Genomic DNA, 57,401 nt, shown 5'->3' with positions numbered 1-57,401 from the left:
GTCAGATACATCTTGGAGGTATAAGGGATGTTGGCTTTCTGCTCGAACAGCGTCAGCGTGATCATACGCTTGCTCTTGGGCGGCAGCACCGCCCGGTATTCCGCAGTTTGCGAAGTGGTGCTGCTGGTGCCGTTGGTGGTGGTCCAGTCGGCGCCGGAAGCGATCTCCACCGCCACCGACGACTCGGCGCCGCCAATCAGCGGCAAGCCCGCGCTGAACTTATTGGTCACCGTGACCTTGCCGCTGACGCTGATCTTGTCCGCCTTGGACCAGCTGACAGTGGAGTCGTACTTGATATTGGCCACCCCGGTATCGGACTGATCGCTGAAATTCTCCAGCAGCACATTCACCACTTTCAGCGGTTTCTTGTTATACAGCTCCGGCGTGCCTAATTTCATATCATCCGGCTCCATCATCCACTGGATGTTGGAGAAAGCCATGCGGAAACGCTTGTCGGCCCAATAACCGCCCGGTCCTTTCGGATCGTATTTGGCGTTCATCATGTAGCGGTACTTATTATCGGGAATCGACAAATTATCCAGCATGGTGTCGATGCGCCGGTATTCGAACTCCTTGCCTACCGCAGTATTGCCATTGGTATTGCCGCCCACCCAACCATAACCCAGATAATGCGCCAGATAGGCCCAGGGTTTGAAAAACGCGTCCGAGGTGACGATTTTTTGAATTGTGGATTCATTGTCCGGAGACATTTCGGTATAAATCACATCACTGAATTGCGGAACCGTATCCGCAGCCCATACCGGCTGCTGATGCGCAACCAGCAATACGGCGACGGGAAGGATGGTTTTTATCGACTTCATGTTTTATCCCTTCGGAGGTAACAAGATGAATAATTGCAATAGCCGTCCTGTTCTGTCCCAAACGCACATCAGACGGAGCAATTTTCGAATGCCATCACGAAATAGAGCAAAAACTCCACAACGCAAGATCATCGTAATCATCCCCCCTTGCTTATCGCAACAATCATTAACGGCATATTTGTAAATACTTACATTGAATTATTTACATTTGATTTGATTAAATTTAATAAGTAAAAATGCCTACGTCGTATCACCAGAAATAGCAATGCGATACGCCGCAGCCTTATCGGCATCAATGGCTTATATCAAAGCGATCAACACAGCATGCACCGCGTCGAATCCGTTCTTTTGGACAGGTGCTTGGCGACAACAAATCAAATCGCACGCGCATAGAACCAGATTCGCGCGCGACATATCGCAAAAAGCCCTCCGCGTACGGAGGGCTTTCCAATCATTTTTCTAGCCTGCCGGCAATCTTCCCGGCACGCGCTAGGCCGTCATCTCAATTGACCTGGCTGGTTGCGGGCTTGCCCTCCGGCGTCTGCTCGTCTTGCTCTGCCGCCAGATTCTCCTCGGCGCGGCGGCCCTCCCAATAGGCTGCATTGGCGATGCCAAGCTTCTCCGGATGGAACACCGGATCCGAACCCAGCGCCTGCTGCGCCTCGTAATCGCGCAGGCAAGCCAGCGCCGGCTTCTGCAGCAAAATGATGGCCACGATGTTGAGCCAGGCCATCAGGCCCACGCCGATGTCGCCCAGCCCCCAGGCCAGATCAGCCGTCTTGACCGTGCCGTAAACGGTGGCCGCCATCAGCGCCAGCTTCAAGACGAACGCCAGCCAGGGGCGGCGTTGCTTGCGGGTCAGATAGGCGATATTGGTTTCGGCGATGTAGTAATAGGCGATGATGGTCGTGAAGGCGAAGAACAGCAGCGCCAGCGCCACGAAGGCGGAGCCGAAGCCCGGCATGATGCTTTCCATCGCCGTCTGCACATAGCCTGGCCCTGCCGCCACCCCGGCAATGCCGGTGAAAACCGCCTGGCCATCTGGCCCCTGCACATTGTATTGCCCGGTGATCAGCAGCATGAAAGCCGTGGCGGAACAGACAAACAAGGTATCGATATAGACCGAAAACGCCTGCACCAGGCCCTGTTTGGCCGGATGGCTGACTGCCGCGGCGCTGGACGCGTGCGGCCCGGTGCCCTGCCCGGCCTCGTTGGAATAGATGCCGCGTTTGACGCCCCACTGGATGGCGAAACCCAGCATGGCGCCCATGCCGGCCTCCAGCCCGAAGGCGCTCTTGAAGATCAGCGCCACCACGCCCGGCAACTGCTCGATGTTCAGCGCGATCACCACGCAGGCGACGATGATGTAGCCCAGCGCCATGAACGGCACCACCGCGCCGGCGAATACCGCTATGCGCTTGACGCCGCCGAAGATGATAAAGCCGAGCAGAATGGCCAGCAGCGCCGCGGTGACGGTGGGCGCCACACCGAAGGCAGACTCCATCGATGCGGCAATCGAGTTGGACTGGATGCCCGGCAACAGCACGCCGGTCGCCACCACAGTGGTAATGGCGAACAGCCAGGCATACCACTTCATGCCCAAGCCCTTCTCGATATAGAACGCCGGCCCGCCGCGATACTGGCCGTCAATCTTTTCCTTGTACACCTGGCCCAAGGTGGACTCGACGAAGGCGGAACTGGCGCCCAGGAAGGCTACCAGCCACATCCAGAACATCGCGCCCGGGCCGCCGAAGGTAATGGCGGTAGCCACGCCGGCAATGTTGCCGGTGCCCACGCGTCCCGCCAGCGTCATCGCCAGCGCCTGGAACGACGACACGCCGGCGCTGCTGCTCTGGCGGTTGAACATCAGCCGCAACATCGCCTTGAAATGCCGCAGCTGCAAAAAACGGGTGCGAATCGAAAAATACAGGCCGGCGCCCAGGCACAGATAAATCAGTGCCGGACTCCAGACCACGCCGTTGATGGCGTTGACCAGCTGATCCATGGTTTCTCCTTTGTCTGCGAAGGTTCGCAACCGGCTTTATCATTGCCTTACATGCCGATTGTCGGACTGCAAACCGAAAGATAAGGAGCAAACCCCTGTCAACTCCAGTAAACAGAGTGTAAAAACTCTAAATTGCAACAAAAAACAGCCACGCGCTTTGCCAAGCGCAAGAAATCATGCCGGCATATAAAGGCCCGAAAAACCTAACCAGCCCCGTGATATAGTGGCGGCCCACGCAATCAGAACACGGAAACGTTAAGCCATGCCCACTCAAGCCCGCCTGGCGGCTTGCCTGATCGCCGCCGCGCTGTGCGCCTGCCAGCCGCCGCAACGCATCCAAGCCAGCTACCACTGCGATCAACAGATACAGTTCAGCTTCGATCGACGCGGACAGACTGTTGAGTTGAAACAAGGGGATGCCACCCATCAGGGCTTCATGGATGAGAAGGGGCTGCTGACCTGGCCCAAGGACAAGGCTGGGACGGGCTTGCCTGACAGCTTTTACATTTCGCGCAAGACGCCCGATCAGATGAAATTGTACGGCGGGCTGGCCGGCACCGGATTAGCTTGCCGGCTGGATCCACAATAGCGCCGGCAGCCGGGCTTACGGCGCTTTCAGCCAGCTCTTGCGCATCTCTCGGTAATAATCGAGCATGCCGTAGCGGCTCCAAACCGGCGCGGCATCCTCGGCGAACAGTCCCTGCTTCAACACCGCGCGCATCCTGCCCTGCAAAGCAGGCGATACCCGCGGGCCGCAGGCCAGCCAGCGCTCGACTTGGGCCACCACAAACAGTTTGACGGCCTGATTCTTTCCAGACAACGAATCTGGCGGCAGATCGCTGACCAGCACTTGGAACCGGCCGGCGTTCAGCATCAGAAAACCAGTGGAAGAATTTTTTACCGGCGTGAACGGCATGCCGGCGCTGCTGAGAATATCGCGCACCTCGGCCATGTCCACCGCCCCCACCGAATACCCCTTCAGCGCGCCCAGATTGGCCAATTGGTTCTTGTTGTCGCCACGCTTGTAGGCCGTCAACGTAATCGGCGCGATGACGCTGATGAAATTGACGGTTTCACTCTCGCCCTGATCAAAATTGACCGCCAGCGCGCAAGTATTGTCCTGATTGGCGAGGCTTAGGAAAGCCCGCTTGAAAGGCACGCTCTGAAAAACCACCTCAATGCCCGCCTTGCGCATCAGCAAGCGGAAGGCGTCGGCATAAGGGCCGGAAAGCCCCCCGGCAGACTTCAGCAGGAATGGCGGATAGTCGTCCGCCAGAACCCGGATGGTGGCCGGCGAAGCGGCTTCGGCGCGGGAAAGGCCGAAAAAGAGAAAAATCGCTGCCAGCCAGCGCAATCGGCTCAGGCCCATCATGTCGCGGTTCTTTTAATCAGCTCCACCGGCGTTTGCACGATCGATTGCAGCTCGGCTTGTCCAACGTGCTTGGACAGCGCCTGCAATACCAGATCCAGCGCATATTGCATCTGCAGCGCCGGGTGCTGGTCGGCGGTCGCATAGATGGCGCCGCTAGCGATATACGGCACCGCAGCGGGGATATTATCGTAACCGCCTATCAGCACCTTGCCGGTCCTATGCCGTTCCGTTACGGCCTTGACTGCGCCTATCGCCATATTGTCGTTACCGCACAGCAGCGCCGACAGGTCCGGAACGGCATCCAGCAGCGACAGCGCGGCCTGGTAGCCCTTGTCGGTCTCCCAGTCTCCCCAGCGCATCCCGGCCAGTTCCATGCCGGCGATGCGTATCGATTCGCGGAAACCATCGCTGCGAGACTTGGCGTTGATCGCCTGCGGAAGGCCTTCGATGATGCCAACCTTGCTGCCCGGCTTCAGCGCCGCCAGCACATAATCGCCCACCTTGCGCGCGCCGCTGAAATTGCTTGGCCCCACAAAGGGAATGTTCACGTTTTCATGCGCCAGCACGCGCTCGTCAAGCTTGTTGTCGATATTGACCACCAGCATCCCTTGCGCGATGGCCTTCAACAACAAAGGCATCACCGCCCGCGAATCGGCCGGCGCGACGATCAAGGCGTCGTCCCGGCGATCTATCGCGCGCTGCAGCATCGCCACCTGCGCCTTGACATCGCCTTCGCTCTGCAAGCCTTCCAGCCGCAGCTGATACTCTGCGGCATGATCGGCATGATGCTTGCGCGCGCCATCCAGCATGATGGTAAAAAACTGGTTGCGCAGCGACTTGACCACCACCGTCACGGCCAACTTGCGGTTGGCTGCCGCTGCCCAGCGCCAGGCGCCGGCACTCGCCAGCGCGGCCAGCAGGAATTGACGCCGCCTCATCGCCCTCTCCCCTCATTCAGATCACTTGAAACTATAGCCAAGTTCAAGCCGGGAGCACGCCGCGCCACGTCAAACAAAAAGCCGCCCATCGGCGGCTTTCTGGCTAGGTTGCTGGCGTTATTTCCACAGCTTCCACCACGGCATCTCCTCCGTCTGCCAGGGCTTGGTCAGATATTGGCTCTGCGGATAGTTCAACGACAGGACGCGGCGAGCGTCGTCGCGCAGTTGCGGCATCTGCAATTTGTCGTAGGCGGCCACCATGATGGCCAGCGCCTCTTCCGGATACTTGGTGTTGGAAAAGTCCTTCACCACGCCTTGGGCGCGGTTGGCGGCCGCCAGGTAGGCGCCGCGCTTCATGTAGTAGCGGGCCACATGCATCTCGTTGCCGCCCAGCGCATCGACCAGACGGGTCATCTTGGCGCGGGCGTCCGGCGCGTAGGTGCTGTTGGGGAAGCGGGTGGTCAGCTCGCGGAAGGCGGCGAAGGCCTCGCGCGCGGCGCGCGGATCGCGTTCGCTCATGTCCTGGCCGGCCCATTTGGCGAGCAGGCCGGAATCGTCGTTGTAATACACCAAACCTTTCAGATAATAGATGTAATCGAGGTTGGGGTGAGTCGGATGCAGCTTGATGAAGCGATCCGCCGAGGCGATGGCTTGCTCCGGTTCCCCATCCTTGTAATGGGTGTAGGCGAGGTCCATCTGCGCCTGTTGCGCATAGCGGCCATACGGGAATCGCGACTCCAGCGTTTCGTAGAGCTTGACTGCGCGGGTATAATTGCCGCTGTTCAACTCGTCGTGAGCTTCCGCATACAGTTTCTCCACGGTCCAGCCGCGCGTTTCGTCGTAGGTTTCCGTGGAGGCGCACCCGGCAAGCCCCACCATCACCAACATTGCAGCAACAACGTATCTTTTCATGACTGATCCTTACATTGACCCGGACGATTATAGCGACATCTCGGAAAACGAGGTATCCACCACGCAACATCTTGAAGTCCCGCTGACGCTATGCGGTGACCGGCTGGACGCAGTGCTGGCCAAACTGTTGCCGGATTACTCCCGCAGCCGGCTGACGCAATGGATCAAAGACGGCCTGGTTTTGGTGGACGGCAAGGTGGTGGCGCCCAAGACCAAGATGCTGGGCGGCGAGAAGCTGGACGTCACTTTGCAGCTGACGCATGAGGAAATGGCCTTCCAGCCGGAAGCCATGGACCTGCCCATCGTATTCGAGGACAACCACATCCTCGTCATCAACAAGCCGGCCGGCCTGGTGGTGCACCCGGCCGCCGGCAACTGGAGCGGCACGCTGCTGAACGGCTTGCTACACCACTGCCCGGCGCTGGCCAATGTGCCCCGCGCCGGCATCGTCCACCGCCTGGACAAGGACACCTCCGGCCTGATGGTGGTGGCCAAGACCCTGCCGGCGCAGACCGAGCTGGTGCGCCAGCTGCAAGCGCGCACCGTCAAACGGATCTACCGCGCCATCACTGACGGCGTAGTGCCCTTCGACGGCACCATCGAAGCCAATATCGGCCGCGATCCGAACAACCGCCTGAAAATGGCGGTGCTGAAGTTCGGCGGCAAACCGGCCATCACCCATATCCGGGTGCTGGAGCGCTTCGCCAGTCACTCCCACATCGAGTGCAAGCTGGAAACCGGCCGCACCCACCAGATCCGCGTCCACATGCGCGAGGCGGGCCATCCGCTGGCCGGCGACCCGGTATACGGCAATGTGCGGCACAAAATGGATGAAGAGATCGCGGCGGCCGTGAAGGCGCTGGGCCGCCAGGCGCTGCACGCCTACGCGCTGGCCCTGATCCACCCCGCCACCGGCGAGGAGCGCAGCTGGAAGGCGCCGCTGCCGGATGATTTCCGCGCCCTGCTGGACGTGCTGCGCGGCGATGGCGCCGTGGCCGACGAAGAAACCTTCGCCCACGGCGAAGGCGAGGACGATGAGGACTGGGACGACGAAGACGACGATGGCGACGTCGAGGTGATCTATGCCCGCTAAGGACTGGATCGAAGCCGACTGGCCCGCGCCGCCCAAGGTGCGCACGCTGGTCACCACGCGCGCCGGCGGCGTCAGCCAAGGGCCTTACACCAGCCTGAATCTGGGCGCGCATGTCGGCGACGCGCCGGAAGCCGTCACCGCCAACCGCGCCCTGCTGCGCGACGAACTGCCGGCCGAGCCCGCCTGGCTCAATCAGGTGCATGGCGTGGCGGTGGCGGACGCGGCCAGCGCAGGCGCGATTCCGCCCGATGCCGACGCCAGCTTCGCCCGCGCGCCGGGCGCAGTCTGCGCGGTGATGACCGCGGACTGCCTGCCGGTGCTGCTATGCGAGGAGCAGGGCCAGGCCGTGGCCGCCGCCCATGCCGGCTGGCGCGGACTATGCGATGGCGTGATCGAGGCCACCGTAGCGGCGATGGGCCTGCCGCCGACGCGGCTGATGGCCTGGCTGGGCCCGGCCATCGGCCCGGACGCGTTTGAGGTCGGCGCCGAAGTGCGTCAGGCCTTTGTCGAAAAAGACGCGGCGGCCGCTGCCGCCTTCGTCGAAATCGACCATGGCAAATACCTGGCCGACATCTATGCCCTGGCCCGCCTGCGCCTGGAAAAACTGGGCGTCTCGCGCATCCACGGCGGCGACTTCTGCACCGTGATAGACCGCGAGCGTTTCTTCTCCTACCGCCGCGACCGCATCACCGGCCGCATGGCCTCGCTGATCTGGCTGGAAGCCTGATTCTAGCGGCTGTTGATGCGTATTGAGCGGCCGCGCCGGAGCGCAAACGCGATCTGCGCAGCGCACGTCAACAGCCCCTAACCCCGCCGTCCGGCGGGGTGTTTGTTTTTATCCACTCGCCATCCCTTTTCCCTACAGACGATCGCCGCCGCGTTGACCCGCCGCCGTTACGCGGACATCATCATTTTTTATTCATCCGCCACGCACGCCTCCCATGCAGATCGCCATCGTCACCCTGGACTGTTTCAATGAGCTGGATTCCTTCATCGCCTCCGGCATTCTGGGGAGGATGACGCCGCACGGCTGGACTGTGCGCATCTGCGCGCCTGTGCCGATTGTGCAATCGCGCTCCGGCGCCCGCGTCGAACGCCAGGAAGACCTGTCCTACGCCGCGCAAGCCGACGCGGTGCTGATCGGCAGCGGCTGGCGCACGCGAGACTGGGTGGCCGACGATACCATCATGAGCCAGCTGCGGCTGGACCCATCGCGCCAGCTGATAGGCTCGCAATGCTCCGGCGCGCTGGTGCTGCATAAGCTGGGGCTGCTCAGCGACGGCATCGCCTGTACCGACGGCATGACCCGCCCCATGCTGGAACAGCTGGGCATCGCCGTCGCGCCCGGCGCTTTCCGCACGGTTGGCAATATCGCCACCGCCGGCGGCTGTCTGGCCTCGCAATACCTGGCGGCCTGGGTGCTGCTGCGGCTGGCCGGCGAGGCGCGCGCGCGCGAGGTGCTCTCGTATGTCGCGCCGGTGGGCGAAGAGCGCGACTACGTCGAGCGCGCCCTATCCCTCGTCTCCACGCCGGAAGGCGCGCTGTCATGAAGATCGCAGCGCTGTCCCGGCTTAGCCCGGCCGACTTGCACCCCTGCTTTCTGGCCGCCTTCAGCGACTACGTCATTCCCGCCCAGCCGACGCTGGAACAAATGACAGCCATGCTGAAGCGGCGCGGCTGGCAGCCGGAGCTGAGCGCCGGCGCCTGGCTGGACGGCAAGCTGGCGGGATTCTGGCTGACCGCCACGCCGGATATCGACGGCCAGCGGGAAGGCTATTGCATCGCCGCCGGCGTCGCGCCGGACGGCCGCCGCCGCCACGCACTGACCGACATGGCGGCCTTGGTGACCGCGTTGCTGGCCGAACATGGCATTCATAAGCAAAGACTGGAAGTCATAGACGGCAATGCGCGCGCGCAACGGGCTTATGAACAGCTGGGGTTCTCCGCCTTGCGCCGGCTGGATTGCTATCAAATCCTCGAACCCGTCGCTGCGCGCGGATTCTGGCCCATCACTGCCCATGCGGTTCACGCCGCCGCGGATTGGCCGGCCGATGCGCTGGCCTATCCGCCGGCCGTGCCCAATCGCCGCGAATCGCTGCTGCGCGCCGAACCGCCGCTGCGCTGGCTGACGATTCGCCATGATGGCGATCTCCAAGGCTCGCTGCTGATGTCGCGCGATGGCGAGGTGGTGGAGCTGCAGGTCGCGCCGGCCTGCCGTCGGCGCGGCATGGCCGCCAGCCTGCTGCGCGCCGGACAACAGCTGGCGGCGGATGGACGGCTGAGCTTCAATAATGTCGACAGCCGCGATCTGGCGCTGATCAGCCTGCTGCTGAAACACCAGGCCAGCTATCGGCTATCTCAATGGGAGCTCGTCAAGACAATCGACGATTGAAAAGCGGCCGGCCAAGGCGATGTTAAAATAAGAGTATGGCCGCCCCGCCGCGGCGGCTCTCAAACAAGGCCTTCCTCGATGCACCCGCAATTGCAAAACGAATGGCAGCACAGGCTGATCGCCCTGCTGGAACAACAACCGCCGGACAACGACGGCGCCCATGATCTGAGCCACTTGCACCGCGTATGGGCGGTGGCGCGCCAGCTGCTGCAGCATTACCCCGAAGCCGACCCCGTCGTGGTGATGGCCGGCAGTTATCTGCACGATCTGGTCAACCTGCCGAAGAACCACCCGCAACGCCAGTTGGCCTCGCACTGGTCGGCCGAGCGCGCGCGCCAATTGCTGGCGGACAGCGGCCTGACGCCGGCGCAGCTGGACAATCTGGCGCATGCCATCGAGGCGCACAGCTATTCCGCCGCCATCGAGCCGCGCACGCTGGAAGCCCGCATCGTGCAGGACGCCGACCGCATGGACGCGCTGGGTCCGGTGGGTCTGGCCCGCATGTTTTATGTTTCCGGCCGCATGGGCCGCGCGCTGGCCCACCCGCTGGACCCGCTGGCCGAACACCGCGGCCTGGACGACCAGGCCTGGGCGATCGACCATATCGAGGTCAAGCTCGCCAAGCTGCCGGGCATGATGCAAACGGAGGCCGGACGCGCCTTGGCGGAACGCAAGCTGCAATGGCTGCTCAGCTTCCGCGACGAGTTCTGCCAAGACTGGATGGCCCGCTAAGCCGAGAAAGGACAGGTCGCCGCCATGATGATCAAGAAGCTTCCGCGCAATCGCGCGGGAAGAGACTGGGTGGTAGGCGACCTGCATGGCTGTTTCGAACTATTGCGGCGCTTGATGAAAACCATCAGCTTCAATCCGCACACCGACCGGTTGATCTCGGTGGGCGATTTGGTGGATCGCGGACCGGACAGCCATCTAGTCGGCGAATGGCTGGCCCAGCCCTGGTTTCACGCGGTGCGCGGCAACCATGAGCAAATGGCGTTGGACGCGATGCGCAATCCGCTGGAGGACTTGGACCGCCATCTGCGCAACGGCGGCCGCTGGCTCAGCGAAATGCCGCCCGCCGAACGCGATGCCTGCGTCGCCGCCCTCGCGCAATTGCCGCTGGCGATAGAGATAGACAGCGAAGTCGGCAAGATAGGCGTGGTCCACGCCGACTGCCCCGGCAACGACTGGAGCGCGCTGGCCGAGCGGCTGGCGGCCAACTGCCCCAGCGCAGAAGACTACGATACGCTGCTGTGGTCGCGCGAGCGCGTGTTCGACCGCGGCGCCGGCCACGTCAACGGCGTGGCGCTGCTGCTGGTGGGCCACACGCCGCAAGACCACGCCGTCCGCTACGACAACGTGATGCACCTGGACACTGGGGCGGTTTATGGCGGCAAACTGACGCTGTTCTGCCTGGACGATTTCGTCGAAGTCTCGCTGCCGGCAGGCTCTGAACATGCGGCGCGCTACCAACTGCATTAGACGCTGCCGGCCTGCGCCGCTAGAATGCGCGCTCCCCCACGCAAGGAAAAACCATGGCCGAGCCCAAGAAAAAGACCGCAAACAAGCCGGGCCAGCAAGACAGGCGCGCTCAGGAACAGCGCTTCGCCCAGGCCGAACAAGCCTGCCGCCAGCTGGTGAACCTGCTGGAAACCATGGCCGCCGCCGGCGGGCTGGACGGCAGCGAAACCGCCGCCCAATATCTGAACTCCACCCGCGCCTACTACCGCCGCATCCGCAACGGCAAGGTGATGGGCCCGGCCGATTTCACCGCCGCGGCCGAAGTGTGCGCCTGCTCGCGCCGCGCGCTGGCCGCGCTGGACCCGACATTGGCCTTTGACGATTTGCCGCAGGCCGATGCGCTGCGCCAGGCCCTGCGCCAAGGCGACCTGGTCATCGAGCAGATGCGTCAGATCAAGGCCGGCAAAGCTGGCTGAATCTCCAAGCGCATGGCATGATGAGGACACCCCCACCTCAGCGCCGACATCGCCATGTACAAGCAGACTCCCCACCTCCGCGTTGCGCGTCCGGTCAGCAGCCTGGGCCTGAGCAAAGCCATGTATTGCGAGGGCTTGAATCTGCAGCTGCTGGGCAGCTTCAAGGATCATGATGGTTTCGACGGCGTGATGCTGGGGCTGCCCGGCGCGGGATTCCATCTGGAATTCGTCGTCAGCCACCGTCATCCGATCAGACCCGCCCCGACGGCGGAAGACCTGTTGGTGCTGTATCTGCCGGATCATCCCGAATGGGAAGCGGCTTGCGCCTGCATGCGCGCGGCCGGCTTCGCTCAGGTGCCATCGGCCAATCCCTACTGGGACGTCCACGGCGCCACCTTCATCGACCACGACGGCTATCGCACCGTGCTGCAGAACGCCAAGAGCCCGGTGTGAGGCCTCCGTTCGACACCGCCGGCGACGCCACTGCGCAGCCTGACGCACAAGCCCTGCGCGACATCGTCCGCCAGACGCCATGGCTGATGCATGCCTTGCGCATCGCGCGCAGCCTGGGCCTGGCGTCATGGTGCATAGGCGCCGGCGCGCTGCGCAACGCGGTATGGGACCACCTGCACGGTTATCCTGCCCCGTCGAGGCTGGCGGATATCGACCTCACCTACTTCGACCCAGAGAACCTCACGCAGCAGCAGGATGACGCGCTGCTGGCCACGCTGCAAAGCATGGCGCCGGACCTGCCATGGGAAGTCACCAACCAGGCGGCAGTCCATCTATGGTTCGGCAGCCATTTCGGCTATGCCGTCGAGCCGCTGCGCTCGCTGGCGGAGGCCGTCGCCACCTGGCCGGAGTACGCCACGGCGGTGGGCATCTATCTGGACGACGCAGACCGGCTGCGCATCATCGCGCCGCACGGCCTGCAAGATCTGCTTCAGATGCGAATCCGGCACAATCCTGTGCGCGCCAGCGCGGAGACCTACCGCCAACGGACCTTGCAAAAACGCTATCAGGAACGCTGGCCCGATGTGGTGATGGATCCTGAACCATCCGCCCCGCCGACGCAGTAGCACATCGACCCGGTTGGCACAGGAGCGCCATTCCTTGCGGCAGGCTTTCCGCCCCAGCGGCACAATGCGGTGTCAGCGCGGCCGGACCAATTGCCAGGCGCGCGTCAGGTAACTGACGCTGGCGAAGCCGCTCCAGCTATGCACCATGCGGGTAAACGGGAACAGCATGAAGAAAGTCAGCCCGAAGAATATGTGCAAACGGAACACCAGAGGCGCATCGCTTACCAGGCTGGCTGCATCGCCGCGTAAAGTCAGAATGTGTTGCGCCCAGAGCATGAAAGTCAACATGGCCTGGCCATCCAGGTGCTGCGCCGATTCCGGAATGGTGGCCAATCCCAGGCAGAGCGTCAGCAGCAGCCACGGCAGCAGGATCTTGTCGCGCAGCGCGGTCTGCACGGCCAACCGCTGATTGCTGAAGCGGCGCCACAGCAGGATCAGCAGACCCGCCAGAGCGACGCCGCCGAGCGCGCCGCCCGCCCCCATCGCCAACAACTGCTTGGCGCTGAGCGGCACGCCCAGCCACTCCCATACCGCAAGCGGCGTCAGCAGGCCGCCCAAATGGCCGAGGAATACGCCGATGATGCCGACGTGAAACAGGTTGGACCCCAGGCGCAATGGACCGCGATGCAGGAACTGCGTCGACTCGGCGCGCCAGGTGTACTGCTCGCGCTCAAAACGCACCAAGCTGCCCAACAGGAAAACCACCAGCGCGATATAGGGGTAGATGCCAAACAAAAACAAGTGCAAATAACTCATGATCAGACTCCTTGCGGCGCCGGGCGTGGATAAAAATGAACAGGCTGCGGCGCGGCGCTCGGCGTCAGCAGCGGCTCCATGCCGTCAAACCCGCTGCCGAAAACCTCCATCGCCTCATCCATATCGCGGACTGGCGGCGCGCTGACAGGCAGCGGCGCGACCGGGCTGAGGCTGGTCAGCGCGGCAAAGGCCCCGGCATAAGGATTGCCGGCATCCGCCAGCCGCCGGCCGACTGCCGCGATCACATGTACGGCCTCCCCCAGCAAGCCCGCCGCCGGTTCGGCCGGCATCTGGGATAGAAACTCCAGAAACAGCGGCAGATAGTCGGGCAGCTCGTCGGCCGCGATAAAAAATCCATGATCGTGATAAGTCTGCATCAAGCTGACCATGGCTTCGCCGCGCTCGCGGCTTTCGCCATAAACGTGCTCGAACAAGTGCAGGCTGAATGGGCGCTGACGATCAAACCAGTCCACATAGCGGCTTTGCAGCGTCAGCAGCTCGTGGCTCTGCAAGTGCGTCAACAACGGGGCCAGCTGCCCGGCCGTTTCGCCCGGCAGCGCTTGCGATAGCTGGCGCGCCAGCGGCAAGGCCTCCACCAGTTCGGACGTGGGATAGAGCAGCAAGGCGGAGATCAATCTAAAAGCATTCATGATGTCGCCTCAGGAATGGGATGACTTGCGTGATTTCGGCATGTCGGCGAAGAAAACCGACCCCTGCTTCTTGGTGCCGAACAAGGTGCCGTCGCTGACGCCGCCCGAGCAGCCATTGCCGAAGCTGAAACCGCAACTGCCCTTCTCATTGAAGCTGTCTTCCACCATTTCCTTGTGGCTGGAAGGAATCACGAAGCGGTCTTCATAGTTGGCGATGGCCAGAATCTGGTACATCTCCTCAACCTGTTCCCGCGTCAAGCCCACCTGCTGCAGCACCTCCGCCGCCTCGCGCTGATCGACATGGCGGGCGCGCAGATAGGCGCGCATGGCCAGCATGCGGTCCAACGCCATCCGCACCGGCGCTTCATCTCCGGCCGTCAGCAGATTCGCCAGATAACGCAGGGGAATCCGCAGCTCGCTCACATCCGGCAGGATGCCGTTGCGTCCCAGGACGCCGCTTTGCACAGCCTTCTGGATCGGCGACAAGGGCGGGATGTACCAGACCATGGGCAAGGTGCGGTACTCGGGATGCAGCGGGAAAGCCACGCACCACTCGACAGCCATCTTGTATACCGGCGATTGGCGCGCCGCCTCGAGCCAGCTTTCAGCAATGCCCTGGTTGCGCGCCTCGGCGATGACCGCTGGATCGTTGGGGTCGAGGAACAGGTCCAGCTGCGACTGATAAAGCTGCTGCTCGTCAACGACGGACGCCGCTTGCTCGATGCGGTCGGCGTCATACAGCATCACGCCGAGATAACGAATCCGGCCGACGCACGATTCCGAACACACGGTAGGTTGGCCGGCCTCAAGGCGCGGGTAGCAGAACGTGCATTTCTCGGCCTTGCCCGATTCCCAATTGAAATAGATCTTCTTGTACGGACAACCTGAGACGCACATGCGCCAGCCGCGGCATTTATCCTGGTCCACCAGCACGATGCCGTCGTCTTCGCGCTTGTACACCGAGCCGGACGGACAGGACGCCACGCAGGCCGGGTTGAGGCAGTGCTCGCACAAGCGCGGCAGATACATCATGAAGGTGTTCTCGAAGGTCGAGTACATCTCCTTCTCGATGTCCTTGAACAGCTGGTCGCGACCGCGCTTCGCGAACTCGCCGCCCAGATCGTCCTCCCAGTTCGGGCCGCTGGTGATCTTGTCCATCTTTTGCCGCGTCAGCACGGACACCGGACGCGCAGTCGGCGGCGTCTGCATGGCCGGCGCGTTCTGCAGATGCTCGTAGTCGTAGGTGAAAGGCTCGTAGTAATCGTCGATCTGCGGCAGGTTGGGGTTGGCGAAAATATTGGCCAGGATTCTCAGCCGGCCGCCCTGCTTCGGCTCCAGCTTGCCGGCCGCATTGAGCTGCCAGCCGCCGCGCCATTTTTCCTGGTTTTCCCAGTCGGTCGGGAAGCCGGTGCCAGGCTTGGTCTCGACATTATTGAACCAGGCATACTCCACCCCGTCGCGGCTGGTCCAGACGTTCTTGCAGGTTATCGAACAGGTGTGGCAGCCAATGCATTTGTCCAGATTGAGCACCATGGCTACTTGCGCGCGAATTTTCATCTTGTCGTCTCCTCAGTCCTGCGTGCCGCACTGGGGCTGGTCCAACCAGTCAACCCGGTCCATTTTGCGCACGATGACGAATTCGTCGCGGTTGCTGCCCACCGTGCCGTAGTAATTGAATCCGTATGCCTGCTGGGCATACCCGCCGATCATGTGGGTAGGCTTGGTCACGGTGCGCGTCACCGAGTTATGGATGCCCCCGCGCTTGCCGCTGGTTTCTGCGCCCGGCACATTCACGATCTTTTCCTGCGCGTGATACATCAGGGTCATCCCCTCCGGCACGCGCTGGCTCACCACGGCTCGGGCCGTCAGCGTGCCATTGAGGTTGAAGACCTCGATCCAGTCGTTGTCTACGATGCCGGCCTTGCGCGCATCGGTCTCGGAAAGCCAGACATGCGGCCCGCCGCGGCTCAATGTCAGCATGCGCAGATTGTCCGAGTAAGTGGAGTGGATGCCCCACTTCTGGTGCGGCGTGATGAAGTTGAGGACAATCTCGGTCTGACCATTGGGCAGACGGCCCAGCATGGAACCCGTGGTCTTCAGATCGACCGGCGGCTTGTAAACCGTCAGCCCCTCGCCAAAATCCAGCATCCAGCGGTGATCCTGATAAAACTGCTGGCGACCGGTCAGCGTGCGCCAAGGAATCAGCTCGTGCACATTGGTATAACCGGCGTTGTAGCTGACCTCCTCGCTTTCCAGGCCGGACCATGTCGGGCTGGAGATGATCTTGCGCGGCTGCGCCTGCAGGTCGCGGAAACGGATCTTGTCATGCTCGCGGCCCAGCGCCAGATGGGTGTGATCGCGTCCGGTGATTTTCGACAGCGCCGCCCAGGCCTTGACCGCCACATGGCCGTTGGTTTCCGGCGCCAGCGTCAAGATCATCTCGGCCGCATCGATTGCGCTGTCCAGCTTAGGCTGGCCGTTGCCGGCCTTGCCGTTGAGCTGGGCCAGTTCGCCGACCTCATGGCCGGTTTGCCAGGCGATGCCCTTGCCGCCATTGCCGACATGGCTCAGCAAAGGCCCTACCGTGGTGAATTTTTCATGGATGCGGGTGTAGTCGCGCTCGATCACGGTCATCTGCGGAGCGGTCTTGCCTGGCACCAGCGCGCATTCGCCCTTTTTCCAATCGCGAGGCTCAAACGGCTGGCCCAGCTCGCCCGGAGTGTCATGCATCAGCGGCGTCATCACCAGATCGTGCCGGGTGCCCAGGACGGGGCCGCCGATTTCCGACAAGCGGCGGGCCAGCAGCTTGTAGATTTCCCAGTCGGTCTTGGCTTGCCACAGCGGCTGCACGGCTTCGGACAGCGGGTGGATGAACGGATGCATGTCCGAGGTGTTCAGATCGTCCTTCTCATACCAGGTAGCGGTCGGCAGTACGATGTCCGCGTAGAGGCAGGTGGTGCTCATGCGGAAATCCAGCACGGTCAGCAAATCCAGCTTGCCTTCCGCCGCGGGGCGCACCTTGACCTCGGACGGCTTGATGCCATCGGCCTCGTCGTCGAACAGCGCATTCTGCGTGCCCAGCAGATACTTGAGGAAATACTCGTGCCCCTTGCCGCTGGAACCCAGGATATTGGAGCGCCAGACAAACATATTGCGCGGGAAATTCTTGGGATTGTCCGGATCGTCGCAGGACATATTGATCGAGCCGTTCTGCAGCCCTTCCACCGCATAGGCGATTGGATCCTTGCCCGCGGCCTGCGCGGCGCGGGTAATGTCCAGCGGATTGGTTTCCAATTGCGGCGCGGAAGGCAGCCAGCCCATCCGTTCGGCGCGGGCATTGAAATCGATCAAACTCAGGCCGGCAAAACTGCTGGTATCGGCAGTCGGGCTGACGATCTCGTTCACCGCCAGTTTTTCATGCCGCCACTGGCTGGTGTGCGCGTAGAAAAAGCTGGTGGAATTCATCTGCCGCGGCGGCCGCTGCCAGTCCGTGGCAAACGCCAGCGGCGCCCAGCCTTGTTGCGGCCGCAGCTTTTCCTGTCCGACATAGTGCGCCCAGCCGCCGCCGCTCTGGCCAATACAGCCGCACATCATCAATAGATTGATGATGCCGCGATAGGTCATGTCCATGTGATACCAGTGGTTCAGCGCCGCGCCGACAATCACCATGCTCTTGCCCTGGGTCTTGTCGGCGTTGTCGGCGAACTCGCGCGCCACGGTGATGACATCGGCAGCCGCCACGCCGGTGTGCTTTTCCTGCCACTTCGGGGTATAGGGCAGATCATCGTCGTAACAGCTGGCCACATTGCCGCCACCCAGTCCGTTATCGACGCCGTAATTGGCCAGCATCAGATCGTAGACCGTGGCCACCCGCACCGTGCTGCCATCCTGCAATTGCAAGTGGCGAACCGGCACATTGCGCGGCAATACCGCCTGATGCTCGGCTCCGAAGTACGGGAAATTGACCGCCACGATTTCATCGTGGGCGCCCTTGAGCGACAGCAATGGATCGATGTCTCGGCCGTCTGCGGCCTTGAGCTCCAGATTCCACTTGCCCACCATCTCCCCTTGCTCGCCCCAGCGCAGGCCGATGGTGCCGTTCGGCACCACGATCTGCCCGCTGGCGTTGTCGATCAGCAAGGTTTTCCAGTCCGGGTTATTGGCATCCTGATGGCTGGAAAGATGGGAAGCGCGCAGATAATGATCCGCGACCAGTCCCTGTTCCCCTTCCTTGAGCATCACCAGCATCGGAAAGTCGGTGTACTGCTTGCCATATTGGCGGAAGTAATCGCTGCACCCGGTCTTGTGGAACTCGTTCAGCACCACATGGCCCATGGCCATGGCCAGCGCGGCATCGGTGCCCTGCTTGGGCGCCAGCCAGATATCGCCGAATTTGGCCATTTCGCCGAAATCGCTGGAAACCGCCACAGTCTTGGTGCCCTTGTAGCGGACTTCGGTATAGAAATGCGCATCGGGCGTGCGCGTCATCGGCACATTGGAACCCCATACCATCAGATAGGTCGAGTTGTACCAGTCGGCCGACTCCGGCACATCCGTCTGCTCGCCCCACACTTGCGGAGAGGCCGGCGGCAAGTCGCAATACCAGTCATAGAACGACATGCACACCCCGCCGATGAGGCTGAGGTAGCGGCTGCCGGCCGCATAAGACACCATGGACATCGCGGGGATGGGCGAGAAGCCGATAATGCGGTCCGGGCCGTAAGCCTGAATGGTGTGGGCGTTGGCGGCGGCGATGATTTCGGTGGCGGTATCCCAGTCGGCACGCACAAAACCGCCCAGACCCCGAGCCTGTTTGTAGCGCGCCGCCTTGGCCGGGTCCGCGGTAATCGCCGCCCAGGCTTCCACCGGCGCCAGCGTCTGCCGCGCTTCGCGCCACAAAGCCATCAATTCGGCGCGAATCATCGGATACTTCACGCGCTGCGCGGAATAGACATACCAGGAATACGAAGCGCCGCGCGGACAGCCGCGCGGTTCGTGATTGGGCAGATCCGGCCGAGTGCGCGGATAGTCGGTCTGCTGCAACTCCCAGGTGATCAAGCCGTTCTTGACGAAAACGCGCCAACTGCACGATCCGGTGCAATTGACCCCATGGGTGGAGCGCACCACCTTATCCTGCTGCCAGCGCTGACGGTAAGCATCCTCCCACTGGCGGTCTTCACGGACCACTTCTCCGTGGCCATCGGCAAAGGTTTCGCTGGTTCGCGACAGGAACTTCAAGCGATCAAGAAAGTGACTCATGGCGTCTCCACAGCGGCATTGGTTTACCGCTATCAGCCTACGCCCCCATGCGCCACTTCCCCATTCACCAAAGGCAGCAATACAGTCCTGATTAAAGGACTAGTCGGCATAGTCCTTTCGTACAGGTAGGCAGCCCCAGCGCGCCGCTGCCGGCAAGGCACGCAAAGCCGCAATGAAATAACCCGCCTTGCGGCGGGTTATCTCGGGACGGCAACAGCGGACTCAACACGGCATCGGAGCATGCTTGCGCGCAAAGAACACCCAGGTCAGCGCGATGCAGCTCACATAGAACAGCATGAAGCAATACAGCGCATACTCCGCCCCTCCGCTCATTTTGACCGACAGACCAAAAATCTGCGGAATGAAGTAGCCGCCATAGGCGCCGATCGCGCTGATGAAGCCCGCCGCGGCCGCGGACTCGCGCACGCCGTCCTGCCTGGCCTGCTGCATGGCGGCCTCGTCCTTATCATGCGCCTGCTTCAGGCAAAAGCCGATGAACAGAGAAGGAATCATCTTGTAGGTGGAGCCGTTGCCGATGCCGGAAAACAGGAACAAGGCCATGAAACTGCCGAAGAACAGCGGCCAGTTGCCGGCCCCTCCCGCGACAGGCAAGGCGCTCAACACACCCAAAATGCCCAGCACCATGCAGCAGAACACCAGCAGCGTGACTCGCGCGCCGCCGAGACGGTCGGAAATCATGCCGCCAACCGGGCGGATCAATGCGCCCAGCAGCGGGCCGATAAAAGCGATTTTCGTCACCGGCACCAGCGGGAACAGGGTTTTGGTCAACAGGGCAAAGGCGCCCGCGAATCCAATGAAACTGCCAAAGGTGCCGAGATACAGATAACACATCAGCCAATTGTGATGGCGCTTGAAGATGATGGCCTGTTCGCTGAACGTCGATTTGGCGTCTTCCATATCGTTCATGCCGAACCAGGCGGCAAACGTGGCGGCGACGATCAACGGCACCCACATGAATCCCGCATTTTGCAGCCACAAACTCTTCTCAACGCCGTCCTTGAGATAATGCTGAGCCTCGCCGCCGAATCCGCCAAACAACGGCAGCGTGATGGCCAACGGAATCAGCAATTGCGCAAGGGAGACGCCCAGGTTGCCGAAACCCGCATTCAGGCCATTGGCCTTGCCTTTTTCCTTCGCCGGAAAGAAGTGCGCGATATTGGCCATCGAACTGGCGAAATTGCCGCTGCCCAGCCCGCACAGCAAGGCAATGGATAACATCACCGGGTAGGATGTCGAAGGGTCCTGAACGGCGAAGCCAAGCCACAGCGCGGGAATCAGCAACAAGCCGGTGGAGATGGCTGTCCAACGACGGCCGCCAATCAGACCAGGCAGGAAGGCGTAAAAGATGCGCAAGGTGGCGCCGGACAGCTGAGGCAAGGCCGTCAGCAGAAACAGTTGCTCCTTGCTGAAAGTAAATCCGGCATTCGGCAGGTTGAGGGTCACCATCGACCATAGAACCGAGACAATGAAGCCCAGCATCAGACAAGGGATGGAAATCCACAGATTGCGCAAGGCGATGCTGCGGCCGGTACGTTGCCAGAAAGTGGGGTTTTCCGGCTCCCAGCACTTCAGGACTGAGGCGTCATGAGACATATTGGCTCTCCAGGTTTGCGCCCCTCCGCCCTGAAACGGCTTGAGGGGTTATCACCGGAAAGCTTAGGGATGAGCAGCCATGGCCGCCATTCGCCGCATGGCCGAGTCCCGGCCGGCAGCCGGGCTAGTCCGCTTGGTTAAGATAAATCTCGGCCATCCGCCAGATGGGGGATGGCCGATTCGAAAATGGGCATGGACAAATCCTCAGCCCAAACCATGCTCGACGGCATAAACCGCCGCCTGCACCCGGCTGGACAAGCCGAGCTTCTTAAGAATGTTCTGCACATGGATTTTGACCGTGCTTTCCGCCACATCAAGCTTGCGCGCGATCACCTTGTTGCTGTCCCCGCGGGCGAGGCAACCCAGAATTTCACATTCACGCGGCGTCAACTTCGCCTTGTCGCCAGCGCCGCTGCTCGGCTGGCCCGCCGCGCGAAACTGCTGCACCAGCTTGGCCGTCATGCCCTCGGCGATCACCGCTTCGCCGTCATGCGCCCGGCGGATCGCGCTGATCAAGAAATCAGCATCGATGTTCTTCAGCAAATAGCCGCGCGCCCCGGCGCGCAAGGCGGCGCCCAAATCCTCCGCATCCTCTGACACGGTTAACATCAAGACGGCCAGGTCCGGCGCATCCTGCAAAATCAACTGCAATGCCTCCAGTCCGGAGAGGCCTGGCATGTTCAGGTCAAGCAATACCACGTCAGGCTTCAACGCATGCGCTTGCTTCACGCCCTCGACGCCATCCGCGGCCTCGCCCACGACATGCATGTCCGGCTGCTTGGACAACAACAGCGTGATGCCGCTGCGAAAAAGCGTATGGTCATCGATCAGCAAAATGCGTATCGGCTCAGTCATGAAACTTCCTTTGAATGCTTGCCGCGCTGCTGAGCCGACAAAACCAGGCTGACGGTCACACCGTCAACGGATTGAATATTCAGCGAGGCGCCAAGACGGTCCGCCCGCTCGTGCATGATGCGCAGACCGACATGGCGCTCGCCCTGATCCGCCATCCTCGCATCGGCAAATCCCGCACCGTTGTCACGGATGGTCAATTTCAGGTCGGGCCCCTCGACATAGTCAACCCAGACATGATCGGCGCCAAGCGCATGCTTGCGCACGTTGGATAAGGCTTCTTGCAAAATGAACAGCACCTGTATCTGTAAATCGGTTGGCAGCGGCACGCCATGCCCACTGGCGCTGAACGTAACCGGCAAGCCGGTTTGGCGACGGAATTTGCTCACTGTCGCCTCCAGCGCGGCGCGCAAGTCATCCTCCCCCAGCCGGGCGCGGAAGTTTTGCAGCAGATCGCGCACATCTTCATAACTCTCCTGCACCCCGGTATGCAGCAGCGGCACAATGCTCCGCGCCTCATCCACATCCACTCGCTGCAACGCGGCATCCAGCATTTGCACCTGCAGATTCAGGAACGACAAACCCTGGGCGATGCTGTCATGCAAGCCTTGCGCCAGCAAGTTCCGCTCCTGGGTTACCGCCAGCTCCCGTTCGCTGGCAGACAAGCGCAGATTTTCCAGCGCGTTGCCTAGATGATTGCCCAAACTATCCAGCAATTGCATGTCGCGCGGGCTGAAGTCATGCGGCTCATGGAAATAGAGAGTAAAGAAGCCCGTCTGACGCTGGCGCGTCCGCACCGGGAAAGCCGAAACCTGCGCGAAGCCGAGGCGGGTGCAGGTTGCCGGGAAGCCCTCGGGCACGCCGGCGCGGAAGTCCTGAATCACGGCGTGATTCTGGCGCAACACCTGCCCGCACAGGCAGTCGTCAATCTGCCGGCACTCGGCCGCTTCCGCCAACAGGCTGGGCAACTGGTCAGATGCCAGCAAATGCGCCTGGCTGGCCGATGGATCCGCCACCCGGACACTGCAGGCGGCGGCACCGAACCAAGCGCGCAGATATTCAACAAAACCCTGGCACAACTCCTGCCCCTCGAAATTTTCATTCAACAAGGCGGTCGTGCCATATAGCAGCGACAGTTCGCGATTCTGCTCGTTAAGCATGGCGGTCTTGTCATTGACCCGCATTTCAAGCGTGTCATACACCTCAGACAACTGGTCCGCCATATCATTGAACCCCGCCGCCAGCGCGCCGAATTCGTCGCGGGTTTCAACCGGCAAGCGCACGCTCAGATCCCGCGCCGCCATCCGTTGCATGCCCTGACCCAGCAACTCCAGAGGACGGAAAATCAGCAAGAACATCAGATAAATCTGCGTCGTGCATCCGACGATGGCCATGATGATCAGTATCACCTGCGAGGCCTGCAGCAACATGGTGCGTCGTTCGTTGTAATGCTCGACCAGGCCGACCAAGCCATCCAATTGATCGACAAAATCGTCCGCATTACGCCGCAGCGCCGCCGCATCCGGCACCGGCGCGCCTGCCTGCACCGCGCGCGCGGGCGGAAGAATATTGTTCGCATAATGGGCGCGAACACGGGCAAACGCTTGATAAACCGCCTCGTCTTGCGGCAGATACAAGGGGCGGGCGGGGTCTCCATGGCGGAGCAGATTCAGCGTGCGGTCAAACACCGCCAGATCATCGGCGATTCGCTGGCGCCGGGCCTGATCAGGCTGGCCGGCATATTCGTACAGTGAGAGCGACAAGCGATAAGTCTGCTTGCGCAAACTGCCGGCCGCATTGATGGCAGCCGCGCCGCCCTCCAGCTGCCAGGACAGGTAAAGGGTTGTGCCAATGGCTCCCAGTCCGATCAGCAGACTCAATAACAAGAAGCCGACAACGCGGGTGCTCAAGCGGATGGGGGCGGACGAGCCTTCAGACATGGGCATGTCGCCTATCCGCCCGTTTGAGACATGAAACGGACCATTTTCGCAGGCGCTTCATTGAAGTGGTGCTTTTCCGGCTTGCGATGGATGGCTTTGACAATCTCCATGCGCAGACAGTCGTCGTCAGCGCCGCCGCGCAGCAGCGGGCGCAGCTCCAGCCTGTCTTCCTGGCCCAAGCAAAGATGCAGCACGCCATCCACCGTCAAGCGCACACGGTTGCAAGTGGCGCAAAAATGCTGGCTGACCGGCGTGATGACTCCCAGCTGGTTGCGGCCATCCGCGGTTTGCCAATAGCTTGCCGGGCCGCCGCCCAGCGTCAGCGCAACCGGCTCCAGCCCAAAACGCGCCGCAAGCGCGGGGAGAATGTCCGCCACCCGCATATAAGCTGCATTGCGGCCGGTTTCTCCCATTGGCATGGCCTCGATCAGGCGCAGGATAAAACCGTGTTCAAAACAGAAAGCCGCCATGCGCTCAACTTCATGATCATTGATGCCACGCATCAACACCATGTTAAGCTTGATTGGGGTCAGCCCGGCAGCCTTGCCCGCCATCACTCCGGCCATGACCGCATCCAGGCTATCCCGCCCCGTCACCTGCTGCAGGCAGTTCTTATCCAGCGAATCCAGGCTGACATTGATTCTGGCCAGTCCTGCTTGTTTCAGCGCAGCCGCATGTTTGAGCAGCCGGCTGCCATTGGTGGACAGCGACAACTCATCCACCCCCGGAAGGCGGGCCAGTTGCCCTACCAGTTCAACCAGGTTGCGACGCAGCAAAGGCTCACCGCCGGTCAAACGGAAACGCCCGACGCCCAAACCTGCAAAAATCCGCACCACCCGGTTGATTTCGGCAAAACTCAACCAATCCTCCGGCTCCGTATAGCCTTGAAAGCCTTTGGGCATGCAATAGCTGCAACGCATGTCGCAACGATCGGTCACCGACAAACGCAAATAATCGATGCGGCGACCATAGGCATCCACCAGGGTATGGGATGAAGGGACAGAATTCATGATTTCAGGCTCTCCTGCGGCTAGTGTAAGCACTTTTTGCCCGCGAGACCCTGCTACTTCATGATAAGACCTTCATAGTTCAAATTAACTAGGGACGTTGACGTCTGCCAGCGGCCAGCCCGGCGCGCCAAAGCCTGAGCCGGCCGCCGCGGCCCGCTACTCCGCCACCGCCTCCCGCTCCTGCTGCAAGCGCCACATCTCGGCGTAGCGCCCTCCTTTTTCCAGCAGCTCGCGATGGTTGCCCTGCTCTACCACTCGGCCTGCATCCAGCACCAGGATGCGGTCGGCGTTGACGATGGTGGATAGCCGGTGCGCGATGATCAGCGTGGTGCGGTTGGCCGAGATGGCGGCCAGTTCGTTCTGGATGGCTTTTTCCGTGCGCGAATCCAGCGCGCTGGTGGCCTCGTCGAAGATCAGGATGGGCGGGTTTTTCAGGATGGTGCGCGCAATGGCCACGCGCTGCTTCTCGCCGCCGGACAGCTTCAGCCCGCGCTCGCCCACCAGGGTGTCGTAGCCGTCCGGCAGACTGCTGACAAAATCGTGGATATGCGCCGACCGGGCCGCCTCGATGATTTCCTCCCGCGTCGCGCCGGGTTTGCCATAGGCAATGTTGTAGTAGACGCTGTCATTGAACAGCACGGTGTCCTGCGGCACGATGCCGATGTGGGCGCGCAGCGAATCCTGCGTCAATTGGCGGATGTCATGGCCGTTGATCTTCACAGCGCCGGCCGTGACGTCATAGAAGCGGAACATCAGCCGCGACAGCGTCGATTTGCCGGCGCCGCTGGCGCCGACCACCGCCAGCGTCTGGCCGGCCGGGATGGTGAAGTCCACGTCGTGCAGGATCTGCCGCTTGGACTCATAGGCGAAACCCACGCGTTCGAAGCGCACCGTCGCGCTGCGGGTGTCCAAGGCTTGCGCATCCGGCGCATCGGCAACTTCCAGATTCACGCCCAAGAGCTTGAACATGCGTTCGATATCGGCCAGCGAATGCTTGATCTCCCGGTAGACGAAGCCCAGGAAATTCAACGGCGCATACAGCTGGGTGATGAAGGTCGCCACCAGCACTACGTCGCCCACCGTCATCTTGTGCGCCACCACGTCGCGCGCCGCCAACACCATCACCAGGGTGACGCCGACGGCGATGATGGCAGCCTGGCCTGCATTCAACAGCGACAGCGACACCTGATTCTTGATCGCCGACGACTCCCAGGCTTCCAGATTGCGGTCGTAGCGCTTGGACTCGTACTCCTCGTTATTGAAGTACTTCACCGTTTCGTAGTTCAGCAAGGCGTCTATCGCCTTGGAATTGGCCTTGGAGTCCAGGTCGTTCATGGTCCGGCGATAGACGGTGCGCCATTCCGTGACCAGCAGCGTGAAGGCGATGTAGATGGCGATGGTGCCCAGCGTCACCACAGCGAAAGTCCAGGAATAGCGGTGCAGCAGGATGCCGGTAACCATGGCGATTTCCAGCAGCGTAGGCAGAATATTGAACACCGTGAAGTTCAGTAAAAAGCCTATGCCCTTGGTGCCGCGCTCGATGTCGCGGCTCATGCCGCCGGTGTGGCGCTCCAGATGAAAGCGCAGCGACAGCCTGAATAGATGGCGGAACACATTGCGCGCCACGCTGCGCACCGCGCCCTGGATCACCCGGGCGAAAATGGCGTCGCGGAACTCGCCCAGCACCCCTGACAGCAGCCGCGCCACGCCGTAGCCGGTCAAGGCCAGCACCGGGATGGCCAACAGCGTGGCCGGCACGGACAACTGGTCGACGATGTCCTTCAGGTACAGCGGCACCGTCACCGCCGCCACTTTGGCCAGCACCATGCAAGCCAGCGCCAGCGTCACCCGCCACTTGAAGGCCCATAAATAGGGAAACAGCGTTTTAAGGGTCTGCCAGTCGTTGCGGTCTGTCGGCGCCGGGCCGGTATGGGTAATGCGCATAAAAGCTTGCCTGTGGCTGGGGTCTGGCCCAGAGTGAAAAGGCTACACTCGCAAAGGGGCAGACATCATGTGGATTCTATTGCTGGAAGCACTGGGCGCCGGGGCGCTCGCCTCCTTCATTGTTTGGTGGACCTGGCCGCGCAAGGACGAGGACCCGTCCTGTAAACGCGATTAGTGCAGCACGCGCGGCGCCACCAGCGTCATCTCTGGAATGTCGGCCTCGAAGCGCTGGCCGTCGTCGGCCACCATCTGGTAGCTGCCCTTCATGCTGCCGTAAGGCGTCTTCAGATGGGTGGCGCTGGTGTACTCGAAAGCCTGGCCCGGCTCCAGGTGCGGCTGCTCGCCCACCACCCCCATGCCGCGCACTTCCTGCACCTGCTGGTTGGCGTCGGTGATGATCCAGTGGCGGCTTACCAGCTGGGCGGGCTCGCTGCCGGTATTGACGATGCGGACGCGATAGCCGAAGACATAGATGTCGTTGGCCATATTGGACTGTTCGGCGATGTATTGGGGCTCCGCCTCCACTTCAACTTGATAGACTTTCTCGGCCATTTCGGCTCCTCCGGATCAATATGTCCTTCATTTTATCCGGCCAAAGCGCTTTTGGCGCGGTAGAATGCCCGGCATTCCTTGTTTTTCGTTCCAGAGCCTCGCCATGCGCACTTTCCGTATCGCCCCCAGCATTCTGTCCGCCGATTTTGCCCGTCTGGGCCAGGAAGTCAGCGATGTCATCGCCGCCGGCGCCGACATCATCCACTTCGACGTGATGGACAACCACTACGTCCCCAATCTGACCATGGGCCCGATGTTCTGCGAGGCCATCCGCCCGCACAGCAGCGCTCCCATCGACGTGCACCTGATGGTGAAACCGGTGGATGCGCTGGCTGCCGCCTTCGCCAAGGCCGGCGCCGACATCATCACCTTCCACCCGGAAGGCTCGGAACACATCGACCGCACGCTGGGCCTGATCAAGGATGCCGGCTGCAAGGCCGGCCTGGTGTTCAACCCGGCCACGCCGCTTTCCTATCTGGACCACGTGATGGACAAGCTGGACATGATTCTGATCATGTCGGTCAACCCGGGTTTTGGCGGACAATCGTTCATTCCGCACGCGCTGGAGAAGATCAAACTGGCGCGCCAGCGCATCGACGCCTACACCGCCAAGCATGGCGGCGAAATCTGGCTGGAGGTGGATGGCGGCATCAAGGTGGACAATATCGCCCAAGTGGCCGCCGCCGGCGCAGACACCTTCGTCGCCGGCTCCGCCATTTACGGCCAGAAGGACTACAAGGCCGTGATCGACGCCATGCGCGCCGAACTGGCGCGCGCGCAAGGATAACTACGCAGCCGTTTCATTCCAATCATCGAGGGCTTAAGCAATGCACGCATTCATCGTCACCGGCGCCTCCCGCGGCCTGGGCTTCGCCATCTGCGAAGCGCTGTTGAACGACGGCTATTTCGTGGTCGGCATCGCCCGCAACGCCGGCCCGGCGCTGGAAGGCCTGGCCGGCCGCCACCCGGAGCGCTTGCTGGCCGTCAACGCCGATCTGTCCGATGCCGCGCAAGCCAACGCCGCGGTGCATACCGCGCTGCAGCAGCTGCCGTTGCCCGAGTGCGCGACGATCACGCTGATCAACAACGCCGGCGTGGTGACCCCTATCGCCCAGGCCGGCCACTATCCGACCGATCAGCTGGTGCAAGCGATTGCCATCAACGTCACCGCGCCGATGCTGGCCACCAATGCGCTGCTGTCGGCGACGGACCATCTGCCGGCGCGCCGCCGCATCCTGAACATCTCCTCCGGCGCCGCCGCCAAGGCCTACCCGGGCTGGAGCGTGTACTGCGCCACCAAGGCCGGGCTGGACCACTTCAGCCGCTGCGTGGCGCTGGAACAGCAGGACAAGGCCAATCCGGCGCAAATCGTCGCGCTGTATCCGGGCGTGGTGGACACCGACATGCAGGGCAATATCCGCGGCAGCGATGAAGCCCAGTTTCCGCAGAAGGGCCGTTTCGACGCTTACAAGGCCGAAGGCGCGCTGGCCTCGCCGGCCGCCGCCGCCCGCCAAATCGTCGACTATCTGGTCTCCCCGGCCTTCGGCCAGCTGCAAGTCGTCGATATCCGCGAACTGTAAGCGCCTTATCCATCACCACTCCGCCGCGGCCGCCAGGCCGCGGCCAACGAAGCAAGAACATGAATCTCAAGCATATCCAAGCCGTCGCCTTTGATCTGGACGGCACCCTGGTCGACTCCATCCCTGATCTGGCCAATGCCGCCAACGCCATGCGCGAACACCTGGGCCTGCCGCCGCTCGCTGCCGAGCGCATTCAGAGCCATGTCGGCGACGGCATCGCCAGCCTGGTGCACCGCGCCATCACCGACGAGCGCCACGCCGAGGCGGACGGCCCGGCATGGGAGCGCGGCTACCGCTACTTCATCCAGCACTACCGCGAACACCTGACCGACCACACCACCGTCTACCCCGGCGTGCGCGACGGCCTCGCCCTGTTGCGCGCGCGCCAGTTGCCGCTGGTGCTGATCACCAATAAATCGGAACGGCTGGCCGTGCCGCTGGTGGAGGAACTGGGCCTGCGCGACCACTTCAGCCTGATCCTGGGCGGCGACACGCTGCCGGAGAAAAAACCGTCCGCCCTGCCGCTGCTGCACGCCTGCCAGGTGCTGGGCATCCCGCCGCAGGACCTGGCCATGGTGGGCGACTCCGCCAACGACGTGGCGGCCGCGCGCGCGGCAGGCAGCACCGCCATCGCTGTCCGCTACGGTTATGCCGACGCCTCCACGCTGGGCGCCGACCTGGCGGTGGACAGTGTTGCCGAGCTGTACGATTTGATGAAGAATGACTGATCCGCTTCAACGCTAAAAGGAATGCACGCATCCATGGCTTTTCTTCCCTGCCCCGCCAGCTGGCGATGGCGTCGCCCGCACTACGCTTCGCACGCCCGCGCCCCAACTGACACTCTCAAGGAAGAATTCCATGCACGCGCAAGACTTTGATCACCTGGCCGCCGCCGGCTACAACCGCATCCCCGTGGTCCAGGAGCTGCTGGCCGACCTGGACAGCCCGCTGTCCATCTACCTGAAGCTGGCCAACCGCCCCTACAGCTACCTGATGGAGTCGGTGGTGGGCGGCGAGCGCCACGGCCGCTACTCCATCGTCGGCCTGCCGGCCGACACCCGCTTGCGCGTCAATGGCCGCCGGGTGCAGGTAGAGTGCGGCGACAAGGTGATCGAGCGCCACGATGGCGACCCGCTGGCCTTCATCGAACAATTCCAGAACCGTTTCCGCATCCCCGAGCTGCCCGGCCTGCCGCGCTACTCCGGCGGCTTGGTTGGTTATTTCGGCTACGACACCATACGCTACGTGGAGAAACGGCTGGCGGACACCCAGAAGCCGGACCCGGTAGGCACGCCGGACATCCTGCTGATGCTGTCCGAGGAAATCGCCGTGGTGGACAATCTGTCCGGCAAGCTCTACCTGGTGGTGTACGCCGACCCGGAAGTCCCCAACGCCTTGCAAAAAGCGCAAACGCGGCTGGCTCAGCTGCGCGCCATGCTGCGCGAGCCGCTGGCCATTCCGCTGTCGCTGCCGCTGGACGGAAACGTCGAAGCGGTGTCCGAATACGGCGAAGACGCCTTCAAGGAGGCCGTTACCGCCTGTCAGCGCTACATCCACGACGGCGACATCATGCAAGTGGTGCTGGCCCAGCGCATGCAGCAGCCGTTCGGCGGCTCGCCCATCGCGCTGTATCGGGCGTTGCGCAATCTGAACCCGTCGCCGTATATGTTCTTCTACCACTTTGACGATTTCCACGTGGTAGGCGCGTCGCCGGAAATCCTGGTGCGCCGCGACGGCGAAACCGTGACGGTGCGCCCCATCGCCGGCACCCGCCCGCGCGGCCAGACTCGCGAGCAGGACGAAGCCCTGGCCGCCGAGCTGCTGGCGGACCCGAAGGAAATCGCCGAACACGTGATGCTGATGGACCTGGGCCGCAACGACATCGGCCGCGTGGCGGACATCGGCACGGTGAAGATCACCGACAATATGGCCATCGAGCGCTACTCCCACGTCATGCACATCGTGTCCAATGTGGAAGGCACGGTGGATAGACAGATCAGCAATATCGACGTGATCAAGGCCACCTTCCCGGCCGGCACGCTGTCCGGCGCGCCCAAGGTGCGGGCGATGCAGATCATCGACGAGTTCGAGCCGACCAAGCGCGGCATCTATGGCGGCGCCGTGGGATACCTGGGCTTCAACGGCGATATGGACCTGGCCATCGCCATCCGCACCGCGGTGCTGAAGAACGGCATGCTATACGTCCAGTCCGGCGCAGGCATCGTCGCCGACTCCGTCCCGCAATCGGAATGGCAGGAAACGCAGAACAAAGCCCGCGCCGTGCTGCGCGCCGCGCAGATGGTGCGCGACGGGCTGGACGCCTGACGCTTTGCCAGGCAAGCAAAACGCCGCCGACCATTACAGTTGGCGGCGTTTTGCGTTTTCGCCTGTTTCGAATCCACCGCCCCTAGTGCGCATCCAATCCTTGCTGCACTCGCCAAGACAGCGGCAGGGTCAGCAGCAGAATAGCCGCCAAGGCCAGCAACGCCGCAGTCACCCCGGCCGCGTCGCCCAGGCGGCCAAACAGCGCCGGCGACAGCGCCCCGCCGCCTATGGTGCCGGTGTAGAACAAGGCGAAGGCGTGCTCGCGCCGGCCGGCGCCGGCCAGTTCCGCCACCGTGCCATACAACACCGACGAAGTGCCATTCAGCGCCAGGCCCAGCAACGGCAACATCGCCATCACGCCCGCCAGCGGCAAGGCCAGAGCGGCCATGATCAGCAGCGAGGTCATGGACTCGGTCAGCCACACGGTTTTCATCATGCCGATGCGCGCGCCCAGATAGCCGCAAAACAGTTTGCCGAACGCCCCGCCGACGAACAGCAACGACAAGGCGAGGCCAATGCCGGCGCTGCCGGCGCCCTTGCTTTTCAGCACAAAGGGCAAGAAAGTCAGGAAGCCCATGCGCACCGCGCTATCAATGGCGCCGGTGGCCAGCAGCGCGCGCAACCCGCCGGCCGATCCCGGGCCAGCAGCCTTGTCCGGTTTTTCCTTGCCGGCGGCGACGCTCGGCGTGGCCGGCACCAAGCACCATAGCGCGACCGCCGCGGCCAAGCCCAACAGGCCGGCCAGCGTCACGCTCAGACGCCAGCTCGCCACTGTCAGCAGCAGCCCCGCCACGGCGGGGATCAGCATCTTGCCGATATCGCCGGCAAAGTTGTACTGCGCCAGCGCTTGCCTGACGCCTCCCCCGGCCTCATGGCTGTCGGCCACCAGCGACGACGCCAACGGATGCTGCGCACTGGCGCCTAGTCCGCCCAGCATCAACGCGGGCAACAACATCGCCAGGCCACCGGCCTGCCCGGCAAGCAGATAAGCGACACCGGCCAAGGCCGTACCGCCGACCAGCAGCCGCTTGCGTCCCCAACGCCGCGCCAGCCGGCTGGCCAAGAGCTGGAACCCTGCCATCATGCCGGAATAGCTGCCACGCAGCAGTCCCACCATGGCGTAGCTGATGGCGAACTGCGCCTGCCAGATCGGCAGCAGCACATAGATCAGGTCGGTCAGACCATCGTGGACGGCATGCGCGCCGCAGGCGGCCCATAAGGAGCGGCGGGGCGAACCCTCTTTGGAAGCAGGCACCGCCTCCGGCAAGGTAAGGCTTTTTGCTTCGGACATGACAGCTTTGCATTGGGACAGGTGTGGGCAAATACTAAACAAATGTCATGAAGCTGTCACGATTTGCCTCTCCCACGCTGTCGGCACGCCCGCGCCACTTACCTATGCAAAAGCCGCCTGCCACATTGCAGACGCAAGGCCCGACACCACCAGTTCCTGCTCATCGTTCGAGGCGTTGTGAAATCGGTAGATGGAGCCTCCCGGCGCAGCGATCGCTTCTTTGGGCAACTGGCAGCGATTGCCCATGCAAACGATTTCCCCCGATGCCGCCTCTGCGGCGGCAAGCGGCGGCATGCCCTGCTGAGAAACAGCCGCGCCAGACCCGCCGTCTTGGCGGGAATCGGAGCCGCCACCCCCTCCTCCGCCGCAAGCCGTCAATGCCAGGGTGAGTACCGTTATCAGGAAGGGTGCTGTCTTCTTATTCATACAAATTTACTTTTGAAACAATTATTAACAAAGTCTAATACTAGAAGCAAAAGCACAATTTGTGGGGAAAACTGTCCGAATCCCGCCACCCAACTTCTTGAGTTGTTACTTTAATGCAACAAAATATCATTTAGCATTTATTCATGAGCATATCTCATTCGTCACCCGCCTCTACTGCCCATGTCCATCCTCGCGCGCTACGTGCCAAGCGGAGGATGCGCTTCCCAGCCATACTTTTGATCTGTTGCCTATAGTGAAGCCATGTTCTAGGGCACCATGGAGTCACTCGGAATTCGCCATGCAGGACTTCGACCGTTTTCTGCTGACCGTCGTCTATGACCTTGCCAACCTGATCTTCGTGGTGGATCAAGGCGACGGCACCATCGTCTACGCCAATCAATACATGCGGGACACACTGGGGGCAGACTGCGTGGGCCGCCGCTTCGCCGAGCAATTCTCCGGCGCAGGCGGGGCGCACCATTTCATCGGCTACAACCAGCAGCACGGCGCCGAAGCGGCGCCGCCGCCTCTGCAATCCGAGTACTACGACGATGAATCCGAAAACTGGTATCACGTCCAGCAGCGCCAGATCGCCTGGATAGACGGATCGCCCAAGATCGTGTTCGTGCTCAGCGAAATCAACGCGTTGAAGCGGCTGCAGAAAGATCTGACCGAGGCTCATGCCACGCTGGCCTTCAAAAATCGCGAACTGGAAATCTCGGCCCGCACGGACCGGCTCACCAGCCTGTACAACCGCTACCAGCTAGATCAGGTGATCACCAGCGAATTCCAGCGCTTTCGCCGCTATGGCAAGCCGTTTTCGGTACTGCTGGCCGACTGCGACCAGTTCAAGCAGGTCAACGACACCTATGGCCATCCGGCCGGCGACGCGGTGCTGATCGATCTCGCCCGCCTGCTGCAGTCCAATATCCGCGCTACCGACACGCTGGGCCGCTGGGGCGGCGAGGAGTTCCTGGCCATCCTGCCGGAAACCGGGCTGGACAATGCCTCGCAATTGGCGGAGAAACTGCGCGCGACCATTTCCGCCTACGTCTTCCCCGCGGTAGGCCACAAGACGGCCAGTTTCGGCATCGCGCAGATCCGGCCGGACGAAAACATCAAGGACCTGGTGGCGCGCGCGGACCAGGCGCTGTATCTGGCGAAGGCCAATGGGCGAAATCGCGTCGAGGCCCTGGCCTAGCCAGGCCCTATCTTTGGAAAACGAGGCATGCGCAAGAAAAGCTTCCTGATCGTCGACGACTCCCCCGCCGTGGTCAAACGACTGAGCCTGATTCTGGAATCCCTCGGCCATCAGGTTGTCGGCTCCGCCGCCAACGGGCTGGAGGCGATAGACAAAGCCAGATCGCTGCGGCCGGATGCCATCACCATGGACATCCAGATGCCGGAAATGGGCGGGCTGGAAGCCACCCGCCATATCCTGCTGGAGCAACCAGACAAACCGGTCATCATCATTACCGCCCATGGCCAGGAAAGCACGGTGGTGGATGCCATCGCCGCCGGCGCCAAGTACTTCATCTGCAAGCCTATCGAGAAGGACAAGGTGGAGGATGTGCTGAACAAGGTATTCCGGGACGATTGAGCACGACGCCGCGCCCCTCAGAGGATGGCCCCATGAAACCGCCTGTTGACTTGCTTACCCCCGCTCTGCGTCGCGCCTCTGCGCTGCTGGCCGCTTGCCTGCTGGCCCTGCCCGCGCAGGCGCGCCCCCTGGCGGACATCCTCAAAACCCATCAGCTCAGAGTCTGCATTGCGCCGCTTCACCCCGCGGTGGCGCAGGCCACGCCCAAGGATTGCCGCGAACAGTGCGTTTTTTCCGGCCCTGTCTATGAAGAGGCGCTGGCTTTCACGCACTACCTGGGCAAGGACATGCGGATCAAGGCGTTGCGCGTGGGATGGGATGAACAGTTCTTTGACAAGACCGGCAAGACCGAGCTGGAAGCCAGCTATACCCCGCAACTGATGGCCTCGGGCGCTTGCGACCTCTACCCCAACCACCTCACCAAGACAGCCTGGCGGCTGAAAAAGCTCGATTTCGTCACCATGTTTCCCAGCCGCATGATGGTGGTCGCCAATGCCAGCCTGCGCGAACGGCTGCATGGCAGCGCGCAACTGGCTGGTCTGCGCGCCGCCACAACCAAGGACACGTCCTACCACACCTGGCTGCAGGAGCAGAACCGAAGCACATTCTCAGCCAACCCGATCAAAATAGAATTGATGACCTCCGAAGAAGCGCTGCAGGCGGTCAATGCTGGCAAGGTCGATTTCATATTGATGGATGCCGATGTGGCGATCTGGCATACCCATCATCAATTGCAGAATACCTACGTGGCGTTTCCGGTGGGCCCCAAGGACGAGATAGGCTGGGCCTTCCGCAAAGACGACAAGGACTTGCAAACCGCAGCGGCCAAATTCTTCGACGAACAGCGCCAGCGCCCCGATTCGGAGCTGAACCGGATATGGCTGCGTTATCACGGGCACTCGCTGACCGACTTCATCGCGCTGGTGGCGGCAGTGCACTGAGCGCGGGCGAGACGAGAATACCGCCATGGCACGCCGTCCCCGCCTGAGCCTGTTGTCGCCAGCATCGGCATGCTTGGCCATGTTGTGCTTGTCGGCGCCCGCGCCAGCTCGCTCGCTGGCGGAAATTGTCAGGACGCATGAGCTGCGCGCCTGCATCGTGGCCTTCCACCCCGCAGCCGCCACCGCCGCACCGCCCGCCTGCCGCGAAAACTGCCATTTCTCTGGGCCGGTATACGATGAAGTGCAAACCTTCTCCCGTTATCTGGGCAAAGCCATCCGGCTGAGAACGCTGCGCGTGGAATGGGATGAGCAGTTCTTCAACCAGCATGATCAAACCGACCGGGAAGCCAGCTACACCCCCAAGCTGCTGGCCGATGGCAGCTGCGACGTCTTCCCCAACCGATTGACCAAGAATGCATGGCGTCTGAAGAAAATGGACTTTGTCACCTTGTTCTCCAGCCGGCTGATGGTGGTGGCGCACGCTTCGCAGCAAGGCAGGCTGCTGTCCGCGGATCAATTGGCCGGCAGGCGCGCCGCAGTCCTGAAGAACAGCACTTATTACACCTGGCTGCTGGAACAGAACGTATCGCGTTACCGCGCCAATCCGGTGCGCCTGCAATTGATGAGCGTGGAGGACAGCCTGCGCGCGGTAGACGATGGCCAAGTGGATTTCACGCTGCTGGATTCCGATATCGCCATCTGGAGCACCCGCCATCAGTTCAAACACGCCTATGTGGCGTTCCCGGTGGGCGGCAAGGACGAGATAGGCTGGGGCATGCGCAAGGAGGACAAGGATCTGCAGGCAGCCGTGGCGGATTTTTTCGCGCAACAGCGAAAATCCGAACACTCCGACCTGAATCGGATATGGACTCGCTACTATGGCCTGAGCCTGAACAAACTGATCACCCTGGTGAATTCTACCGAATAAACCATGCCCTTCCTGATCCATGCGCTACGCGCCCGGCTACGCCACTCCATCCGCGCCAGATTGATCGCGATGACCTGCCTCATCGTGGTAGGGGTGGTTTGGGCGCTGACGCTGGTCATCGCCATGGCCGCGGCCAGCATGCTGCGCCAAGCGTCGGAACGCCAACTGGCGCAAGGCTTGGAACAGAGCGCCGCCTTGATGTCCAACTTCCTCGCCGTGCGCGAATCGAATCTGAACCTGTGGGCCGCCAATCCGCTGTCCGAAGCCATGTTCAACGATCCCGCCCTTGCGGCGGTGTTTGCGCCCAGTCTGCGCAACTATTTCGCGGGCGCGCGGGCGCACGAGCCTTGGATCGCGCACATCCTGCTGCTGCGAAACAATCAGCTGGTCTATGACGACAGCGGCACCCTCCAGTCCACTCCCGGCGCCCGCGCCGTCGCAAGCTGGCTGCGCGGCCTGCCGGATGGCGGGGTCTCCGTCCTGAACCTGAAGCTGCTGGATGGCGGATCGGACCGCTACGCCCTGGTGCTCAAGCGCCCGCTGCTCAAGGAAGGCGCGGCCTTGCAGGGCGCATTCATCGCGCTGGTGCTGGACCTGGACCAAGTGCAGCGGGCATTGTTCGAAAGAATGCATATCGGCGGCCATGGCTTCGTCGCCATCGCCGCCTCGCTGCCGGATGGCGGCATCGCGGTCCCCACCCGCATCGATGGCAATGCGGAATCGCTTGCCGATTTCCATGCCGTCACGTCACAGCTGCGGCGCGCCGCCGATCTGCCCGAGCAATTCCGCTCTCTGGTCATCCGCCACCGCCCGCTGCAAGCCGGGCCGCTGACCCTGATCGGCGTCGCTTCCAGCAATGACATTCGGGAACCCATCGCCCAGCTGATTCTGTATTCCGGCCTGTTTGGCCTGCTTGCTCTGGCCATCGGCACGCTAGGCGCCATAGTCTACTCGGAGCGGCTAACCAAACCGATACTCGATCTGGCCCGCGCCGCGCTGGCGCTGAAACAAGGCAATCTGACCGACCCGATTGCCTGCGCCAGCGAGGACGAGATCGGCCAGTTGGCGCTGAGTCTGGAATCCAGTCGCCAAGCGCTGGCCGGCCAGGTAGAGGCGTTGGAGTCTCGCGTGCGGCAACGCACGAGCGATTTGTTGCAAAAGAGCGAAGAAGTCGCCCGATTGCTGGACAACTCCGGGCAGGGCTTCCTGTCCTTCGGCGCGGATCTGCGCATCCACCCGGGCTACAGCCGCGAATGCACCCGCATCTTCGGCCGCGAAATCCAGGGTTTGCCGCTGCCCGAGCTGCTGGCGCCTGACGACGCCGGGCAGCGCGAATTCGTCGCCAAGACCTTGCGCCTGGCCCTAGACAGCGCTGACAACGACTTGCGCCGCGACGCCTATCTCAATCTATTGCCTGCGGAATATCAGTTGGGCGAGCAATTTCTCCGAGCGGAATACCGTTTGCTGAGCGGCGATCAGATGATGCTGATCCTCACTGACGTCAGCGCCCAGAAAAAGCTGCAAGCCCGCCTGGTCAGCGAGCAATTGCGGCTGGCTTTCATCGTCAACGCGCTGGAAAATCGCGATGACCTGCTGGAAATGCTGCGCGACTACGATGACTTCCGACGCTGCGCGCTGCCCAATCTGCTGAACTTCCAACCCGATGCCAAGGCCTTGCTCGCCGAGCTGTTTCGCCGCGTCCATACCTTTAAAGGCCTGTTCGCTCAAGCCTGCCTGCCCACTCTGCCGCGCGCCCTGCATGAGCTGGAGTCCCGCCTGAATCCGTTGCGGGAGCGGGAGGTGGACGTCAACGACATCAAGCTCGCCCTGGGCCAGACCGACCTGGGCGCGGCGCTGGAGGCGGACTTGGCCGTGCTGCGCGAAAAACTCGGCCCCGATTATCTTGATGCAGAGCGTCTGATCCAGGTGCCCGCTCCGGTTTTGGATGGCCTGGAAGCCGAGGTGCGCCAGACCTGCGGGCCAGACTCCCGCCTGGCCGCGCTGGTCCGGCAATTGCGCTTCGTGCCTATCAGCCGGATGATCGCGCCGCATTTCAAGGCGGCAGAACAGCTCGCCTTGCGGCAAGGCAAGCCATTGGCCCCGCTGGCGTGCGAGGGCGACGATCCCCTGGTGGACCCACTGCGCTACGGCGCATTCTGCAAAACGCTGATCCATGTGTTCCGCAATGCGGTTGACCACGGCATAGAAGACGCCGATACCCGCCTGCTGGCCGATAAAAGCGAACTTGCCGTCATACGCTGCCACATCTTGGCATCGGCCGAGACGCTGACGATCGCCATTACGGATGACGGGCAAGGCATGGACCCGGCCGCGGTGCGCGCCGCCGCCATCGACAAGGGTCTGATCAGCATCGCCGACGCTGACAATATGAACGATCAGGAAGCGCTGAGGCTGGTGCTTGCAGATGGATTGTCCACCGCCTCCGCTGCCAACGCCGTATCCGGCCGCGGCGTGGGCCTGTCCGCCGCGCACCAGGAGCTGCGGCGCCTGGGCGGCGAACTACGCATTGAATCCTCCATAGGCCAAGGCACCCGCATGAGCTTCATCCTGCCCTATGAAGCTGCGCTGCAGCCGCGGCATCCCCCGCGGTCGGCTGGCGCCGGTGGCGAGCTGCTGCAACCGCTTGCGCAACTTACCGCGGATTTTTGCCGCGGCCATTTGGGAATGGCCGTGGCGCTGGATGGCGACAGTCGTCAACTGGCTGCCGCGGACCTGCTGGAATTCACCGCCATGGTGCCATTGCGCAGCGGCGTCGACATCGCCATGGGCATTTCAGTTGACCGTCCGCTGCTGCTGGAAATGACGCGGCGCTTTGAGCCGGACTGCGCGGATGAGGAGATCGCCGGACTCGCCGACAGCGTGGGCGCGGAAATCGCCAATACCATCGTCGGCAAGATCACGCCGTATCTGACCCACCTGTCCCGCCATGTGGACATGGGCACCCCGGAAGTCGTGGACGGCGAAACGCGCGGCCGCTTCAATCAAGTGGATTGCCAAGGCGTTTCCGGCCATGGCGCGGCCGGGCGTTTCATCGTGTTCTGTCTGCCGCTGGCGGCGGCTGATGTTTGCTGAGCGGTCGCGCCGGCGCGGATCTCGCGACGAAGCGAGGCACACCGCACTGGCATGGCACGCTTTGCCAGTGCGAAGCAACGAAGAATTGCCGTTAAAGGCGCGTAACAAATCCGCCTGAAGCTCTGCCGGATCACCGCTTCTGGCAGCACCATATTGACAAGTGAGATTTTTTCCTTGATAATCGGAAAATTGTGTACCTTTCTAACAAGACAAGCTTCACAAATCCGTCCGCTGACATTCTCTGTAATGGAGTTGATCATCGGACCAAGTACCCGCCTTGTTCCTGCCTGTGAATTTCGTTTGAAATTCTATCAAAACAATAATGGCGCTGAGATTTGAATAGTCTCAACACCACATCTTGTCTTTCATGCAGCAGCTGGCTCAGCACTTGCTGCAACCCAATGTCGCTCTCGTCTACCGTTATAAAAACAAGATGCCGCAGCGACAATACATCGATTATCCAAAGATAGATTGAAGCAGCAAGGGACCATTACTCGATCCCATATGGAATCCGATTCCATAAGCCATAGCCATGGCATTTCTCACCATGCTTTTCGCGAGGATCATTATCAAGGGCCATCAATATGGCCCGCAGGAAATATAAAATGAAAATCCAAGAACTAAAACAGGGCGACAAAATCACCCAACACCTGGACAATGCCACCGTCCTTTTTGAAGTGCTGTCCATCAAGCAAATTGGCCGCCGCTTTCTGGTGACTTTCCGCTCGGCCTATGGCATCGCCACAGCAAGCTATCAAGGCGAGTCCTTCATTACCGCGATATAAGAAAAATAATCTTCAAGATAGCAACGGCAATACAGAAGCGGTTTTGCCGCTGCACATATTGCCGATCACCCGCCTGACGCGCCAGCCTGCAATGCCAATTGGATTTGGCTTGGCATTTTCAAAAATGGAAATGCTCAAGTCAATTCAATCATTACATGCCATCAGCTGCAATGACACCATCCGCCATGGCCAGCAACGGTGAATGCCTCCCCGCTGCCGCGCAGGCATCGAATTCCTCATGCCCGCTCGATATGCAGCCTCAATGGCTGATCAGGCCGTTGCGACACATGGAACACCGGCTTAGGCGGCAACGCGCCATCGGGCATGGACAGTCGGTAACGACGCAATAGCTGCGCCGCCACCAGCGTCATCTCCGCCAAAGCCAGATGCTGGCCAAGACACACGCGCGGCCCGCCGCCAAAGGGGAGGTAAGCCCCCAGCGGCGGCTTGGCCGCATCCGGATCGAATCGCTCCGGACGATAGGCCAGCGGCTCCGGAAACCAGCGCGCGTCATGCTGCATCAATTGCATGGGCACCATAAAGACCGTTCTGGCCGGAAAAGTCCACGCCCCCAGCGTTACCGGCTTGACTGCGCGCCGGCTCATCAGCAACGGCACCGCCGGATGCAAGCGCATGGACTCCAGAAGCGTCTGGCTCACGTATTGCAGAGCGGACATCTCCACCGCGTCGTCTTCCGCGCCAGGCCAGGCCGCCTGCGCCTCGGCGCGTGCCCGGTCCTGAATCTCCGAGTGGGCAGCCATGCTCCATGACCACCAGACAAGTGAGGCGGCAACGGTTTCATGTCCAGCCAGAAAAGCCGTCTTGCACTCGTCCCGCACCGCTTGCAAAGACCAGTCTTGCGGATGCTCTCGATGCAGGCGCAGCAGCCGGCCCAGCAAATCATCCGGCCAGGCGTCCTGCGGCATAGCCAGCCGGGCCTGCAAGTGCCGTTCGATCAATCTATTCAGCAGCAGGCGCGCGCGGCGTCTTTTATGCTGCCACGGCACCCAATCCGGCAAGCTGGCCGGCCGCCATAATTCGGCGGTGGAGGCCACCATCAAGGTATGCACCGCCTCCTCCGCCTGCTGGGCCTCATCGCCCATGCCGCTGGAGAACATCATGCGGAGAATCACCTCCATCGTCAGCGAGGTCAGTTCGCTCTCGATGGGCCAGGCCTTGTCGCCCGCCGGCCATTGCTCGAAAGCGAGGCGCGCCGCCTCGACGATCGACGGAGAAAAAGCCTGAACGGATTTGCGCGTGAAATCCGGTTGCAGAGCCTGCCGCTTATCGCGCCAGGCCTGGCCTTCCGCGATCAGCACGCTGTGGCCGTGCACCCGCCGGTACACGCTCAAGGCGCGCTCCCAGCGCTGCAGCGCATCGGCCTGATTGACCAGCAGCTCCCGCGCCAATTGCGGATCGGCCACAATGATTTGATGCTCGGGCCAGGTCCGCACATGCACCAAGTCGCCGAACTCGCGCTGCCACCCCGCGAGCGTGCCCATCAAATCGCGCGACATCTGCCCAAGCAGCCCCAGCCGGTCAAGCCAGACTTCGGTCCGGGCGGCCAGCGGCCAATCGGATGCTGAGTAGGAACAGGCGGCTGACCGCCAGCATGAAAGGGGCAGGAAGAATGAGATGACGTTTTCATGGGTAAAATCATATCACTCCTGTTGCAGACCGTGCGCAGTGAAAACGACAAACGACCACCCACCCCGACAACAAAATGCATTTAAAATAAAGCCGCTTGCACCCGGCAAATCCCCTTGGCCCGCCTGACGGGCAGAAACACCATGGAAATGGTCCTCACGGCTAACGCGACGCGTCAAAAAAAATGCCGCTCACTTGCTTCAGTGAACGGCATTGCCTCTCTCGAGGCTATTTCGAGGCTATTTGTCTGACGCGGCTACCGATTATCAGTTGACCGGGCAGCTGTTGTTGGCGCGGTAGTCCACCACCTTGATCTTGCCGGCGACGATGTCCTGGCGTGCGGCAACGATCTTCTTTTCCATTTCCGGCGTGATCAGCGCGCGGTTGTACTTGTCCAAAGCCCAATCCACGCCGTTTTCCTTCAGGCCCATCAGCTTGACGCTGGGCTTCCAGGTGCCGTTCTTGGCGTCGCGCATGGTTTCATACACGGCGTTGTCGACGCGTTTGACCATGGAGGTCAGCACCGTGCCCGGTTGCATGTAGTTCTGATTGCTGTCCACGCCGATGTAGAACTTGCCGGCGCCCTTGGCGGCCTGGATCACGCCCACATTGGACAGCGCGGCGGCGGCGAAAATCACGTCGGCGCCGCGATCAAACTGGCTCTTGGCCAGTTCGTTGCCGCGGGACGGATCGTTGAAAGCAGTATGGGTGGTGCCCAGCATGTTCTGCAGGACGACGGCCTTCGGATTCACATAGCGGGCGCCCTGCGCGTAACCGCAGCCAAAGGCGCGGATCAGCGGCACATCCATGCCGCCCAGGTAGCCTACCTTGCCGGTTTTGGACTTCAGCGCGGCGGCCATGCCGACCAGGAAGGAGCCTTCCTGCTCCTTGAAGGCGATGCTCTGCACATTGGGACCCTTGGCCACGGCATCCACCAGTGTGAACTTGGTGTTGGGGAATTCCTTGGCCACGGTCTCGATGGACTGGGTGTAAGCGAAGCCGACGGCCACTACCAGATCGGCGCCTTTGCGCGCCATATTGCGCAGCACTTGGTCCTTCTGCGCGTCGTTGGTGGGCTGACCTTCGCGGTAATCAATCTTGAACTCTTTCTTGAAGCGTTCCGCGCCGGTGTAGGCGGCTTCGTTGAAGCTCTTGTCGAACTTGCCGGCCTGGTCGTAGACCACGGCAACGGAGAAGTCCTTGGCCAGCGCCGGGCCGGCCACCAGAGCTGCGGCTACGGCGCAAGCTGCGGTCTTGATCGCAAATGTCATTTTCATCAACTTTTCTAGTAGTAGTTTTGAGATGGACTGCCGGCCGACCGGGTCGAACCGGCGCTTCAACGAGGCACGCGTCGCGCCGTTAAGCTCCCTGGAGCGCGGCGAACGGGACAGATGGCATATGCAAAGCGCCGCCCGCGGGCGGCGCATACAACTCGCCAATTGAAGCGGCGAGATTCTACCCAGCACCACCCCTCGTGTAAACAAATATAGATAAGATTGTCTGAAAATCTAAAAACAAGCGCTCACATCGGCAGCTCCGCGCTGCGGCACAATGCCGCGTCCTGCCTGCCTTTTTCCAAGGCCAGCTCGATCAGGGCGCTGATCAGATCGCGGTAAGACAAGCCGGCGGCCTGCCATAGCTTAGGGTACATGCTGATATTGGTGAAGCCGGGCAAGGTGTTCAACTCGTTGATCACCACCTCGCCATCCGGCGTCAGGAACACATCGACGCGTGCCATGCCGCTGCACTCCAGCGCCTGGAAGGCCTCAACGGCAATGCGGCGGATACGCTGGCAGGCTTGATCCGGGATATCGGCCGGCACCACCACTCGGGCGCCGTCTTCGTTCAGATACTTGGTGTCGTAGGCATAGAACTCATCGTTCAGCGCGATCTCGCCGCAGCCGCTGGCCTGCGGATGGGCATTGCCCAATACCGCGCACTCAATCTCGCGGCCCGTCACGGCCTGCTCCACCAGCACCTTGTGATCAAAGCGCAGCGCGTGCGCCAGCGCCGCATGAAACTCGTCCTCGTTGCGCACCTTGCTCACGCCGACGGACGAGCCCTGATTGGCAGGCTTGACGAACAGCGGCAGCCCCAGTTGAGCGACGATGGCGGCGAAATCCGCCTGGGCCGCGCGGGTTCGCGTCAGCGTGACGAACGGCGCCACCTTGAGGCCGGCATCCCGCAGCAGCCGCTTGGCCACGTCCTTGTCCATGCAGATGGCTGAACCGAGCACATCCGCGCCGACGAAGGGGATATTGGCCATGGTCAACAAGCCTTGCAGCGAACCATCTTCACCCAAGGTGCCGTGAACAATGGGAAACGCCACGTCGATCTGCGCCAGCGGATGCGCGTCGGCGGCGGCCACCAGTTGCTGCTCGCTCTGTCCCGGCACCAGGGCTACGCCATCACCGGACTGGCGCAGCGCGATCCGCGCCGGGTCATCAGCATTCAGCAGGAAATTGGCCGGCTGGCTGACATGCCATTGCCCGTGTTTGTCGATGCCGATCAGCGATGCTTCAAACTTGTCTTTATCCAGCGCATCCAGAATGTTTCTGGCCGACTGCAGCGACACCTCATGCTCGGACGACTGCCCGCCAAAAATCAAACCCACCCGTATCTTGCTCATGCGCCATCGCCTGTTTGCTCAAAAGCATTCATCTTAGCGAACTTCCGCAAGCATGACATGGGCAATACAACCTACTCGTCGCCATCGTCTTCCAGCTGCAGCGGGGCGGTCAGCTGCTTGTTGTTGCGTATGCCCAGCTTGCGCAGTTTTTCCGCGCTGGTCATCAAGTTGCCGCGGCCGCTGGACAGCTGTTTCATCGCATCGGCAAAGGTGTCGCGACCGGCATCCAGCTGCTTGCCCAGCTTTTCCATATTGCCGACGAAGCCGACGAATTTGTCGTACATCGCCCCGCCCTGGCGCGCGATCTCCTGCGCGTTCTGGTTCTGGTACTCATAGCGCCAGATGCTGGCGACCGTGCGCAGCGTGGCCAGCAGCGTGCTGGGGCCGACGATCATGATGCGGCGCTCGAAGGCCTCGTTGAACAGGCTCATATCGTGCTGCACCGCCAGCAGATAAGCCGGCTCAACGGGTATGAACATGAACACGAAGTCCAGCGTGTTCAGCTTGTACAAGTCCTGGTAGCGCTTTTCCGACAACGCGCGGATATGGGCGCGGATGGCGGCGATATGGCCTTTCAGCTCCGCCTCGCGCGCGGCGTCGTTGTCGGCGGCGGTGTAGCGGACATAGGCGTTCAAGGACACCTTGGAGTCCACCACCAGTTGCTTGCCTTCCGGCAGGTCTATCACCACGTCCGGCTGGTAACGCTTGTTGCCGTCCTCGGTTTCCAGCGTGTCCGACACCTGAACCCGATACTCGCGATCCTTGGTCAGGCCAGAGGTCTCCAGCACCTTCTCCAGCACCATTTCGCCCCAGGTGCCCTGGGCCTTGCTGCTGGCGCCAGTCAGCGCGTTGGTCAACGCCACCGCGTCGTCGCCCAGGCGCGTATTCAGCTCCTGCAAGCGTTTCAGCTCGGTTTCCAGCGTCAGCCGCTCCTTGCTGTCCTTGTCATAGGTGTCCTGCACCAGCTTGCCGAAGTTCTGGATGCGCTCGTGCAGCGGCGTCAGCAACGCGCCAAGGTTTTGCTGATTCTGCTCGGTGAAGCGCTTGGATTTCTCCTCCAGGATGTCGCCGGCCAGGGCCTTGAACTGGTCGGACAAGGTCTGCCGCGCCTCCATCAGCAAAGCCAGCTTCTCCTGGCTCTGCAGGCGCTCCTGCTGCAGCGTGGTGGCCAGTTCCTGCTCGCGCGCGGCCAGGCGCACGATGTCCTGCCCCTGCTGCAGACTGCGCGCCTCCAGCGCTTCCAGCACCCGCCCCTGTTCCTCACGCGCCGCGAGTTGCGACGCCAGCTCGCGCAACTCGCGCTGAGCCGAGACCAGCGCCTGCTCGCGCTCCTGCAGCTGCTTCTCCAGTTCCGGCACACGCTGGGCGCGGGCAATATAGGCGCCAAGCTGAGTCTGGCTGTCGGCCAGTTGCTGCGCTTGCGCTTGCTGCGCGCGGACGGCCTCCTGCTCGCGCGCCCTCGCCTCGTCCAGCTGCATGCGCAATCCCTGGCATTGCGCGTCTAACTGAGCGGCCTGCTGGCTGATTTGCGCCAGCTCCCTGGCCGCCCTGCTGCGCGCGGCAAACCAGGCCGCGCCGCCGCCCATCAAACCGACCAGCAGGCCGATGATCAACATTTCCATTCCATCTCCCCCATCGATGCCAGGCGTAGGGCGGATGCCCACAGGGCGATCCGCCATGTATCGCTTGCCATAAACAGGCGGAACGCCCGGCTTTGCCGGGCTTCCGCCCTACGTCACGCCGCCGCCCAGTGTTGCAGATAGACCTGCAGCTCCTTGCGCCCCTGCCATTCGTTGGCGATCAGCTGGTACACCGCCTGGATGCGGTCGGGCAGCCAATCGGCGTGATTGAACAGCATCGCGTCAAATTCGCAGCCCTCGCGGGCCAGGCGCAGCTTCAAGTGCTTGTCGCCCACCAGCTTCTGGTTGACCACCATGAACTGATCGTGAAAGTACGGCACGGGGAAGCCCTGCCCCCACACTTCGGCCGCTAAGGTCTCTGCCAGATTCAGACTCAATTCGCGCGCAGGCAGGCTGCCGTCGGTTTCAATGGTGCGGGTAAGCTGCTTCTCATCCATCAACTCGCGCGCCACCGCCTCGAAAGCCTGTTGAAATTCGCCGAAGCGGCTTTCGTCCAGGCTCAGGCCGGCCGCCATCGCATGGCCGCCAAACTTCAGGATCAGCCCCGGATTGCGCTTGTACACCAGATCCAGCGCGTCGCGCAGGTGAAAGCCGGGAATCGAGCGGCCGGAACCCTTGATCTCGCCTTCGTCGCCGGGCGCGAAGACGATGGATGGCCGATGGAAGCGCTCCTTCAAGCGGGAAGCCACAATCCCCACTACGCCCTGGTGCCAGTCGTCGCGATACAGGCTCAGCGTGTAGCGGTTGCCGGCGTCGATGCCGGACAGCGCGGCCAGCGCCTCGTCCTGCATGCCGGCCTCGATGCCGCGCCGCTCGCGGTTCAGCTTGTCCAGCTCCTGCGCCAGCCGCATCGCTTGCTCTTCGTTGCTGGACAACAGGCAGGCGATGCCCAGGCTCATATCGTCCAGCCGGCCGGCGGCATTGAGCCGCGGCCCCAACGTGAAGCCCAGATCGAAGGTATTGGCCTTGAAGTGGGCGCGGCCGGCCACGCGGAACAAGGCGGCGATGCCGGGCGCCATCCGGCCGGCGCGCATGCGCTTGAGGCCGTTTTCCACCAAGGTGCGGTTGTTGCGGTCCAGCCGCACCACATCGGCCACCGTGCCCAGCGCCACCAGGTCCAGCAGTTCGCCCAGATTGGGCTGGGTCTTTTCGTCGAACACCCCGCGCCGCCGCATCTCCACCCGCAAGGCCATCAGCACGTAGAACATCACGCCGACGCCGGCCAGGTTTTTCGATGGGAACTCGCAACCCGGCTGATTGGGGTTGACGATCAAGGCATCCGGCAAGGTGTCGCCCGGCAGATGGTGGTCGGTCACCAGCACTTCGATGCCGCGCGCCCTGGCGGCCTCGACGCCGGCCACGCTGGCGATGCCGTTGTCCACGGTGACGATGATGTCGGGCCGTTTCTGCGCCGCCAATTCGACGATTTCCGGCGTCAGGCCGTAGCCGTACTCGAAACGGTTGGGGACGATGTAGCTTATGGTCGCGCCCAGGGCGGACAGGCCCTTCACCGCCACCGCGCAGGCGGTGGCGCCGTCGGCGTCATAGTCGGCCACCACCAGCAGCCTTTGGCCGGCGGCGATGGCATCGGCCAGGCGGCGCGCCATAGTCTCGACGTTTTTGAGCGTTTGATAAGGCAGCAGGCCTTTCAGGCCATAATCCAGTTCCGTGCTGTCGACAATGCCGCGGGCGGCGTACAGCCGCGCCTGCAGCGGCGTCAGGCCTTGCCCCAGCAATTTCTGCTGCAGCTCGGCGGGGACTTCTCGGGTAACGATTTGCGACATGGTCTCTCAATACAGCGCCGCCAGCGGCCGCGCTCGTTTCCAGAATTTCCACAGATCCGCCGGCGCGATGCTCAGCTCAAAACCGGCCGGACCGGTGGCGATAATCGTCAGTTGCGCCAGCTTTCTGCGACGCAATGCCTGTAACAGCGGGGCAAACCAGTCGCGCTCCAGGCGCTCCAGCGCCTCGCGCCAGCCCCAGGCGTCGCGGTACTGCGCCGCCGCCTGCAAGGCGTCCAGCACCAGCAGCGCGTCCGCCTCGCCCTCCAAGCCATCGAAGGCGAATGGAGCGCCGTCCGCCTGCATGCCGGATTCAGCGGCCAGCCAGTGCAAAGCCTCGTCGTCCGCCAACAGGCGCGGCGCCGGCGCGCGCCACGCTGCCGGCAGGCCCTCGCCCCACAGCCACACGCTGTTGATGGCGAGTTCGCCGCGCATTTCGCGCTCGTCGTTGACTGGCTGGGTGTACAGCAGCATCTGCAGTTCGTTCAACATGCGGCTCCAGGCCAGGCCGGCCTCGCCCTGCGGCAGATGATGGTTGATGTCCTCTCCCACCACGTCCCACAAGGGCGTGAAGCTGGCGGCCAGCGGCTTGGCCGCATGCAGCAGCCAGCGCCCGGGTTGCAGCGGATGGAAAGTCAGGCCATCCTCGCCAAAGTGCCTGTTCAGCGCGTCGGTCAGCTTGACGGCCTCGTCGCGCGCCACCTGCATCACGCCGACGTCGGCCAGCAGCGCGCGGTCGCGGTCTATGCGCAGATGCACCGGATCGGCCAGCAGCCACTCGCCAGCGCCCGCGTCCAGGCCGGCCTGGCGCGCGGCCAGCCGGGCCAGACCGGCCGGCGGCGCGCCCCATAGGCCGGCGATGCTGGCCGAAAAGCCCTGCCCGCGGCGCTGCAGGACACCCAGGCCCAGCAGCCGCTGCAGCGCAGGCAGGCTCAGCCCCTTGCTGACTTCCGCGCCGTCGTGCGCATCCAGCCAACACAGGCCGGGCAATAACAGAGTCAGTTTCATCTTCTTGCCAAATGATTGAAAGCAAAGGCCATTTTGGCCGATAGGAATTAGGCGGGGACCATGATATCAGGCAAACTGTCGCATCTAGCTGGAACTATCGCCCCGGCAGCTCGCCAAACACGCTTTGGCATTCGCCGCCGCGGCGCCCAACCTCGTCAATATCTTGCATCAAGGCGGGCCGCCGCCCGCCTGGAAAAGTGATGGATTATCGCAAACTGCTACACATCCCGCAAAAGTGCGCCGACCGCTTGATCAACCACCACCTGAGCTGGCTGGGCGCGGCCGCCTGCCTGCCGCTCCTGGGCACCGCCACCGCCTTCGCCGTGGCCAACGGCGCTCAGGAAACCCTCCCGCCGCCGATCCTACAGCAACAGGTGGTGGAGCGGCTGGCGCTGCCGGAGTTTCGTTTTGTCGACAGCCAAACGCGCTACTGGCGCGACGAGTCCGTCAAGCGCGGCGACACCATCGCCCGCGTGCTGAACCGCGTGGGCATACGCGCCAACGAGGTGCGCGCCCTGCTCTACGGCGACAACGCGCAAGCCAAGAATCTGCTGAAGCTGAAAGTCGGCGCGACGCTGTCGGTGCAGACCAACGATGCCGGAGAGTTGTTCGGCCTGCGCTTCCTGCAGGATGACGACAACGGCGAGCAAAACCTAGTGGCGCTGGAACAACGCGACGGCAAATGGCAGGCCAGCGCCGATCCGGTGGCGGCGGACAGCATGGAAACCGTGCGCTCCCTCACCATCAAACGCAACGCGGCCAGCGAATTGGCCGCCGCCCGCGTGCCGGCCGACATCCGCAATCAACTGGCCGAAGTGTTCTCCGACCAGTTCGAGCTGTCCAGCCTGAAAGCGGGCGACAGCATCAATCTGGTATACGAGACCATGGTCTACGCCGGCACTCCGATCGCCAGCGGCAACCTGCTGGCGGTTTCCATTCAACGCGCGGGGCAACTGTACCAGGCCTTTTACTTTGCCCACGACAGCGAAAGCGGCGCCTTCTACGACGCCGCCGGCAAGCCGGTGAAAAAGGGCTTCAGCCGGCAGCCTGTGGCCGGCGCCCGCATCAGTTCTGGCTTCGGCCTGCGCAAGCATCCCATCTTGCGCACGCTGCGCATGCATTCCGGCATCGACTACGCCGCCAGCGCCGGCACCCCCATCGTGGCGCCAGCCGACGGCGAGCTGGTGAAAGCGCAACGCGAAAGCGGCTACGGCAATGTGGCGATGATACGGCACAACGGCAGGCTGACCACGCTGTACGCCCACATGAGCGCTTTCGGCAAGGGCATCAAGCCGGGCGTCAAGGTCAAGGCTGGCGACATCATCGGCTATGTCGGCAGCACGGGGCGCTCCACCGGCGCGCATCTGCATTTTGAGGTTAGAATCAATGATCAGCCGGTGGATCCGGCCACCAACGCCCTGCCCACGCCGGGATTAAGCCATACCCAGCTCGCCCAGTTCGGCGCCAAACGCGTCGCGCTGAGCGCCAAGCTGAATCTGCTGCAGAGCATTCCGGCCAACGTTGCCATGATCGATTGATGAACGACCTATATATCGGAATGATGTCCGGCACCAGCCTGGACGGCGTGGACGCCGTGCTGGTGCGCTTTGACGAGGCCGGCCGCCCCGAGCTGCTGGCCGACCACGCCCTGCCCTATCCGGCCCAGATCAAGGCCGACGTCCTGGCGCTGCAGCCGCGCGGCCACGATGAACTGCACCGCAGCGAAACGCTGGCCGCGCGCCTGGCCGGAATCTACGCCCAGACCGTTGGCGAATTGCTGGCCAAATCCGGCCTGCAAGCCGACGCCATCCGCGCCATCGCCTGCCACGGCCAGACCATACGCCACGCGCCGCAAGACGGCTACACGATACAGCTGGGCAATATGTCGCGGCTGGCGGAGCTCTCCGGCATCGACGTGATAGCGGACTTCCGCAGCCGCGATGTGGCGGCCGGCGGCCACGGCGCGCCGCTGGTGCCGGCCTTCCAGCAGAGCGTGTTCGCGTCGCCCGATGAAAAACGGGTGGTCCTGAATATCGGCGGCATCAGCAACCTCGCCCGGCTGCACCACGGCCAGCCCGCCATCGGCTTCGATTGCGGCCCCGGCAATATGCTGATGGATGCCTGGTGTCTGCGCCATACCGGCCAGCCGTTTGACGACGATGGCCGCTGGGCCGCCGGCGGCAATATTCATCCTCCCTTGCTGGCGGCCATGCTGGCCGAACCGTATCTGCAACAGCCCCCGCCCAAGAGCACCGGCCGCGACCTGTTCGACGATGCCTGGCTGGAAGCCAAGGTGGCGGCGCTGCAGTCCATGCCGGCGCCGCAAGACGTGCAGGCCACGCTGCTCGCCTTCAGCGCGCGCAGCATCGCCGACGCCATCCTGGCGCACTGCCCCGGCAATCAGGCGGTCTACGTCTGCGGCGGCGGCGCGCGCAACAGCGCGCTGCTGAATCAGATCGCGCGCCTGCTGGATGGCCAGCGCGTCTTGCCCATCGAGACGCTGGGCATGCCGGCGCAATTGATCGAAGCCATCGCCTTCGCCTGGCTGGGCTGGCGCTTCGTCCACCGCCAGCCGGGCAACCTGCCGGCGGTGACCGGCGCGCAAGGCCCGCGCATTCTTGGCGTGTTGCATCCGCGGTGAGCTGAAAACGGCACATCAGGCTATAATCAGCAGCTGTCATAGCCAAATATGAAAAAAATGCGATTTTTCAAGCGCAAGGCCGTAGTCAAGAATAATCAAACACCGCTGCCGCCGCAGCTGGTCTCCCTGCTTCGCGAAGCATGGTGGCTGCTGATGGCGGTGGCGGCTGTCTATCTGGTGCTGGTGCTGGCCAGCTATTCGCCGCTTGACCCGTCCTGGTCGCACAGCTCATCCGACCCGACCGTGCGCAATTACGGCGGTTCGTTCGGCGCTTGGCTGTCCGACATGCTGCTGTATGTCTTCGGCTTCTCCGCTTGGTGGCTGGTGGTGTTCTGCCTGGTAGCCATAGGCTGGGGCTACCGCCGCATCGAAAGCCTGGGCTTCAAGTTCAATCCCATCACCGCCGCCGCCGTCGGCGGCTTCTTCCTGCTGCTGCTTTCCAGCGCCAGCTTCGAGGCCATTGTGCTGGATGGCAAAATGGTGACGCTGCCGCTGGACGCGGGCGGCATGCTGGGCCACTACCTGGGCAAGCACTTTGCCCATGGCCTGGGGCTGTCCGGCGCCTATCTGTTGCTGGGCGTGCTGTCCGCCATCGGCTTTTCGCTGTTCACTGGCCTATCCTGGCTGGACCTGATGGAAAAAATAGGCGGCGCGATCGAAGACGGCGTCACTAATCTTTGGCAGAGCTGGCAAGCGAAAAAAGACCGGGAAATCGGCAAGGAAACCGCGCAGAAGCGCGAAGAGAAGGTTTCCGTCGCCAAGAAGAAGATTGAAGAAGCCGCGCCGGTTCGCATCGAACCGCCGGTGCTGGACGTGCCGGTCTCGGCCAAGGCGCAGAAGCCGGTACAACAATCGCTGTTTGCCGACCCCAAGGACGCCGCCCTGCCCGGCCTGAGCCTGCTCGACGCTCCCAAGGAACAGCAGGAACCGGTATCGCAGGAGACCGTGGAGTACACGTCGCGGCTGATCGAGCGCAAGCTGGCGGACTTTGGCGTGGAGGTGAAGGTGATCGCCGCCTATCCCGGCCCGGTGATCACCCGCTACGAGATCGAACCCGCCGTCGGCGTCAAGGGCGCGCAGATCGTCAATTTGATGAAGGATTTGGCGCGCGCGCTGTCGCTGGTCTCCATCCGGGTGGTGGAAACCATACCGGGCAAGACCTATATGGGCCTGGAGCTGCCGAATCCCAAACGCCAGATCGTCCGCCTGACCGAGATCATCGGCTCGGACAGCTACCAGAACATGGCGTCCAAGCTCACCATCGCCTTCGGCAAGGACATCGCCGGCCAGCCGGTATCGGCCGACCTGGCCAAAATGCCGCACGTGCTGGTGGCCGGCACCACCGGCTCCGGCAAGTCCGTGGCGATCAACGCGATGATTTTGTCGCTGCTGTACAAGGCCACGCCCAAGGAAGTGCGGCTGATCATGGTAGACCCGAAAATGCTGGAGCTATCGGTCTACGAAGGCATCCCGCACCTGCTGGCGCCGGTAGTGACCGATATGAAGCAGGCAGCCAACGCGCTGAACTGGTGCGTCGGCGAGATGGAGCGCCGCTACAAGCTGATGTCCAAGCTGGGCGTGCGCAATCTGGCGGGCTTCAACCAAAAGATCAAAGATGCCGAAAAGAGCGGCGAGAAGATTCCCAATCCGTTCAGCCTGACGCCGGAAACGCCCGAGCCGCTGGACACCCTGCCGCTGGTGGTGGTGGTGATTGACGAGCTGGCCGACCTGATGATGGTGGCGGGCAAAAAGATAGAGGAGCTGATCGCCCGCCTGGCGCAGAAAGCCCGTGCCGCCGGCATCCACCTGATTCTGGCCACCCAGCGGCCATCGGTCGACGTCATCACTGGCCTGATCAAGGCCAATATTCCGACGCGGATCGCCTTCCAGGTATCCAGCAAGATAGACAGCCGCACCATTCTGGACCAGATGGGCGCGGAAGCCTTGCTGGGACAGGGCGATATGTTGTTCCTGCCGCCGGGCACCGGCTACCCCAACCGCGTGCATGGCGCCTTCGTATCCGACGAGGAAGTCCACCACGTGGTGGAGTTCCTGAAGACAACCGGCGAACCGGACTACATCGAAGGCATCCTCACCGGCCAGGCTGACGGAGACGACAGCGCCGCCGGCATCGACAGCGAAAGCGATGCCGAGTCCGACCCGCTGTACGACGAAGCCGTCGCCATCGTGGTGAAAACGCGCAAAGCATCGATCTCCTCGGTGCAGCGCCATCTGCGCATAGGCTATAACCGCGCGGCGCGGCTGATCGAGCAGATGGAAAGCGCCGGCCTGGTGTCGCCGATGGAAAACAATGGCAACCGCACCGTGCTGGCGCCGGCCCGGCAAGACGATTAAGCCCTCGGGGCGCCGCGCGCCCTTTCTTTGATAAAAATAAGGATGGCCATGCCCCGCTATCTGCCCGAACCCGCATTCCGTCACGACTACACGCCCAAAATCGGCGTGCTGCTGATTAATCTGGGCACGCCCGAAGCGCCGACCCCGCAAGCGCTGCGCCCGTATCTAAAGCAATTTCTGTCCGATCCGCGCGTGATCGAGATTCCGCGCTTGCCATGGTGGCTGATCCTCAACGGCATCATCCTCAACACCCGTCCCAAGCAATCGGCCAAGAAGTACGCCAGCATCTGGACCAAGGACGGCTCGCCGCTGCTGCTGCACACCCGCAATATGGCCAAATTGCTCAAAGGCCAGCTGGGCGAAATGGGGTTGCGCGACTTGGTGGTGGATTACGCGATGCGCTATGGCAATCCGTCCATCGAAAGCGTCATCGGCAAAATGCGCGAGCAAGGCGTGGAAAAGCTGCTCCTGCTGCCGCTGTATCCGCAATATGCAGCCTCGTCCAGCGCCACCGCGTTGGATGAAGCCTTCCGCGTCTTGACGCGGCTGCGCAATATGCCGGAAGTCCGCACCGTGCGGCATTTTCACGACGATCCGGGCTATATCGCCGCCTTGGCTGCGCAGGTGCGCAAGCACTGGCAATACGGCCAACAGCCGGACAAGCTGGTGATGAGCTTCCACGGCGTGCCGCGCTTCACACGAGACAAGGGCGATCCGTATCACTGCGAATGCCAGAAAACCGGCCGCCTGCTGGCTGAGGCCCTGCAACTGCGGCCGGATCAATACGTCATCACTTTCCAGAGCCGCTTCGGCCGCACCGAATGGCTCAAACCGTATACCAGCGAAGTGCTGGCCCAGCTAGGCAAGGAGAAAACCGGCAAAGTGGATGTCATTTGCCCGGGCTTTGTCGGCGATTGTCTGGAAACGCTGGAAGAAATCGCCATGGAAGGCAAGGAAACCTTTCTCAGCAACGGCGGTGGCGAATTCCGCTACATCCCCTGCCTGAACGAAGACCCGCAATGGATCACCGGCTTGGCGGCAATTGTAAAAAACAATCTGGCAGGTTGGCTGGAAAAGCCGGCAGAAGATGGCCGTACCCGCACCGCCCGCGCCCATGACATGGGGGCAACCCACTGACATCAAGCGCAAGACGACCTCGCCCCTCATTCTGACAAATCCTTACAAATCAAAGACAAAAAACCGTCATCGGGCATATTGCGATTTTCGCGATATGCCCGTTTTCAATTTGTTTTGCGCAAAATGTAAATAATAATCCTATATTCACTAGGTCTGCGGCATTCCACATTGACACCCCGATAAACTGGTCACCATAATCAGTTGCAACTGACCACCGCAAAAAGGTGTAGTTGGTTTACCGAAAGAGATCATCAAAGTCTACACAGAAAGATTCAGGGGAAATCTCTATGAATAAATATGCTCGCCTCAGCCTGATCGCCACCGCCGCGCTCGCCATGGTTGCCTGCAGCAAACAGGAACAGCCGGCCTCGGGACAGGCCGCCTCCGCTCCTGCCCAAGCCGCTTCTGGCGGCGACAGCGCCACCGTCAAGATCGGCCAGGTTTCGCCGATGTCGGGTCCGATCTCCCACCTGGGCAAGGACAACGAATACGGCGCCAAGCTGGCCATCGAAGACTTGAACGCCCAAGGCGTCGAGATCGGCGGCAAGAAGGTCAAGTTCGAACTGGTGTCAGAAGATGACCAGGGCGACCCGAAAATCGGCACGCAAGTCGCGCAGCGCCTGGTTGACGCCGGCGTAGTGGGCGTCGTTGGCCATTTGAACTCCGGCACCACCATCCCGGCCTCCAAAATCTACTCCGATGCCGGCATTCCGCAAATCTCCCCGTCCGCCACCAACCCGGACTACACCAAGCAGGGCTTCAAGACCACCTTCCGCGTGATCGCCAACGACGTGCAGCAAGGCAAGGCGCTGGGCGAGTTCGCCACCAAGGAGCTGAAGGCCAAGAAGATCGCCATCATTGACGATCGCACCGCCTACGGCCAAGGCCTGGCCGACCAGTTCGAGGGTTCGGTCAAGGCCAATGGCGCAGAAGTGGTCAAGCGCGAGTTCACCAACAACACCGCCACCGACTTCAACGCCATCCTGACCTCGATCAAGTCCACCAAGCCTGACCTGGTGTTCTACGGCGGCATGGACGCGCAGGCCGGCCCGCTGGCCAAGCAGATGCAGCGCCTGGGCATCAAGGCCAAGCTGATGGGCGGCGACGGCTGGCAGACTCCGGAGTTCATCAAGCTGGCCGGCGACGCTTCCGACGGCCAATACGCCTCCAGCTGCGGCATTTCGCGCGACAAGATGCCGGGCTTCAAGGCCTTCGACGACAAGTTCAAGAAGGAATTCAACACCGACGTGCAGATCTACGCGCCGTTTGAATACGACGCCGTGATGGTGCTGGTTGACGCAATGAAGCGCGCCAAGTCCTCCGACCCGAAAGTCTATCTGCCGGAAGTGGGCAAGACCGACTATCAGGGCGTGACCGGCCACATCGCCTTTGACGACAAGGGCGACATCAAGAACGGCGCCGTTACCGTGTACCAGGTGAAGAACGGCAAGTGGGAAGTGGTGTCCACCGTAGGCGGCGAAGCCAAGTAAGCGCAGAGATGGAAACAGAAAGAGGCGCCACCGGCGCCTCTTTTTTTTATTCCGCCGGATCCAGCGGCGGCCATGCCCGCCCATCAATCGCGGAAGCTGACCTGCTGCTTCATCATCGCCGCCATCGCGGCTTTCTGAATGTCTTCCGAGATCAGCATCGCCGCGTTCCATCCCGCGACAAACTGCAGCCCATCGGCCACGCTGCGATCGCGGCTGTAATTCATCACTTCCTTGGTGCCGCGCACCGCCAGCGGCGACTTGCCGGCAATCAGCCAGGCGCTTTGCATGGCGGCGGCCAGCAGGGCCTCTTCGTCCGCCAGCACCCGGTTGACCAGGCCGACATCCAGCGCCTCGTCCGCCACCACATCGCGTCCGGTCAGCGCCATCTCGCGCGCCACGCCTTCCCCGACGACCCGAGGCAGCCGCTGCAAAGAACCGACATCCGCCACCATGCCGATATCCACTTCACGCACGCCGAATACCGCATCCTTGGCCGCCAGGCGGAAATCCGCGGCCAGCGCGATGTCCAGCCCGCCGCCCAGACAGGCGCCGTGGATCGCGGCGATCACCGGCTTGCGGCAACGCTCCAGGCTGTTGACGCAGTCCTGCAGTTCCAGAATGAGGCGGCGCAGCTTGTCGCGCTTGCGCGCCTCGCATTTGTCGTCGATCTGCGACTGCAGCCCCACCATCATGGTCAGATCGATGCCGGAGCAAAAGTGCTTGCCGTTGCCAGCCAACACCGCCACCCGCACCGAAGGCTCGCCATCGGCCCAGTCCATGGCGCTGCGCAAGTCCTGCCACATCTGCCAATTCAAAGCATTGGCCTTGTCGGCGCGATTGAAGCGGATCAGCGCCACCTTGTCGTCAAGCTCAACCGTCAGCGTTTGCAAAGAGATCATGCCGCGCTTACCTCGGGACGTTTTTTGGGAATCCAGGCCCACAGCATCTCGCAGACGATGGGCGACTCGCCCGATTCGTCGG

At 62.3% G+C, this 57,401-nt stretch carries 51 protein-coding genes (2 of these 51 running past the window's edge); 26 read left to right on the top strand and 25 right to left on the bottom strand.

Going from position 1 to position 57,401, the window contains the following annotated elements; all coding sequences use genetic code 11:
- Positions 1 to 821, bottom strand: the 5' portion of a protein-coding gene (locus JHD59_RS01090; protein ID WP_199152809.1) for an aerolysin family beta-barrel pore-forming toxin. It extends 493 nt beyond the left edge of the window; 821 of the gene's 1,314 nt are visible here — the first part of the coding sequence; the start codon lies at positions 819 to 821; its stop codon lies beyond the left edge, outside the window.
- Positions 822 to 1,323: 502 nt separating this feature from the next.
- Positions 1,324 to 2,826, bottom strand: a complete 1,503-nt coding sequence (locus tag JHD59_RS01085; protein ID WP_199152808.1) for a sodium:alanine symporter family protein — start codon at positions 2,824 to 2,826, stop codon at positions 1,324 to 1,326.
- A gap of 262 nt (positions 2,827 to 3,088) precedes the next feature.
- Here JHD59_RS01085 and JHD59_RS01080 point away from each other — a divergent pair, with 262 nt between their 5' ends.
- Complete coding sequence (locus JHD59_RS01080) at positions 3,089 to 3,415, top strand: hypothetical protein (protein ID WP_199152807.1); 327 nt, start codon at positions 3,089 to 3,091, stop codon at positions 3,413 to 3,415.
- A 15-nt stretch (positions 3,416 to 3,430) separates the two neighbouring features.
- On the opposite strand, the gene JHD59_RS01075 is transcribed toward JHD59_RS01080, so the two are convergent.
- The 3 genes from JHD59_RS01075 to JHD59_RS01065 form a co-directional block, all read right to left on the bottom strand.
- Complete coding sequence (locus tag JHD59_RS01075) at positions 3,431 to 4,198, bottom strand: ABC transporter substrate-binding protein (RefSeq protein WP_199152806.1); 768 nt, start codon at positions 4,196 to 4,198, stop codon at positions 3,431 to 3,433.
- The gene (locus tag JHD59_RS01070; RefSeq protein WP_199152805.1) at positions 4,195 to 5,136 is read right to left on the bottom strand and encodes a substrate-binding domain-containing protein; all 942 of its coding nucleotides are present in this window, start codon (positions 5,134 to 5,136) and stop codon (positions 4,195 to 4,197) included. Before JHD59_RS01070 ends, JHD59_RS01075 begins: the two co-directional genes overlap by 4 nt.
- 117 nt (positions 5,137 to 5,253) lie before the next feature.
- Entirely contained in the window at positions 5,254 to 6,048 is a 795-nt protein-coding gene (locus JHD59_RS01065; RefSeq protein WP_199152804.1) for an outer membrane protein assembly factor BamD, read from the bottom strand.
- Between JHD59_RS01065 and rluD the strand changes: the two genes are divergently transcribed.
- The 9 genes from rluD to JHD59_RS01020 all read left to right on the top strand — a co-directional run bounded on the left by rluD (position 6,047) and on the right by JHD59_RS01020 (position 12,546).
- Complete coding sequence (gene rluD, locus JHD59_RS01060) at positions 6,047 to 7,141, top strand: 23S rRNA pseudouridine(1911/1915/1917) synthase RluD (RefSeq protein ID WP_103321061.1); 1,095 nt, start codon at positions 6,047 to 6,049, stop codon at positions 7,139 to 7,141. The genes JHD59_RS01065 and rluD overlap by 2 nt on opposite strands.
- Complete coding sequence (gene pgeF, locus JHD59_RS01055) at positions 7,131 to 7,868, top strand: peptidoglycan editing factor PgeF (protein WP_199152803.1); 738 nt, start codon at positions 7,131 to 7,133, stop codon at positions 7,866 to 7,868. Before rluD ends, pgeF begins: the two co-directional genes overlap by 11 nt.
- Before the next feature lie 214 nt (positions 7,869 to 8,082).
- Positions 8,083 to 8,691: an AraC family transcriptional regulator gene (locus JHD59_RS01050; RefSeq protein WP_199152802.1), complete on the top strand. Its 609-nt coding sequence runs from the start codon at positions 8,083 to 8,085 to the stop codon at positions 8,689 to 8,691.
- Positions 8,688 to 9,533: a GNAT family N-acetyltransferase gene (locus tag JHD59_RS01045; RefSeq protein WP_199152801.1), complete on the top strand. Its 846-nt coding sequence runs from the start codon at positions 8,688 to 8,690 to the stop codon at positions 9,531 to 9,533. Before JHD59_RS01050 ends, JHD59_RS01045 begins: the two co-directional genes overlap by 4 nt.
- 78 nt (positions 9,534 to 9,611) lie before the next feature.
- On the top strand, positions 9,612 to 10,265 hold the full coding sequence (locus tag JHD59_RS01040) for an HD domain-containing protein (protein WP_199152800.1): 654 nt from the start codon (positions 9,612 to 9,614) through the stop codon (positions 10,263 to 10,265).
- Positions 10,266 to 10,289: 24 nt separating this feature from the next.
- Entirely contained in the window at positions 10,290 to 11,012 is a 723-nt protein-coding gene (locus tag JHD59_RS01035; RefSeq protein WP_199152799.1) for a metallophosphoesterase, read from the top strand.
- 53 nt (positions 11,013 to 11,065) lie between these two features.
- The gene (locus tag JHD59_RS01030) at positions 11,066 to 11,467 is read left to right on the top strand and encodes a hypothetical protein (RefSeq protein WP_103321055.1); all 402 of its coding nucleotides are present in this window, start codon (positions 11,066 to 11,068) and stop codon (positions 11,465 to 11,467) included.
- 54 nt (positions 11,468 to 11,521) lie between these two features.
- On the top strand, positions 11,522 to 11,920 hold the full coding sequence (locus JHD59_RS01025) for a VOC family protein (protein WP_071108908.1): 399 nt from the start codon (positions 11,522 to 11,524) through the stop codon (positions 11,918 to 11,920).
- Complete coding sequence (locus JHD59_RS01020) at positions 11,917 to 12,546, top strand: nucleotidyltransferase family protein (RefSeq protein WP_368671503.1); 630 nt, start codon at positions 11,917 to 11,919, stop codon at positions 12,544 to 12,546. The genes JHD59_RS01025 and JHD59_RS01020 overlap by 4 nt, the downstream gene beginning before the upstream one ends.
- A 72-nt stretch (positions 12,547 to 12,618) precedes the next feature.
- Here JHD59_RS01020 and narI read toward each other — a convergent pair whose 3' ends face one another.
- The 10 genes from narI to apaG all read right to left on the bottom strand — a co-directional run bounded on the left by narI (position 12,619) and on the right by apaG (position 27,123).
- Positions 12,619 to 13,302, bottom strand: a complete 684-nt coding sequence (gene narI / locus JHD59_RS01015) for a respiratory nitrate reductase subunit gamma (RefSeq protein ID WP_199152798.1) — start codon at positions 13,300 to 13,302, stop codon at positions 12,619 to 12,621.
- 2 nt (positions 13,303 to 13,304) lie between these two features.
- Positions 13,305 to 13,952 (bottom strand): nitrate reductase molybdenum cofactor assembly chaperone, encoded by a 648-nt coding sequence (gene narJ, locus JHD59_RS01010; RefSeq protein WP_199152797.1) that lies wholly within the window; start codon positions 13,950 to 13,952, stop codon positions 13,305 to 13,307.
- A 9-nt stretch (positions 13,953 to 13,961) separates the two neighbouring features.
- Complete coding sequence (narH, locus tag JHD59_RS01005) at positions 13,962 to 15,509, bottom strand: nitrate reductase subunit beta (protein ID WP_199152796.1); 1,548 nt, start codon at positions 15,507 to 15,509, stop codon at positions 13,962 to 13,964.
- A 12-nt stretch (positions 15,510 to 15,521) separates the two neighbouring features.
- Entirely contained in the window at positions 15,522 to 19,211 is a 3,690-nt protein-coding gene (locus tag JHD59_RS01000; protein WP_199152795.1) for a nitrate reductase subunit alpha, read from the bottom strand.
- Positions 19,212 to 19,433: 222 nt separating this feature from the next.
- A complete protein-coding gene (locus JHD59_RS00995) occupies positions 19,434 to 20,825 on the bottom strand; it encodes a NarK family nitrate/nitrite MFS transporter (RefSeq protein ID WP_199152794.1) in 1,392 nt (463 codons plus the stop codon).
- 204 nt (positions 20,826 to 21,029) lie between these two features.
- Positions 21,030 to 21,680 carry a response regulator transcription factor gene (locus JHD59_RS00990; protein ID WP_199152793.1) on the bottom strand — a complete coding sequence of 217 codons (651 nt, stop codon included), beginning with the start codon at positions 21,678 to 21,680 and terminating at the stop codon, positions 21,030 to 21,032.
- Positions 21,677 to 23,623, bottom strand: a complete 1,947-nt coding sequence (locus JHD59_RS00985; protein ID WP_199152792.1) for a type IV pili methyl-accepting chemotaxis transducer N-terminal domain-containing protein — start codon at positions 23,621 to 23,623, stop codon at positions 21,677 to 21,679. Before JHD59_RS00985 ends, JHD59_RS00990 begins: the two co-directional genes overlap by 4 nt.
- Positions 23,624 to 23,628: 5 nt before the next feature.
- Complete coding sequence (moaA, locus tag JHD59_RS00980) at positions 23,629 to 24,627, bottom strand: GTP 3',8-cyclase MoaA (RefSeq protein WP_199152833.1); 999 nt, start codon at positions 24,625 to 24,627, stop codon at positions 23,629 to 23,631.
- 156 nt (positions 24,628 to 24,783) lie between these two features.
- The gene (locus JHD59_RS00975) at positions 24,784 to 26,571 is read right to left on the bottom strand and encodes an ABC transporter ATP-binding protein/permease (protein ID WP_103320625.1); all 1,788 of its coding nucleotides are present in this window, start codon (positions 26,569 to 26,571) and stop codon (positions 24,784 to 24,786) included.
- Positions 26,572 to 26,742: 171 nt separating this feature from the next.
- A complete protein-coding gene (apaG, locus tag JHD59_RS00970) occupies positions 26,743 to 27,123 on the bottom strand; it encodes a Co2+/Mg2+ efflux protein ApaG (protein WP_071108910.1) in 381 nt (126 codons plus the stop codon).
- A gap of 103 nt (positions 27,124 to 27,226) precedes the next feature.
- Here apaG and rpe point away from each other — a divergent pair, with 103 nt between their 5' ends.
- The 4 genes from rpe to trpE all read left to right on the top strand — a co-directional run bounded on the left by rpe (position 27,227) and on the right by trpE (position 31,028).
- Complete coding sequence (gene rpe / locus JHD59_RS00965; protein ID WP_199152791.1) at positions 27,227 to 27,910, top strand: ribulose-phosphate 3-epimerase; 684 nt, start codon at positions 27,227 to 27,229, stop codon at positions 27,908 to 27,910.
- A 40-nt stretch (positions 27,911 to 27,950) separates the two neighbouring features.
- On the top strand, positions 27,951 to 28,703 hold the full coding sequence (locus JHD59_RS00960) for an SDR family oxidoreductase (protein ID WP_199152790.1): 753 nt from the start codon (positions 27,951 to 27,953) through the stop codon (positions 28,701 to 28,703).
- Positions 28,704 to 28,762: 59 nt separating this feature from the next.
- Positions 28,763 to 29,431 (top strand): phosphoglycolate phosphatase, encoded by a 669-nt coding sequence (locus tag JHD59_RS00955; protein WP_103320623.1) that lies wholly within the window; start codon positions 28,763 to 28,765, stop codon positions 29,429 to 29,431.
- Between the two features lie 130 nt (positions 29,432 to 29,561).
- The gene (trpE, locus tag JHD59_RS00950; protein WP_199152789.1) at positions 29,562 to 31,028 is read left to right on the top strand and encodes an anthranilate synthase component I; all 1,467 of its coding nucleotides are present in this window, start codon (positions 29,562 to 29,564) and stop codon (positions 31,026 to 31,028) included.
- Between the two features lie 82 nt (positions 31,029 to 31,110).
- Here the strand turns inward: trpE and JHD59_RS00945 are convergent, their stop codons facing one another.
- Both JHD59_RS00945 and JHD59_RS00940 read right to left on the bottom strand, forming a co-directional pair.
- Positions 31,111 to 32,319, bottom strand: a complete 1,209-nt coding sequence (locus JHD59_RS00945; RefSeq protein WP_199152788.1) for an MFS transporter — start codon at positions 32,317 to 32,319, stop codon at positions 31,111 to 31,113.
- A gap of 102 nt (positions 32,320 to 32,421) precedes the next feature.
- Complete coding sequence (locus JHD59_RS00940) at positions 32,422 to 32,745, bottom strand: hypothetical protein (RefSeq protein ID WP_199152787.1); 324 nt, start codon at positions 32,743 to 32,745, stop codon at positions 32,422 to 32,424.
- A gap of 298 nt (positions 32,746 to 33,043) precedes the next feature.
- On the opposite strand from JHD59_RS00940, the gene JHD59_RS00935 reads away from it, so the two are divergent.
- The 7 genes from JHD59_RS00935 (at position 33,044) to JHD59_RS00905 (ending at position 40,294) form a co-directional block, all read left to right on the top strand.
- Positions 33,044 to 33,946, top strand: a complete 903-nt coding sequence (locus tag JHD59_RS00935; RefSeq protein WP_199152786.1) for a diguanylate cyclase — start codon at positions 33,044 to 33,046, stop codon at positions 33,944 to 33,946.
- A gap of 27 nt (positions 33,947 to 33,973) precedes the next feature.
- Positions 33,974 to 34,345, top strand: coding sequence for a response regulator (locus JHD59_RS00930; protein WP_103320618.1), 372 nt, complete (start codon positions 33,974 to 33,976; stop codon positions 34,343 to 34,345).
- Positions 34,346 to 34,377: 32 nt separating this feature from the next.
- Positions 34,378 to 35,286: a transporter substrate-binding domain-containing protein gene (locus JHD59_RS00925; protein ID WP_103320617.1), complete on the top strand. Its 909-nt coding sequence runs from the start codon at positions 34,378 to 34,380 to the stop codon at positions 35,284 to 35,286.
- A 25-nt stretch (positions 35,287 to 35,311) separates the two neighbouring features.
- Positions 35,312 to 36,214, top strand: coding sequence for a transporter substrate-binding domain-containing protein (locus JHD59_RS00920; RefSeq protein ID WP_199152785.1), 903 nt, complete (start codon positions 35,312 to 35,314; stop codon positions 36,212 to 36,214).
- 3 nt (positions 36,215 to 36,217) lie between these two features.
- A complete protein-coding gene (locus JHD59_RS00915) occupies positions 36,218 to 39,307 on the top strand; it encodes an ATP-binding protein (protein ID WP_199152784.1) in 3,090 nt (1,029 codons plus the stop codon).
- 605 nt (positions 39,308 to 39,912) lie between these two features.
- Positions 39,913 to 40,092: a hypothetical protein gene (locus JHD59_RS00910; RefSeq protein WP_103320614.1), complete on the top strand. Its 180-nt coding sequence runs from the start codon at positions 39,913 to 39,915 to the stop codon at positions 40,090 to 40,092.
- Complete coding sequence (locus JHD59_RS00905) at positions 40,040 to 40,294, top strand: hypothetical protein (protein WP_199152783.1); 255 nt, start codon at positions 40,040 to 40,042, stop codon at positions 40,292 to 40,294. The genes JHD59_RS00910 and JHD59_RS00905 overlap by 53 nt, the downstream gene beginning before the upstream one ends.
- A gap of 34 nt (positions 40,295 to 40,328) precedes the next feature.
- Here the strand turns inward: JHD59_RS00905 and JHD59_RS00900 are convergent, their stop codons facing one another.
- The 6 genes from JHD59_RS00900 to JHD59_RS00875 form a co-directional block, all read right to left on the bottom strand.
- A complete protein-coding gene (locus JHD59_RS00900) occupies positions 40,329 to 41,609 on the bottom strand; it encodes a cytochrome P450 (protein ID WP_199152782.1) in 1,281 nt (426 codons plus the stop codon).
- Positions 41,610 to 42,005: 396 nt separating this feature from the next.
- Positions 42,006 to 43,016, bottom strand: a complete 1,011-nt coding sequence (locus JHD59_RS00895) for a BMP family protein (protein WP_083340818.1) — start codon at positions 43,014 to 43,016, stop codon at positions 42,006 to 42,008.
- A gap of 245 nt (positions 43,017 to 43,261) precedes the next feature.
- Entirely contained in the window at positions 43,262 to 44,368 is a 1,107-nt protein-coding gene (ddlA, locus tag JHD59_RS00890; RefSeq protein WP_103320612.1) for a D-alanine--D-alanine ligase, read from the bottom strand.
- Positions 44,369 to 44,439: 71 nt separating this feature from the next.
- Complete coding sequence (gene rmuC / locus JHD59_RS00885) at positions 44,440 to 45,990, bottom strand: DNA recombination protein RmuC (RefSeq protein WP_199152781.1); 1,551 nt, start codon at positions 45,988 to 45,990, stop codon at positions 44,440 to 44,442.
- 113 nt (positions 45,991 to 46,103) lie between these two features.
- Complete coding sequence (recJ, locus tag JHD59_RS00880) at positions 46,104 to 47,792, bottom strand: single-stranded-DNA-specific exonuclease RecJ (protein ID WP_199152780.1); 1,689 nt, start codon at positions 47,790 to 47,792, stop codon at positions 46,104 to 46,106.
- A gap of 6 nt (positions 47,793 to 47,798) precedes the next feature.
- Positions 47,799 to 48,797, bottom strand: a complete 999-nt coding sequence (locus tag JHD59_RS00875) for a hypothetical protein (protein ID WP_199152779.1) — start codon at positions 48,795 to 48,797, stop codon at positions 47,799 to 47,801.
- 200 nt (positions 48,798 to 48,997) lie between these two features.
- Between JHD59_RS00875 and JHD59_RS00870 the strand changes: the two genes are divergently transcribed.
- From JHD59_RS00870 to JHD59_RS00850, 5 genes are all read left to right on the top strand, one after another.
- Positions 48,998 to 50,335: a peptidoglycan DD-metalloendopeptidase family protein gene (locus JHD59_RS00870; RefSeq protein WP_199152778.1), complete on the top strand. Its 1,338-nt coding sequence runs from the start codon at positions 48,998 to 49,000 to the stop codon at positions 50,333 to 50,335.
- A complete protein-coding gene (locus tag JHD59_RS00865) occupies positions 50,335 to 51,438 on the top strand; it encodes an anhydro-N-acetylmuramic acid kinase (RefSeq protein ID WP_199152777.1) in 1,104 nt (367 codons plus the stop codon). The genes JHD59_RS00870 and JHD59_RS00865 overlap by 1 nt, the downstream gene beginning before the upstream one ends.
- A 57-nt stretch (positions 51,439 to 51,495) precedes the next feature.
- Positions 51,496 to 53,793 (top strand): DNA translocase FtsK, encoded by a 2,298-nt coding sequence (locus tag JHD59_RS00860; RefSeq protein WP_199152776.1) that lies wholly within the window; start codon positions 51,496 to 51,498, stop codon positions 53,791 to 53,793.
- 48 nt (positions 53,794 to 53,841) lie between these two features.
- Complete coding sequence (gene hemH, locus JHD59_RS00855; RefSeq protein WP_199152775.1) at positions 53,842 to 54,930, top strand: ferrochelatase; 1,089 nt, start codon at positions 53,842 to 53,844, stop codon at positions 54,928 to 54,930.
- A gap of 287 nt (positions 54,931 to 55,217) precedes the next feature.
- Complete coding sequence (locus tag JHD59_RS00850; RefSeq protein WP_199152774.1) at positions 55,218 to 56,420, top strand: branched-chain amino acid ABC transporter substrate-binding protein; 1,203 nt, start codon at positions 55,218 to 55,220, stop codon at positions 56,418 to 56,420.
- An 83-nt stretch (positions 56,421 to 56,503) separates the two neighbouring features.
- Here JHD59_RS00850 and JHD59_RS00845 read toward each other — a convergent pair whose 3' ends face one another.
- Positions 56,504 to 57,319, bottom strand: a complete 816-nt coding sequence (locus JHD59_RS00845) for a crotonase/enoyl-CoA hydratase family protein (protein ID WP_199152773.1) — start codon at positions 57,317 to 57,319, stop codon at positions 56,504 to 56,506.
- Positions 57,316 to 57,401, bottom strand: the final stretch of a protein-coding gene (locus tag JHD59_RS00840; protein ID WP_233163821.1) for a DUF4442 domain-containing protein. Its footprint extends 406 nt past the window's final position; the window shows 86 of its 492 coding nt (coding positions 407-492); its start codon lies off the right edge, out of view — the gene reads right to left on this strand; its stop codon occupies positions 57,316 to 57,318. Before JHD59_RS00840 ends, JHD59_RS00845 begins: the two co-directional genes overlap by 4 nt.

This window comes from Chromobacterium sp. ASV23 (assembly GCF_016428945.1).
GTDB lineage: Bacteria > Pseudomonadota > Gammaproteobacteria > Burkholderiales > Chromobacteriaceae > Chromobacterium > Chromobacterium sinusclupearum.
The sequence above is the reverse complement of the archived record's forward strand: the minus strand, read 5'-3'. Positions and strand labels throughout refer to the sequence as shown.

Excerpts from the sequence above, each read along its gene's own strand:
- trpE (WP_199152789.1), top strand. The coding sequence starts at position 29,562 with ATGCACGCGCAAGACTTTGATCACCTGGCCGCCGCCGGCTACAACCGC.
- narI (WP_199152798.1), bottom strand. The coding sequence starts at position 13,302 with ATGAGTTATTTGCACTTGTTTTTGTTTGGCATCTACCCCTATATCGCG.
- apaG (WP_071108910.1), bottom strand. The coding sequence starts at position 27,123 with ATGGCCGAGAAAGTCTATCAAGTTGAAGTGGAGGCGGAGCCCCAATAC.
- rluD (WP_103321061.1), top strand. The coding sequence starts at position 6,047 with ATGACTGATCCTTACATTGACCCGGACGATTATAGCGACATCTCGGAA.
- JHD59_RS00960 (WP_199152790.1), top strand. The coding sequence starts at position 27,951 with ATGCACGCATTCATCGTCACCGGCGCCTCCCGCGGCCTGGGCTTCGCC.
- hemH (WP_199152775.1), top strand. The coding sequence starts at position 53,842 with ATGCCCCGCTATCTGCCCGAACCCGCATTCCGTCACGACTACACGCCC.
- JHD59_RS00925 (WP_103320617.1), top strand. The coding sequence starts at position 34,378 with ATGAAACCGCCTGTTGACTTGCTTACCCCCGCTCTGCGTCGCGCCTCT.
- JHD59_RS00985 (WP_199152792.1), bottom strand. The coding sequence starts at position 23,623 with ATGCCCATGTCTGAAGGCTCGTCCGCCCCCATCCGCTTGAGCACCCGC.
- pgeF (WP_199152803.1), top strand. The coding sequence starts at position 7,131 with ATGCCCGCTAAGGACTGGATCGAAGCCGACTGGCCCGCGCCGCCCAAG.
- JHD59_RS00955 (WP_103320623.1), top strand. The coding sequence starts at position 28,763 with ATGAATCTCAAGCATATCCAAGCCGTCGCCTTTGATCTGGACGGCACC.
- JHD59_RS01030 (WP_103321055.1), top strand. The coding sequence starts at position 11,066 with ATGGCCGAGCCCAAGAAAAAGACCGCAAACAAGCCGGGCCAGCAAGAC.
- JHD59_RS00915 (WP_199152784.1), top strand. The coding sequence starts at position 36,218 with ATGCCCTTCCTGATCCATGCGCTACGCGCCCGGCTACGCCACTCCATC.
- JHD59_RS00975 (WP_103320625.1), bottom strand. The coding sequence starts at position 26,571 with ATGCGCATTACCCATACCGGCCCGGCGCCGACAGACCGCAACGACTGG.
- rpe (WP_199152791.1), top strand. The coding sequence starts at position 27,227 with ATGCGCACTTTCCGTATCGCCCCCAGCATTCTGTCCGCCGATTTTGCC.
- JHD59_RS00935 (WP_199152786.1), top strand. The coding sequence starts at position 33,044 with ATGCAGGACTTCGACCGTTTTCTGCTGACCGTCGTCTATGACCTTGCC.
- JHD59_RS00900 (WP_199152782.1), bottom strand. The coding sequence starts at position 41,609 with ATGTCGCGCGATTTGATGGGCACGCTCGCGGGGTGGCAGCGCGAGTTC.
- JHD59_RS01040 (WP_199152800.1), top strand. The coding sequence starts at position 9,612 with ATGCACCCGCAATTGCAAAACGAATGGCAGCACAGGCTGATCGCCCTG.
- JHD59_RS00870 (WP_199152778.1), top strand. The coding sequence starts at position 48,998 with ATGGATTATCGCAAACTGCTACACATCCCGCAAAAGTGCGCCGACCGC.
- JHD59_RS00930 (WP_103320618.1), top strand. The coding sequence starts at position 33,974 with ATGCGCAAGAAAAGCTTCCTGATCGTCGACGACTCCCCCGCCGTGGTC.
- JHD59_RS00945 (WP_199152788.1), bottom strand. The coding sequence starts at position 32,319 with ATGTCCGAAGCAAAAAGCCTTACCTTGCCGGAGGCGGTGCCTGCTTCC.
- JHD59_RS01000 (WP_199152795.1), bottom strand. The coding sequence starts at position 19,211 with ATGAGTCACTTTCTTGATCGCTTGAAGTTCCTGTCGCGAACCAGCGAA.
- JHD59_RS01025 (WP_071108908.1), top strand. The coding sequence starts at position 11,522 with ATGTACAAGCAGACTCCCCACCTCCGCGTTGCGCGTCCGGTCAGCAGC.
- JHD59_RS01080 (WP_199152807.1), top strand. The coding sequence starts at position 3,089 with ATGCCCACTCAAGCCCGCCTGGCGGCTTGCCTGATCGCCGCCGCGCTG.
- JHD59_RS00905 (WP_199152783.1), top strand. The coding sequence starts at position 40,040 with ATGGCATCGCCACAGCAAGCTATCAAGGCGAGTCCTTCATTACCGCGA.
- JHD59_RS01085 (WP_199152808.1), bottom strand. The coding sequence starts at position 2,826 with ATGGATCAGCTGGTCAACGCCATCAACGGCGTGGTCTGGAGTCCGGCA.
- JHD59_RS01065 (WP_199152804.1), bottom strand. The coding sequence starts at position 6,048 with ATGAAAAGATACGTTGTTGCTGCAATGTTGGTGATGGTGGGGCTTGCC.
- JHD59_RS00990 (WP_199152793.1), bottom strand. The coding sequence starts at position 21,680 with ATGACTGAGCCGATACGCATTTTGCTGATCGATGACCATACGCTTTTT.
- narH (WP_199152796.1), bottom strand. The coding sequence starts at position 15,509 with ATGAAAATTCGCGCGCAAGTAGCCATGGTGCTCAATCTGGACAAATGC.
- narJ (WP_199152797.1), bottom strand. The coding sequence starts at position 13,952 with ATGAATGCTTTTAGATTGATCTCCGCCTTGCTGCTCTATCCCACGTCC.
- ddlA (WP_103320612.1), bottom strand. The coding sequence starts at position 44,368 with ATGAGCAAGATACGGGTGGGTTTGATTTTTGGCGGGCAGTCGTCCGAG.
- JHD59_RS01035 (WP_199152799.1), top strand. The coding sequence starts at position 10,290 with ATGATGATCAAGAAGCTTCCGCGCAATCGCGCGGGAAGAGACTGGGTG.
- JHD59_RS01045 (WP_199152801.1), top strand. The coding sequence starts at position 8,688 with ATGAAGATCGCAGCGCTGTCCCGGCTTAGCCCGGCCGACTTGCACCCC.
- recJ (WP_199152780.1), bottom strand. The coding sequence starts at position 47,792 with ATGTCGCAAATCGTTACCCGAGAAGTCCCCGCCGAGCTGCAGCAGAAA.
- JHD59_RS00860 (WP_199152776.1), top strand. The coding sequence starts at position 51,496 with ATGCGATTTTTCAAGCGCAAGGCCGTAGTCAAGAATAATCAAACACCG.
- JHD59_RS00920 (WP_199152785.1), top strand. The coding sequence starts at position 35,312 with ATGGCACGCCGTCCCCGCCTGAGCCTGTTGTCGCCAGCATCGGCATGC.
- JHD59_RS01070 (WP_199152805.1), bottom strand. The coding sequence starts at position 5,136 with ATGAGGCGGCGTCAATTCCTGCTGGCCGCGCTGGCGAGTGCCGGCGCC.
- JHD59_RS00850 (WP_199152774.1), top strand. The coding sequence starts at position 55,218 with ATGAATAAATATGCTCGCCTCAGCCTGATCGCCACCGCCGCGCTCGCC.
- JHD59_RS00895 (WP_083340818.1), bottom strand. The coding sequence starts at position 43,016 with ATGAAAATGACATTTGCGATCAAGACCGCAGCTTGCGCCGTAGCCGCA.
- JHD59_RS01075 (WP_199152806.1), bottom strand. The coding sequence starts at position 4,198 with ATGATGGGCCTGAGCCGATTGCGCTGGCTGGCAGCGATTTTTCTCTTT.
- JHD59_RS01050 (WP_199152802.1), top strand. The coding sequence starts at position 8,083 with ATGCAGATCGCCATCGTCACCCTGGACTGTTTCAATGAGCTGGATTCC.
- JHD59_RS00910 (WP_103320614.1), top strand. The coding sequence starts at position 39,913 with ATGAAAATCCAAGAACTAAAACAGGGCGACAAAATCACCCAACACCTG.
- moaA (WP_199152833.1), bottom strand. The coding sequence starts at position 24,627 with ATGAATTCTGTCCCTTCATCCCATACCCTGGTGGATGCCTATGGTCGC.
- JHD59_RS00875 (WP_199152779.1), bottom strand. The coding sequence starts at position 48,797 with ATGAAACTGACTCTGTTATTGCCCGGCCTGTGTTGGCTGGATGCGCAC.
- JHD59_RS00845 (WP_199152773.1), bottom strand. The coding sequence starts at position 57,319 with ATGATCTCTTTGCAAACGCTGACGGTTGAGCTTGACGACAAGGTGGCG.
- JHD59_RS00995 (WP_199152794.1), bottom strand. The coding sequence starts at position 20,825 with ATGTCTCATGACGCCTCAGTCCTGAAGTGCTGGGAGCCGGAAAACCCC.
- JHD59_RS00940 (WP_199152787.1), bottom strand. The coding sequence starts at position 32,745 with ATGAATAAGAAGACAGCACCCTTCCTGATAACGGTACTCACCCTGGCA.
- rmuC (WP_199152781.1), bottom strand. The coding sequence starts at position 45,990 with ATGGAAATGTTGATCATCGGCCTGCTGGTCGGTTTGATGGGCGGCGGC.
- JHD59_RS00865 (WP_199152777.1), top strand. The coding sequence starts at position 50,335 with ATGAACGACCTATATATCGGAATGATGTCCGGCACCAGCCTGGACGGC.